Source organism: Dorea sp. D27 (assembly GCF_001185345.1).
Classification (GTDB): Bacteria; Bacillota; Clostridia; order Lachnospirales; family Lachnospiraceae; genus Extibacter.
On the sequence record NZ_KQ236743.1, the window covers coordinates 1,309,946 to 1,367,404 of the forward strand.

At 48.7% G+C, this 57,459-nt stretch carries 59 protein-coding genes (2 of these 59 only partly in view); 8 read left to right on the forward strand and 51 right to left on the reverse strand.

The genetic code is table 11. From position 1 onward, the window contains the following. Positions 1-174, reverse strand: partial view of a Rid family detoxifying hydrolase gene (locus HMPREF0980_RS06160; RefSeq protein WP_049728202.1) — the beginning only. 210 nt of this gene lie to the left of the window's left edge; only the first 174 of its 384 coding nucleotides appear in the window; it begins with the start codon at positions 172-174; its stop codon lies off the left edge, out of view. Between the two features lie 25 nt (positions 175-199). Then, complete coding sequence (gene allE / locus HMPREF0980_RS06165) at positions 200-988, reverse strand: (S)-ureidoglycine aminohydrolase (protein WP_049728203.1); 789 nt, start codon at positions 986-988, stop codon at positions 200-202. A 358-nt stretch (positions 989-1,346) separates the two neighbouring features. Between allE and HMPREF0980_RS06170 the strand changes: the two genes are divergently transcribed. Beyond that, complete coding sequence (locus tag HMPREF0980_RS06170) at positions 1,347-2,201, forward strand: alpha/beta hydrolase (protein WP_049728204.1); 855 nt, start codon at positions 1,347-1,349, stop codon at positions 2,199-2,201. 167 nt (positions 2,202-2,368) lie between these two features. Here the strand turns inward: HMPREF0980_RS06170 and HMPREF0980_RS06175 are convergent, their stop codons facing one another. Genes HMPREF0980_RS06175 through allB (HMPREF0980_RS06190) form a run of 4 tightly spaced genes read right to left on the reverse strand, consistent with a single transcriptional unit; the run spans position 2,369 to position 7,949 of the window. After that, complete coding sequence (locus tag HMPREF0980_RS06175; RefSeq protein ID WP_049728205.1) at positions 2,369-3,733, reverse strand: NCS1 family transporter; 1,365 nt, start codon at positions 3,731-3,733, stop codon at positions 2,369-2,371. Between the two features lie 28 nt (positions 3,734-3,761). Beyond that, the gene (gene allB / locus HMPREF0980_RS06180) at positions 3,762-5,135 is read right to left on the reverse strand and encodes an allantoinase AllB (RefSeq protein ID WP_049728206.1); all 1,374 of its coding nucleotides are present in this window, start codon (positions 5,133-5,135) and stop codon (positions 3,762-3,764) included. A 15-nt stretch (positions 5,136-5,150) separates the two neighbouring features. Beyond that, positions 5,151-6,512, reverse strand: a complete 1,362-nt coding sequence (locus HMPREF0980_RS06185) for an NCS1 family transporter (protein ID WP_049728207.1) — start codon at positions 6,510-6,512, stop codon at positions 5,151-5,153. Between the two features lie 27 nt (positions 6,513-6,539). Then, a complete protein-coding gene (gene allB, locus HMPREF0980_RS06190; protein ID WP_049728208.1) occupies positions 6,540-7,949 on the reverse strand; it encodes an allantoinase AllB in 1,410 nt (469 codons plus the stop codon). Positions 7,950-8,223: 274 nt separating this feature from the next. Here allB (HMPREF0980_RS06190) and HMPREF0980_RS06195 point away from each other — a divergent pair, with 274 nt between their 5' ends. Further along, positions 8,224-9,093, forward strand: coding sequence for an oxamate carbamoyltransferase subunit AllH family protein (locus tag HMPREF0980_RS06195; RefSeq protein ID WP_049728209.1), 870 nt, complete (start codon positions 8,224-8,226; stop codon positions 9,091-9,093). Positions 9,094-9,152: 59 nt separating this feature from the next. Here HMPREF0980_RS06195 and HMPREF0980_RS06200 read toward each other — a convergent pair whose 3' ends face one another. From HMPREF0980_RS06200 to HMPREF0980_RS06245, 10 genes are all read right to left on the reverse strand, one after another. Continuing rightward, a complete protein-coding gene (locus HMPREF0980_RS06200) occupies positions 9,153-9,683 on the reverse strand; it encodes a hypothetical protein (protein WP_049728210.1) in 531 nt (176 codons plus the stop codon). After that, on the reverse strand, positions 9,674-10,324 hold the full coding sequence (locus tag HMPREF0980_RS06205; RefSeq protein ID WP_049728211.1) for a J domain-containing protein: 651 nt from the start codon (positions 10,322-10,324) through the stop codon (positions 9,674-9,676). The genes HMPREF0980_RS06200 and HMPREF0980_RS06205 overlap by 10 nt, the downstream gene beginning before the upstream one ends. Positions 10,325-10,330: 6 nt before the next feature. Continuing rightward, complete coding sequence (locus HMPREF0980_RS06210) at positions 10,331-11,164, reverse strand: DUF5685 family protein (RefSeq protein WP_049728212.1); 834 nt, start codon at positions 11,162-11,164, stop codon at positions 10,331-10,333. A 78-nt stretch (positions 11,165-11,242) separates the two neighbouring features. Next, entirely contained in the window at positions 11,243-12,007 is a 765-nt protein-coding gene (locus tag HMPREF0980_RS06215) for an ABC transporter permease subunit (protein WP_049728213.1), read from the reverse strand. Beyond that, the gene (locus tag HMPREF0980_RS06220) at positions 12,004-12,915 is read right to left on the reverse strand and encodes an ABC transporter ATP-binding protein (protein ID WP_049728214.1); all 912 of its coding nucleotides are present in this window, start codon (positions 12,913-12,915) and stop codon (positions 12,004-12,006) included. The genes HMPREF0980_RS06215 and HMPREF0980_RS06220 overlap by 4 nt, the downstream gene beginning before the upstream one ends. Further along, positions 12,916-13,116: a PLD nuclease N-terminal domain-containing protein gene (locus tag HMPREF0980_RS06225; RefSeq protein ID WP_049728215.1), complete on the reverse strand. Its 201-nt coding sequence runs from the start codon at positions 13,114-13,116 to the stop codon at positions 12,916-12,918. A gap of 13 nt (positions 13,117-13,129) precedes the next feature. After that, positions 13,130-14,224 (reverse strand): helix-turn-helix domain-containing protein, encoded by a 1,095-nt coding sequence (locus tag HMPREF0980_RS06230; RefSeq protein WP_049728216.1) that lies wholly within the window; start codon positions 14,222-14,224, stop codon positions 13,130-13,132. Between the two features lie 106 nt (positions 14,225-14,330). After that, complete coding sequence (locus tag HMPREF0980_RS06235) at positions 14,331-14,582, reverse strand: hypothetical protein (RefSeq protein ID WP_049728217.1); 252 nt, start codon at positions 14,580-14,582, stop codon at positions 14,331-14,333. 26 nt (positions 14,583-14,608) lie between these two features. After that, complete coding sequence (locus HMPREF0980_RS06240) at positions 14,609-15,328, reverse strand: SGNH/GDSL hydrolase family protein (RefSeq protein WP_049728218.1); 720 nt, start codon at positions 15,326-15,328, stop codon at positions 14,609-14,611. A 15-nt stretch (positions 15,329-15,343) separates the two neighbouring features. Continuing rightward, entirely contained in the window at positions 15,344-16,261 is a 918-nt protein-coding gene (locus HMPREF0980_RS06245) for a magnesium transporter CorA family protein (RefSeq protein ID WP_049728219.1), read from the reverse strand. A 160-nt stretch (positions 16,262-16,421) separates the two neighbouring features. On the opposite strand from HMPREF0980_RS06245, the gene HMPREF0980_RS06250 reads away from it, so the two are divergent. Together HMPREF0980_RS06250 and HMPREF0980_RS06255 are read left to right on the forward strand one after the other, a co-directional pair. After that, positions 16,422-16,715, forward strand: a complete 294-nt coding sequence (locus HMPREF0980_RS06250; RefSeq protein WP_049728220.1) for a hypothetical protein — start codon at positions 16,422-16,424, stop codon at positions 16,713-16,715. 107 nt (positions 16,716-16,822) lie between these two features. Continuing rightward, positions 16,823-17,338 carry a VanZ family protein gene (locus tag HMPREF0980_RS06255; protein WP_147629779.1) on the forward strand — a complete coding sequence of 172 codons (516 nt, stop codon included), beginning with the start codon at positions 16,823-16,825 and terminating at the stop codon, positions 17,336-17,338. Positions 17,339-17,394: 56 nt separating this feature from the next. On the opposite strand, the gene HMPREF0980_RS06260 is transcribed toward HMPREF0980_RS06255, so the two are convergent. After that, a complete protein-coding gene (locus tag HMPREF0980_RS06260; protein WP_049728221.1) occupies positions 17,395-18,732 on the reverse strand; it encodes a glutamate synthase-related protein in 1,338 nt (445 codons plus the stop codon). A gap of 138 nt (positions 18,733-18,870) precedes the next feature. Next, complete coding sequence (locus tag HMPREF0980_RS06265; RefSeq protein WP_049728222.1) at positions 18,871-19,866, reverse strand: SPL family radical SAM protein; 996 nt, start codon at positions 19,864-19,866, stop codon at positions 18,871-18,873. 133 nt (positions 19,867-19,999) lie between these two features. Between HMPREF0980_RS06265 and HMPREF0980_RS19585 the strand changes: the two genes are divergently transcribed. Continuing rightward, positions 20,000-20,134, forward strand: coding sequence for a hypothetical protein (locus HMPREF0980_RS19585; RefSeq protein ID WP_255351348.1), 135 nt, complete (start codon positions 20,000-20,002; stop codon positions 20,132-20,134). A 206-nt stretch (positions 20,135-20,340) separates the two neighbouring features. On the opposite strand, the gene HMPREF0980_RS06270 is transcribed toward HMPREF0980_RS19585, so the two are convergent. The 7 genes from HMPREF0980_RS06270 to baiB all read right to left on the reverse strand — a co-directional run bounded on the left by HMPREF0980_RS06270 (position 20,341) and on the right by baiB (position 29,802). Continuing rightward, on the reverse strand, positions 20,341-20,889 hold the full coding sequence (locus HMPREF0980_RS06270; RefSeq protein WP_049728223.1) for a nuclear transport factor 2 family protein: 549 nt from the start codon (positions 20,887-20,889) through the stop codon (positions 20,341-20,343). A 64-nt stretch (positions 20,890-20,953) separates the two neighbouring features. After that, positions 20,954-22,939, reverse strand: coding sequence for an NAD(P)/FAD-dependent oxidoreductase (locus HMPREF0980_RS06275; RefSeq protein WP_049728224.1), 1,986 nt, complete (start codon positions 22,937-22,939; stop codon positions 20,954-20,956). 19 nt (positions 22,940-22,958) lie between these two features. Continuing rightward, positions 22,959-24,386: an MFS transporter gene (locus HMPREF0980_RS06280; protein ID WP_049728225.1), complete on the reverse strand. Its 1,428-nt coding sequence runs from the start codon at positions 24,384-24,386 to the stop codon at positions 22,959-22,961. A 54-nt stretch (positions 24,387-24,440) separates the two neighbouring features. After that, a complete protein-coding gene (gene baiF / locus HMPREF0980_RS06285; RefSeq protein WP_049728226.1) occupies positions 24,441-25,715 on the reverse strand; it encodes a bile acid CoA-transferase BaiF in 1,275 nt (424 codons plus the stop codon). Between the two features lie 26 nt (positions 25,716-25,741). Then, positions 25,742-26,251: a bile acid 7alpha-dehydratase gene (gene baiE / locus HMPREF0980_RS06290; protein WP_049728227.1), complete on the reverse strand. Its 510-nt coding sequence runs from the start codon at positions 26,249-26,251 to the stop codon at positions 25,742-25,744. Between the two features lie 44 nt (positions 26,252-26,295). After that, on the reverse strand, positions 26,296-28,215 hold the full coding sequence (gene baiCD, locus HMPREF0980_RS06295; protein WP_049728228.1) for a bile acid Fe-S flavoenzyme BaiCD: 1,920 nt from the start codon (positions 28,213-28,215) through the stop codon (positions 26,296-26,298). 42 nt (positions 28,216-28,257) lie between these two features. Then, positions 28,258-29,802, reverse strand: a complete 1,545-nt coding sequence (gene baiB, locus HMPREF0980_RS06300; protein ID WP_049728229.1) for a bile acid--CoA ligase BaiB — start codon at positions 29,800-29,802, stop codon at positions 28,258-28,260. 297 nt (positions 29,803-30,099) lie between these two features. On the opposite strand from baiB, the gene HMPREF0980_RS06305 reads away from it, so the two are divergent. Further along, entirely contained in the window at positions 30,100-31,347 is a 1,248-nt protein-coding gene (locus HMPREF0980_RS06305) for a helix-turn-helix transcriptional regulator (RefSeq protein WP_049728230.1), read from the forward strand. Beyond that, the gene (locus HMPREF0980_RS06310; protein WP_049728231.1) at positions 31,331-31,873 is read left to right on the forward strand and encodes a cupin domain-containing protein; all 543 of its coding nucleotides are present in this window, start codon (positions 31,331-31,333) and stop codon (positions 31,871-31,873) included. Before HMPREF0980_RS06305 ends, HMPREF0980_RS06310 begins: the two co-directional genes overlap by 17 nt. A gap of 94 nt (positions 31,874-31,967) precedes the next feature. On the opposite strand, the gene HMPREF0980_RS06315 is transcribed toward HMPREF0980_RS06310, so the two are convergent. From HMPREF0980_RS06315 to HMPREF0980_RS06365, 11 genes are all read right to left on the reverse strand, one after another. Next, entirely contained in the window at positions 31,968-32,762 is a 795-nt protein-coding gene (locus HMPREF0980_RS06315) for a methyltransferase domain-containing protein (RefSeq protein WP_049728232.1), read from the reverse strand. Between the two features lie 222 nt (positions 32,763-32,984). Beyond that, positions 32,985-35,249, reverse strand: a complete 2,265-nt coding sequence (locus tag HMPREF0980_RS06320) for an ATP-binding cassette domain-containing protein (protein WP_242847347.1) — start codon at positions 35,247-35,249, stop codon at positions 32,985-32,987. Between the two features lie 191 nt (positions 35,250-35,440). Then, on the reverse strand, positions 35,441-36,451 hold the full coding sequence (locus HMPREF0980_RS06325) for a GGGtGRT protein (RefSeq protein WP_049728233.1): 1,011 nt from the start codon (positions 36,449-36,451) through the stop codon (positions 35,441-35,443). A gap of 57 nt (positions 36,452-36,508) precedes the next feature. Then, positions 36,509-37,201 (reverse strand): iron-sulfur cluster assembly scaffold protein, encoded by a 693-nt coding sequence (locus HMPREF0980_RS06330; protein ID WP_049728234.1) that lies wholly within the window; start codon positions 37,199-37,201, stop codon positions 36,509-36,511. Positions 37,202-37,296: 95 nt separating this feature from the next. Next, positions 37,297-38,781, reverse strand: coding sequence for a GNAT family N-acetyltransferase (locus HMPREF0980_RS06335; RefSeq protein WP_049728235.1), 1,485 nt, complete (start codon positions 38,779-38,781; stop codon positions 37,297-37,299). A gap of 13 nt (positions 38,782-38,794) precedes the next feature. Then, the gene (locus tag HMPREF0980_RS06340; protein WP_049728236.1) at positions 38,795-40,042 is read right to left on the reverse strand and encodes a competence/damage-inducible protein A; all 1,248 of its coding nucleotides are present in this window, start codon (positions 40,040-40,042) and stop codon (positions 38,795-38,797) included. Positions 40,043-40,044: 2 nt separating this feature from the next. Beyond that, complete coding sequence (pgsA, locus tag HMPREF0980_RS06345; protein WP_049728237.1) at positions 40,045-40,587, reverse strand: CDP-diacylglycerol--glycerol-3-phosphate 3-phosphatidyltransferase; 543 nt, start codon at positions 40,585-40,587, stop codon at positions 40,045-40,047. Continuing rightward, entirely contained in the window at positions 40,584-41,909 is a 1,326-nt protein-coding gene (gene rimO / locus HMPREF0980_RS06350; protein ID WP_049728238.1) for a 30S ribosomal protein S12 methylthiotransferase RimO, read from the reverse strand. The genes pgsA and rimO overlap by 4 nt, the downstream gene beginning before the upstream one ends. Before the next feature lie 70 nt (positions 41,910-41,979). Further along, on the reverse strand, positions 41,980-42,222 hold the full coding sequence (gene rpoZ / locus HMPREF0980_RS06355) for a DNA-directed RNA polymerase subunit omega (RefSeq protein ID WP_049728239.1): 243 nt from the start codon (positions 42,220-42,222) through the stop codon (positions 41,980-41,982). Positions 42,223-42,225: 3 nt separating this feature from the next. Then, complete coding sequence (gene gmk / locus HMPREF0980_RS06360) at positions 42,226-42,846, reverse strand: guanylate kinase (RefSeq protein ID WP_049728240.1); 621 nt, start codon at positions 42,844-42,846, stop codon at positions 42,226-42,228. Positions 42,847-42,860: 14 nt separating this feature from the next. Next, positions 42,861-43,742 (reverse strand): YicC/YloC family endoribonuclease, encoded by an 882-nt coding sequence (locus HMPREF0980_RS06365; RefSeq protein WP_049728241.1) that lies wholly within the window; start codon positions 43,740-43,742, stop codon positions 42,861-42,863. 207 nt (positions 43,743-43,949) lie between these two features. Here HMPREF0980_RS06365 and HMPREF0980_RS06370 point away from each other — a divergent pair, with 207 nt between their 5' ends. Further along, the gene (locus HMPREF0980_RS06370; RefSeq protein WP_049728242.1) at positions 43,950-45,686 is read left to right on the forward strand and encodes an Rqc2 family fibronectin-binding protein; all 1,737 of its coding nucleotides are present in this window, start codon (positions 43,950-43,952) and stop codon (positions 45,684-45,686) included. Positions 45,687-45,701: 15 nt separating this feature from the next. Here HMPREF0980_RS06370 and HMPREF0980_RS06375 read toward each other — a convergent pair whose 3' ends face one another. From HMPREF0980_RS06375 to HMPREF0980_RS18870, 15 genes are all read right to left on the reverse strand, one after another. Beyond that, complete coding sequence (locus HMPREF0980_RS06375; RefSeq protein ID WP_049728243.1) at positions 45,702-46,712, reverse strand: ABC transporter permease; 1,011 nt, start codon at positions 46,710-46,712, stop codon at positions 45,702-45,704. A gap of 2 nt (positions 46,713-46,714) precedes the next feature. Beyond that, positions 46,715-47,710, reverse strand: coding sequence for an ABC transporter permease (locus HMPREF0980_RS06380; protein WP_049728244.1), 996 nt, complete (start codon positions 47,708-47,710; stop codon positions 46,715-46,717). Then, positions 47,710-48,558: an ABC transporter ATP-binding protein gene (locus HMPREF0980_RS06385; RefSeq protein WP_049728245.1), complete on the reverse strand. Its 849-nt coding sequence runs from the start codon at positions 48,556-48,558 to the stop codon at positions 47,710-47,712. The genes HMPREF0980_RS06380 and HMPREF0980_RS06385 overlap by 1 nt, the downstream gene beginning before the upstream one ends. Beyond that, positions 48,555-48,710 (reverse strand): hypothetical protein, encoded by a 156-nt coding sequence (locus HMPREF0980_RS19105; RefSeq protein ID WP_198146175.1) that lies wholly within the window; start codon positions 48,708-48,710, stop codon positions 48,555-48,557. The genes HMPREF0980_RS06385 and HMPREF0980_RS19105 overlap by 4 nt, the downstream gene beginning before the upstream one ends. A gap of 168 nt (positions 48,711-48,878) precedes the next feature. Next, the gene (locus tag HMPREF0980_RS06390; protein WP_049728246.1) at positions 48,879-49,955 is read right to left on the reverse strand and encodes a HAMP domain-containing sensor histidine kinase; all 1,077 of its coding nucleotides are present in this window, start codon (positions 49,953-49,955) and stop codon (positions 48,879-48,881) included. Further along, positions 49,952-50,620, reverse strand: a complete 669-nt coding sequence (locus HMPREF0980_RS06395; protein ID WP_049728247.1) for a response regulator transcription factor — start codon at positions 50,618-50,620, stop codon at positions 49,952-49,954. The genes HMPREF0980_RS06390 and HMPREF0980_RS06395 overlap by 4 nt, the downstream gene beginning before the upstream one ends. A 663-nt stretch (positions 50,621-51,283) precedes the next feature. Then, positions 51,284-51,436, reverse strand: coding sequence for a DUF7336 domain-containing protein (locus HMPREF0980_RS20025; protein ID WP_442855427.1), 153 nt, complete (start codon positions 51,434-51,436; stop codon positions 51,284-51,286). A gap of 153 nt (positions 51,437-51,589) precedes the next feature. Next, on the reverse strand, positions 51,590-52,009 hold the full coding sequence (locus HMPREF0980_RS06400; protein WP_049728248.1) for a hypothetical protein: 420 nt from the start codon (positions 52,007-52,009) through the stop codon (positions 51,590-51,592). A gap of 135 nt (positions 52,010-52,144) precedes the next feature. Continuing rightward, complete coding sequence (locus HMPREF0980_RS06405; RefSeq protein ID WP_049728249.1) at positions 52,145-52,375, reverse strand: RHS repeat-associated core domain-containing protein; 231 nt, start codon at positions 52,373-52,375, stop codon at positions 52,145-52,147. Positions 52,376-52,790: 415 nt separating this feature from the next. Next, positions 52,791-53,063: a hypothetical protein gene (locus HMPREF0980_RS06410; protein ID WP_049728250.1), complete on the reverse strand. Its 273-nt coding sequence runs from the start codon at positions 53,061-53,063 to the stop codon at positions 52,791-52,793. A 17-nt stretch (positions 53,064-53,080) separates the two neighbouring features. After that, positions 53,081-53,806 (reverse strand): polymorphic toxin type 37 domain-containing protein, encoded by a 726-nt coding sequence (locus HMPREF0980_RS06415; protein WP_049728251.1) that lies wholly within the window; start codon positions 53,804-53,806, stop codon positions 53,081-53,083. A 192-nt stretch (positions 53,807-53,998) separates the two neighbouring features. After that, positions 53,999-54,607: a hypothetical protein gene (locus HMPREF0980_RS06420; protein WP_049728252.1), complete on the reverse strand. Its 609-nt coding sequence runs from the start codon at positions 54,605-54,607 to the stop codon at positions 53,999-54,001. A 227-nt stretch (positions 54,608-54,834) separates the two neighbouring features. Beyond that, a complete protein-coding gene (locus HMPREF0980_RS06425; RefSeq protein WP_147629780.1) occupies positions 54,835-54,990 on the reverse strand; it encodes an RHS repeat-associated core domain-containing protein in 156 nt (51 codons plus the stop codon). A 636-nt stretch (positions 54,991-55,626) separates the two neighbouring features. Further along, positions 55,627-56,124 carry a hypothetical protein gene (locus HMPREF0980_RS06430; RefSeq protein WP_049728254.1) on the reverse strand — a complete coding sequence of 166 codons (498 nt, stop codon included), beginning with the start codon at positions 56,122-56,124 and terminating at the stop codon, positions 55,627-55,629. 14 nt (positions 56,125-56,138) lie between these two features. Then, on the reverse strand, positions 56,139-57,459 hold the 3' portion of the coding sequence (locus tag HMPREF0980_RS18870; RefSeq protein WP_198146177.1) for an RHS repeat-associated core domain-containing protein. The gene runs 7,856 nt beyond the window's last position; only the last 1,321 of its 9,177 coding nucleotides appear in the window; the start codon falls outside the window, past its right edge; its stop codon occupies positions 56,139-56,141.

Sequence of the window (57,459 nt, forward strand, 5' to 3'; positions counted from 1 at the left end):
CAGGTTGGAGAAGCTCTGCCTTGTCTGGACGGCGATATCTCCTTGTACCAGCTGTCCGGTTGCCGGATCGATTGGCGTCTGTCCGGATAAGAACACGAAGCCGTCCGCATCTGCAGCATGTGAATACGGCCCTGTCTTCCCTGCATTCTGAGACATCACAACTTTTCTGCCCATCTTATCTTTCTGCCTTTCCCCGGTTTTATAATACCACGTCTCTGTTACAGTCTTTGGAGTAGATATAAGCGAAGTCTTCCTCACGGCCTACTGCGTAACAAGCCTGTGGGCAATATGCATCCAGGAACATATAATCGCCTGCTTTGACTGGTACCCATTCGTCATCTACACGGTACATGCCCTTGCCCTGCAGGAAATACATTCCATGCTCCTGTACATGCGTCTCGATATAGCCATGTGACGCACCAAGCTTAAATTTGAGAATGTGCATATTCATATCAAATCCAAAATCACCTGCAGCCGGAAGGAAATCTTTGATATGGCAGTTCTCCATCCCTTCATATTCGATCCATGGCAGGTCGTTAGCATTGCCCACAACCGTGTATGCACTGTAGCCTTCCACTCGTTCGTATCTGCGTTTGTATACAAAAAGCTTAGCCTCTTCCTTGCCCTTGTTCTCAAAAGATACTACGTTGCTTTCAGGTGAGAAGATATATCCGCCTGCTGTGAGCGCTTCTTCTTTATCCGCATTTTTAACCGTAACTTCGCCTGATATCACATACAGAAACGTCTCCAGCCCTTCACCGCCGATTCCGCTGTTCTTGCCGCCTTCTCTTGCCGTCACGAGATAATCGGCAAAAGATGCTCCCATCGCCGGTGAGCCAAGGATTGTCACGTCACAGTTCTCGTAGCCCGGGATGCTGTTCTTCACAAGTCCGTCTGGCTCAAGAAGCACATAATTCTCTTTCTTGATTACGGAACGTGTCATCAAAAGCTCCTCACGGTACCCTACCTGATCGTTTAAATAACTCATTTTTAATTCCTCTCTTTCTTTCCTCTTAATTTGCTCTAGTGGTCAACCAGTTTTTATACCACAATTATGACAACTAATTCCTGATTTTTCAATTATTATTATTGAGAAAACCGAACCGAATTTTTATCAACTTTATACCCCATTGTCATTTTTTTCACATGTCTGCCTGCCCCGGTTTTATGTTATAATATCTTTATTGCAGCGACAGCCGGCTCACTTCCGGCACAAGGGTATCATTTTGTAGATATTTATCCGCAGCAGACAAAAATATATGCACCTCGCTGCACGTTATCTGTGTTATCTATATGCTTCATCGATATGCCCCGGCTAAAATGAGGATTGAAAGGAGACTTACAAAATGCTAGAGAAAAAAGTGATAGAAATAAGCAATACATTATACCAGAAACATGCCACCCTCTATGCAGACAGCAGTGCCGTGCCCAGAGCCTGTATACTGTATTTCCATGGAGGCGGGCTTTTATACGGGGAAAGGGATGACCTTCCCAAACTCCATATCGACACGCTGACAGGCGCAGGATATATCATCATCTCATATGACTATCCCCTTGCGCCGGCGGCAAAGCTTACTACGATCCTGGATGATGTCTCTTCTTCCATCTCGCACTATGTAGAATGCTCTGAAATGTACTGTGACGGTGAACTTCCTTTCTTCCTCTGGGGGCGTTCCGCGGGCGCATACCTCTGTCTTCTGGCCGCCGCTCAGGGTGACCTTCCTACCGCCCCGAAGGGCATCCTTTCCTACTATGGATACGGCTTTCTCTGCGACGGCTGGTTTGAAACGCCAAGCAGCTACTATCGTTCTCTTCCTCCGGTGGAAGCCTCCTGCCTGGACAGCGCCGGGACAGAGCTTCGGGCTATTGGAAGCATGGACACGCATTACAGCATCTATGTCTATGCAAGGCAGACCGGCCGGTGGCGGGCGCTGCTGTACGAAGGCCGCGAGAAATACTTCTATCTGGACTATACCCTGCGTACATGCACCTCTCTGCCATGTCCGCTGTTCTGTGCACACAGCACGAACGACCCAGATGTCCCGTATGAAGAATTCCTGGCACTTACGGGCCGATATGCCGCAAAACAGTTTATCGCGGCCGGCGGTACCCACGATTTCGACCGGATCGAAGACGATCCGTTTACGAAAAGCCTTCTCGAAGAGACGCTGAAGTTCCTCGACGAAGCCCTGGATACGTAAAGCAGCGCTAGATTAAAATCCCAGTTTGTGGTTCCCATTCTGAATCCATATAATGCATAGTTACAAAATATCAATTTAGTAACAACCTAATAAGCCACCAGATATATTAAATTATCTGATGGCTTGTATTTTTATTCAGCGTTTGAATAAAGAAAATAGGAAAATCTTTACTCCCCAAATATTGTCCCTTTCCGGAATGGCGCCGAGCTCTTCATCGTCTTCATCAGGAAGTAGTAGACAAGCCCTGTCGGTATGAGGCTTATGTACCATGACAGTTCTACGATGAGCAGCGAGCAGAGGGAGCCCACGACTATCGCGATGATGGCCGCCCAGTTGACGCCTTTGTATATGCCCTGCTTGTCATACATGTTGTTGATATCCAGCTTCTTCTTGCGAAGGATATAGTAGTCTACTGCCATGACCGCGAAGATTGGTCCGAGGAACGCGGAGTAGAACTGGGTAAACAGGCTAAGCCCTGCCGCCGACTGGTCTGTCACAAGTTTCCATGGCATGCAGCACGCAGAGAGGATTCCGACGACGACTGTGGCGTGCGACCATTTCATGTGGAAGGATTCCATCAATACGTAAGACGGAGGCACGATATTGTTCAGTACGTTCGTCGTCACCTGGGCAAAGGCGATGAACAGAAGCGTCACGATTGTCAGGAACTTGCTCCCCATCGTCGTAGAGAACACGACGACCGGATCGCTGTTGCCTGTCGCAGCAGTGACAAGCAGACCAATAAGTCCCATAAACAATGTTACCGGCAGGATTGCCACTGTGTAGATACTTGCTGTGCGCACAGACTTCACATGTTCCTTCAGGTTACGGGAATAGTCTGATGCGTTGATAATCATAGTCGAATAGATGCCCAGGAAGGAGGTCGTGGCGGCCCAGAACGGCATCCCCCAAGTACCCTTTATTCCAGAGAACACGTCATCAATCTCTGTCGCAAACTGCGTCTTCACCACGTACAGCATATAAGCCAGTATAGCGATGATGAATACACAGGAAATATTCTCCAGCCATTTGATTCCCTCAAAACCTTTGATTGCAAGCGCTACCTGCAGAAGCGTAAACAACGCATAGACGACCGGCAGATTGTCAAATCCAAATAAGATCTTGAAACAGCTGTTGATGGCCCCGGCTCCTACCCAGCTCTGGAATCCGAACCAGATAATCGCAGGCACGCCTCTGAGCAGTCCCGGTATCTTGACGCCTGCCGTTCCAAAGCTGCTTCTGAGCTGCACCGTGTAAGGTATCCCATACTTATGTCCGCAGTTGCCGATTACAACGAGTGCAATGGCGATAACGAGGCATCCTATGATCATGGCGAGAATCGCCTGCCCTACTGTCAGTACCCCAATCAGTCCCGCACCCATGGAGAACGTACCGATAGATACGCACCCTCCCATAAAGCTTGCCGCATAGGATAATGATCCCATGATACGTTTCTTGGTCGGCTGAAGATCCGGATCCACATTCTTGACGAGTTCCGGGTTCAGATTCATATTTTCAACGATATTACTCATCTTCTCTCTCCTTTCGATATGCACAGGCTTAGCTTAATCGTCTGATCAATTCGCCAACGCCCTTTTCTGCTGTAATCTTTCCGTCTTCGGCAACGACATTTCCGCGGATAACCGTACATACCGGCTGCCCTTTGCCCTTCATGCCGACAAATGCAGATATTTTATTTACATACAGGAGAGAATCACTTGTTATCTCCCATTCTTTCTGCGGGTCAACGATTACCAGATCCGCGTCAAATCCAGGCTTGATCTCCCCTTTTCTGCCATAGATTCCGAAAGCTCTCGCCGGGAGCTTTGCCATAGCATTGGCGAGCACAGTCGGGCTCACGCCCCTCTTGACGCACCCTTCATTGAATGCTACCTGGAAGCCGCTCTGGATTCCACTGATGCCGCCCCATACATCGAACACATTCTCTATCTTATTGCCAAGGATTTCCTTAAACTTCTCCTCATAGGAACACGGGGAATGGTCGCTTGCGATTCCGCTGAACGTACCGTCTTCTACGTACGTCCACAATCGGTCTACTTCCTCCTTCGAGCGGAGCGGAGGGGCGCATTTGAACATCGGTCCATTTTCTATCACGTCCCTGTCCGTGAGACTTAAGTAATGGGAACATGTTTCTGCCGTTATATCATAGCCTTCCTGCTGTGCATCCTTAATCTTTTGTGCCACATCCGGGCTGCTCACATGGCAGATATGTACCTTGCACCCCGTCGCCTTGGCAAGCTCGATCATGTCTACGGTCGCTACCATCTCGGCGATGACCGGTCTGGAATCCAGAAAGCCCTGCCAGTCAAGGCGGCCTTCCTTTTTCATCCTGGCCTCCTGCCATTTGATCATGGAAAAGTCTTCACAGTGAAAGCCTGCCCGGCCGCCAAATTCTCTGATGCGCTGCATCGCCTCATACGCCTGCCCGTAATTCAAGGAACTATAATCCGGGGATACGGGACCGATAAATGATTTGAACGCTACACATCCTTTGTCGTGCATCCCTTTTAAATCCTCAAAATTATCAGGTACGAGGCCTCCCCAGAAGCAATAGTCTGAGTAGGCATTGCTGTCCACTTTTTCCACCTTCCGGTCAAACAGGTCTGCATTCGTCATGGCCGGCTCGTTCTGCAGCGGCATATCGATAATCGTCGTATAGCCGCCGACCGCGGCCGCGGCCGTACCATGTTCATAATCTTCCCGCCACTCATAGCCAGGGTCATTCAGATGTGCGTGCGTATCGATGGCTCCGGGGAACACATAGTTCCCCTTCGCGTCTATGACTTTTGAAGCCTCAGGCTCGATGCCGGCTGCCAGCACGGCTGCTATTTTACCGTCTTTTACGGCTATATTCCCTTCTGAGACAGCATCTGCCGTTACAATTTTTCCATTTTTCACTAGAACATCATACATATGTATTGCCTCCTATCACTTCTCGAGAGAAGTTCCTTTCCTGAAACGTCCGCATGACGGCATCTTCTTCATACAGAAATAGTATACCAGCCCTGTCGGTATCGTGGCTGTAAAGAAGGATATGTCTACATTGATCAGCCCGATGACCGCGCCTACGGCCGTCGCTATGATGGCTGCCCAGTTGATGCCGGCATGGTTTCCTTTATCATCATACAAGTCATCCAGTTTCTCTCCCTCGATCTTACCCCTGTGCATAATATAGTAATCTGTTACCAGAACTGCAAATATCGGTCCGAAGAACGCTGTATAGACCTTGACGAACAGGTCTAATCCTGCAGCCGAGCTGTCATTTGTCAGAATCCATGGACAAGTGCAGACGGCCAGGACACCGACAAGGATAACCGCTGTCCTGTGCTTCATCTTAAACGCGTCCATAAATGCATAGGCCGGCGGTACGACATTGCTGGCAAGGTTTGTCGTCATCTGTGCAAATAAGATGAAACCGAGTGTTGCAACTAAGAGCACTTTGTTATTAACCATCTGTGAAAATGCATTGATCGGGTTTGCGATACCTGTGGCGGTAGAAGCCATCGCGCCTATGAGGCCAAGCAGCACCGTCGTAGGAACCATGGCGATAAAGTAAGCGACACCGCGCTTTCCTACGGAGAAGCCACCCTTCAGCTCACGGGAGTAGTCACCTGCATTGAGCATGACTGTCGTACTGTTGCCAAAGAATGCTATGATAGCTGCAATAAACGGCATCCCCCAGGAGCCTTCCCTGCTGATGAGCTTGTCGCCGATAACGCCCCAGTACTGGGTAACACATACATAGAGCATGTAGAGCATCGCGCATACGATGACGACACCGCCTACATTTTCCACCCATTTGATTCCATGGAAGCCCTTTACCGACAGGATAATCTGGAGCACCTGGAACAAGATGAAGAACAATACGACATTGTCATATCCGAAGATTGCTATGGATATCTGGTTGATTGCAGATCCCCCGAGCCATGTCTGAAACCCATACCACACGATTGCAGGCAGCCCACGAATCATTACAGGTACGATATTACCTTTTGTACCATATGCGCTCTTCAGCTGTATCGCGTACGGCGCACCTGACTTATAACTGAAACGGTCGTTCACGCAGATGCCGATAACGAGAATAGTCGAACCTATCAGCACGGCCAGGAACACCTGCATAAGGTTAAGTCCTTTGTCAAGCTGTGCAGAACCCATCGTCAGCGTGCCGATGGAGATGCATCCGCCAAGCCAGAGCATCAGATAGGACCCCCATCCCATGATTCTGTCTTTTTCCTGAATCGGCGCCAGTGAGCCGGATTCTTTCTTCACTTCTTTATTTACATCACTCATAATCTCTCTCCTTCATTCCTTCTTTTGTTATCTTGCGTCTGCCGGAGTCACATACCTTCCATATCCCACCGCATCTTCTTTGTAGCTGCCATCGGCAGCTACAACTTTACCGCGGATGATCGTATATACAGGAGCACCTTTTCCTTCCAGTCCGTCAAAGCAGGATACATGCCCTTTCGTCAGCAGCTCTTCCTGCCTGCATTTCCATGCTTTATCCGGATCCACGATAACGATGTCACCGTCGAATCCAAGCTCGAACGCACCTTTCTTTCCATACAGCCCGAACACTTTAGCCGGGTTGTAATCCATCACTTTTGCAATCAGGGTCGGGCTTAAGCCTTTCTTGTTGACAACCATGTCAAACATCATCGGCAGGAAGAACTGGATTGCATTCAAGCCGCCCCATGCATGCCATATATCCTTTGTCGCATTGTCCTTCTCTTCATCTGCCGCTGGAGAATGATCGCTGCCCACACAGGATAACGTCCCGTCCAGCACATAGTCCCAAAGCTTTTCCATGTCGTCTTTCGTGCGCATCGGAGGGGTGCATTTTGCCGGGGCACCTTTCTCGAATACAAAGTCTTCTGTAAACCCTAGATAGTGCGGACAGGTCTCTGCCGTAATCGGAAGCCCTTCATGGATAGCATCTTTTACCACCTGTGCCACCATCGGATGGCTCACATGGCAGATATGTACACGGCCGCCGGTCGCGCGGGCCATATCGATCACGTTTTTCGTGGCTACATATTCCGTCCATACATCATGGGAATCGAGGAAATCCCTGATCTTCTCTTCACCACTTCTGCCTTCTCTTGCCTTTGCCTCTTTCTCACGCTCCAGTACCTGGCCGAACTCTTCACAGTGGAATCCGCAAAGTGCATCGTATGGCTTCAGTATCTCCAGCGCCTTTCTCACATTTCCCATATTGACAGTAGGGAACAGGTCGCCATTTGGACATGTGAAGCCTTTGAATGCCGCCACGCCGCAGTTATGCAGATCCACCAGGTCATTCATATTGTTCTTCACAGAACCCGGCTGATTGTCGTAATCTCCTACGATACCGCCCCAAAGCGCGAAATCAATCACCGAATGCTTGCTGATACGTCCCATCTTCAGGTCAAAAATCTCTTTGTTCATTAGAGAAGGGTCATTGTTCAGCGGCATGTCGATCAGGCACGTGCAGCCTGCCACAGCCGCCGCTCTGGAACCGGTCTCGAAATCCTCCCGGTACTCGAATCCCGGCTCGTTAAGATGCGCATGGCAGTCGATGATACCCGGAAACACATAGTTCCCCTTTGCATCGATAACTTCTTTTGCCTCTGCATCTGTTCCTTTTGCAAGAAAAGCGGAATACACGCCGTCCTTCACTGCAATATCAGCCTCATAAATTCTGTCCGGTGTTACAAGCTTTCCGTTTTTTACTACTAAATCATACATCGCTTTCCTCCTTGTCAAAGGTACCAATTGTCTTTTTTTTATCATACTCTGGTTAACCATTTATTACATAACTTGTATTTTATTAGATACAATCGAGAAAAACAATGACATGAAACCGGGAAAAAATAGCGTTTTTTTGTCTGATATGTATAAAAATAATTATCATTTAATTTATTTTTTGTAATTTATTCTATTATTTGATAGAATCAATTATTAGATTGGAGTCCGGCTTCATGACTCCGCCTACCACATCCAGCTAAGGAGCTGTTACGCTATGATTTCTGTAATCACGGATACTTCCACATATGCAGACGATTTCCTGTGTCAATGTTCTTCCGGCACCGTTCATTCTGTATATAACAAAACGATTAATATTCAGACACCAGGGCAGCTTCTTGCCCTGCAGTCCGCCTCTTCCCCGCAGTCTCCTGTCAGCCTTATTACAAATCTGACAGCGGACAGGCTGGAATCCCTACATATCGAGCCAGGACAGGCTGTACGCTTGTCCAGAGAATCCATAGAGATTCTGTCTTCAGGGACTCCGGCCGTCTTCCGTTACAGCCCCGCACATATCTATCATTCTAAGCTGTCTGCGTTCTCTTCCGGTGCTTCTTGTGACGGATTGAGAAGCCGGGTACAGATGGCGGTCGGCAAATCTAGAGCCGGTGGTTTCTGCCTGCTGTTTTCACCCTGTTCCAGCAAAGTAGTCGAAGACAGCCTGATTCTTTCCGCCGCCAGAGAACATATGTCGCGCTGCCGCCTCCTGCTACGCAAAAGTGAATACCTGGACGCGGCCCGTACTCTGACACGGCTCGTCGGACTTGGAATCGGCCTTACGCCCAGCGGCGATGACTTCCTGTGCGGCGTGCTGGCATCGCTTACGCTCTGCCGGCTTTCCAATCATCCTTTCGCGCGCCGCCTGGCAGCCGAACTGGAACGCCATCTGTCCGATACGAATGACATCAGCGGAACGTTCCTGCGCTGTGCGCTTCAGAACCAGTTCAGCCAGGCAGTCTGCAGGCTTCGTGACCTCCCACCGGCCGTTGAGATTGTCCAAAGCTTTGAGGCTGTAGGACATTCCTCCGGGACAGATACCCTGTGCGGGATTCTGTATGCCCTGGATCTGGCCGGCGTCTTAAAATAAGGATGGCGGAACAGTCGTCACGGCTGCTCTGCCATCCTTATTCGCAAAACGCAGTATTCTCAATGCATCAGATGCCCCCGCATCCGGCTCCATATGTGTCTCTGTACGTATTCATACGCCCTGTCATATATGAATATGCCTATCTGCCCCGCGGCTATGATTCCGACGAGAAGCATGCCTGTGATACCGCGGCCGAACAGCAGCTCCTGAAACAGAAGCACCCCGGGAATATATAGAATATTGAATATGATATACTTTATGATCCAGAATGCCGCCCTGCGGTTCTGAAGCCGTGAAGCCCCGAGCTTTCTGTGGGCTGTCTCGACAGCCACGATATAGAATCCCATTGCCGCAAATGTAATCACATAGAATTTATTCGGAGCCAGCAGAAATCCCAGAAGAACTGCAGCCAGCCAAAATGCGCTCCCCATCAAAGGGCCGAATTCCCGGATGACAATCCCGGTAAAATAGGATGCAGCCGCCAGCAGGAACAAGGTGCTCGTCTCTATCACGCTGCCGAGGACCATAAAGACGACCGACAGCGCCAGCATCAGGCCGCACACTGCCATAGATTTTGCCTTTACATGCATGTGCAAAGATCTCCTCCCATACATTCGCAGAGCTGGTCTGCAATACACAAGTCACAGCACATGTTTCCGGTGCCGCATGTCTGCCCGCCGGCACCGTATCCGCCGTACGGATTGTTCTGGTACCTCTGGCTGTTCCATTCGAGCTGGCTCAGCAGCTGGCGGTACTGCACATTGTTTGGTTCCATATTGACTGCCTGGGCCGCATGATCCCTGGCCAGCACATTGTTCCCCATGCCTGCGTTGGCATACGCACTCGCATAATACCACTGCGACGTCCGCTCCGGCATGCGGTTCAGAAGATTCAGCGCCTCCTGGAAACGTCTGCTGTTGATAAAGTTATACACCGCCTGCATCTCAACGTTCTGCTGGGAACTGTCGAAGCCGCCCTGCTGGCCGGTGCCGCCATAACCACCGTTTGCGCCGTAGCCGTAACGGTAGCCGCCGCCCTGTTCCCTTTCTTTCATAATCGTATCGTAGGCTTCCTGGACTTCCTTGAACCTCTCTTCTGCCAGATCGGCCAACGGGTTGTTCACATTGGCATCCGGATGGTATTTTCTCGTCAGCTCCCGGTATGCACTTTTTATCTCATCGTCTGACGCATTTTGGGATACCCCTAATACTTCATATGGATTTTTCGTCATATCGCTTTATTCCTTCGCTTCCTTCTTTTGTTGCTGAACCTTTTTATAGCGGTTCCAGACTCCATCATATAATATATTGCGCAAAATGTCTATATCTAATAGGCATGGCAGCTGCTCAAATCCGGCACAGCACTCCGCAATCATCATCTGGAGAATCTGAAGGCACCTGTCTTCATACTCTGCATGTGCGGCCGCTTCTTTCAGCGGATTATAGCATCCTTCCCGCCTGTCTTTGTCCAAATCTTCGTATGCGTCCATGATGTATATGAATTTGCCGAGATAGAACCCCACGGTCCTGAGCCGGTCTTCCCAGTGGTCCTTCCGGTACACGAGAAGCTCCGACATGAGCCTGCCGAAACACCCGGCCGGTATATCAATATCCGTGACGCCTTCCTTCTCACAGGCCGCCAGCTCCTTCAGCGACCGGCAGATTGCCCTGCTCTGCCTCGGATACTTCTTAATAATCTGCCTGACCTTGCGGTGGAGCATATAGGTTCCGGCAAATCCGCCAATCTTCTTTTCATCGACCCAGTCATCTTTCATATGAAAATAAGCAAGTACCATATTCATATCTGCGGCATATGCTGTATATTCATTCACCAGCATATCTTGCTTCTTCACCGGATGCACCTTGCACGAACACGTCATATGCCTTGTTTCTGCCTCGTAAAGCGAGGTCAGCAGCACTACCGCAAACGTCATATCATATGTGAGCGTCATCTGCCCGAGAAACCCATACCGCTCTTTGAGCGTATGGCAGAGTCCACAGTAATAGGACTTATACTTTCTGAAATCCTTCACCTTCAGCTCAGGCTCATAAATAGTTACATATCCAAACATCGTCTTTCTCTTCCTTTAAGCTTATAATAGGCTGACAGCAATGCCGTCAGCCTATTATATCACATAATCTGCCCTTTTTTACAACTGTTTCTTATCAAACAGGACAATTCCTGCCAGCACTGCTGCCACCATCAGCGCCGCGGCAACTGCAGCCGCCGGCAGAAACTCCTTTGCCTTCAGCGTCCCGTCTATAAGGGACATGTTCTCCGAGGCCAGCCTGACCGGACTGTATCTGCTGATGCCGTGCAGCATCGACATCAGCATTCCGGCAAGCACCACCACGCCCGCAAGCAGCAGGCCGCCCGCATAGCTCTTCGACATCGTGCTGCCCAGCAATACCATGCTAAGGAGCAGAAGGCCGAACAGCCAGGCGAAGAATATGGCAGGGCCAAGTTCCGGCACGGTTGTTTTGTCCCAGAACAGGAAGCTGTAGAAAAATGTAACTGCAAAGGCAAGATAATAACCTATGCTCCACAGCAAGGCCACACCGGTAAATTTAGACAGCCAGACTGCCTTTCTCTTCAGCCCTTTCGTCAATACCGGCAGGAGCGTCCCTCTTCCCAGCTCTTGAGATACCACGCCGCTTGACATGATGACCATTACGACAAGGCCGATCTGGGGCACGTTTTTAAAGAACTGCGTCCATGCGTCCGCAATGACAGGTTCCGGTATGTCCATACGCATCCCCGCAGGCAGAAAACTCTCCACGAGTTGAGGGAGATACTTTGCTGATATCGGATTCATAAACCCGAGCAGAAGAAATACGAGCAATATGATAAGCAGCTTATAAGAGCGAAAATATTCCATAAATTCCTTTTTCGTAAATGCTATATATCCCTTCATTTCACTGCCTCCATAAATAGATTTTCCAGCGACGGTTCCCGAATTTCCAGCTTTTCTACCGCTATCTGCCCGTCGGCCAGCATGTGCAGCAGCCGGTGCTGGACGGTATAGATATCCTTGGCATGGATGACGAGAGACACTTTGTTCTGCCGGCTTACCTTAACGCCTTCCAGCTTCTTCAGCAGTCCCTGCATGTCATCCGGACGGCGCAGCTCCACGATCATAGTGTCTATCAAATGCCGCGTCTTAAGCTCTTCCAGGTTTCCGTCCTGTATGATGATGCCGTCGTTAAGAATCGCGACCGAATCGCAGATGCGCTCTACGTCTGACAGGATATGGGTGGAAAAGATAACCGTAGTCTTTTCTTTTACCTGTTCCAATATATCCAGTATCTCTTTCCGCCCGACAGGATCAAGTGCCGATGTAGGCTCGTCGCATATAAGAAGCCTCGGGCTGTTCAACAGCGCCTGGGCGATGCCAAGCCTTTGCTTCATCCCCCGGGAGAATCCTCCTATCCTCTTCTTCCTGCTCTCTTTCAGCCCGGATAGTTCCAACAGTTCGCCACTCTTTTCTTTTATCTGCGAGAGATCCATCCCGGATATCCTGCCGCACAGCCTCAGATACTCTTCCGGCGTCATAAACCCATAGAATTCGGGAACATCGGGGAGATAGCCCACATAACGGTTTGTCTTCGTCTCCCCATACTTCACCCTCTCGCCGCACACATACACCTCCCCTGCATCCTGTGCAAGCAGTCCGAGGATGATTCTCATAGTCGTCGTCTTCCCTGCACCGTTCTGCCCGATCAGCCCATATACGGAATGCCGGGGGACAGCGAGTTCGACCCCTCTCAGCACTTCATTCTGTCCAAAGCGTTTTTTAACCCCCTGTACTACTAATGTATCCATCTATGAATCCTCCCGTCCGAACACGAAATATGCAACCGGACCGATAATCTGTACAAAGAGCACTACGATGACCCACAGCACCCTGTTTCCGATTTTATAACGGGGGTGCCTCAGCACATGCACGAGTGCCGTAACCGCGAGGGCAAGTTCAATGATGATAACCGGCAGCAAGACCGGCAGATATTCTCTTAATGCATCCATTCTTATATTCCTCCTATAAATTTTCAAGTTTTTCAATACATGTCCGGAACCGGAACTCTTCCTGCATATCCTGGAATACAGGATTCTGTGTAAGTGCCGCCGCAAATGATTCTTTTACGAGCTTTGAGCCTCTTGGCGTCCCCTTGTCCGCATCCACCTTGCAGAGCCAGTCTCTAATCTCGGTAAAATACGAGTCGCCGGACGCCAGTCCCCACGGAACGGGCAGCGCAACGATAATGTTCGTAAACTTCTCAACCATTCTAACTGCATTCTCCTTATCTTGGCGCATGGCATACAGCTCGGCAGCCGCCATATAAAACTGGATGGCCGTGTAAAAATGCAGCTTTTCTATGTTATACAGCTTCATCATCTCTGAGAGGCGTCTTATCGTCTCATCACAAAATTCAGCATCTTCCGTGTTCAGCATCATCATATTGACCGAGTCCTGTATCGCAAAGAGCAGATGCTGATATGCGCAGATCTGGAAGATTTCCCTGGACTTCTTTATGTCACCCATCTGCTGGTATATCGTGCCGGCCATCTCTGCATCCTGTGCCAGCGGCCTTACGTCTTCACCCAGGATGTCAAGTGCTTCCTGCGGTTTATTGCGCATAATCAATATCGTCACCTCCAGCGAGACCGTATCTTTGATCAGCGTGGCATCCGCGCTGTCCTGTTCTATTCTTCTGCATAGTTCAGATGCGCGTTCCATCACTTTGTCAGGTTCTCCCAGCAGTACCGCATGATTCAGATAGAGGAGCGCCATCTTGTAGAGAAAGGGAAAGCAGGAGTAGTATTTCTTGATCAGCTCTTCACTTCTCTTATAGGTCTCCTCCGGCTCTGAAGGGAATGCCTCCGCCAGCTCCCTGTACAGTTCTGTTATCCTCTTCTTCGTAAGCTGAGGCTCGTATCCGATCAGCCTGTCGACAGAGATATTGAAAAGAGTCGCCAGTTCCGGCAGCAGGCAGATGTCCGGGTATGTGCTGCCGGTTTCCCATTTTGATACGGAAGATTTGGACACGCCCATATATTCTGCCAGCTGCTCCTGTGTAATTCCCGTCTCCCTTCTGAATTTCATTATATTTTTCCCAAGGTTCATATTAGCCATTCTTTTTCTCCCCTTTCTTACTATTCATTATAGTATGATTATCTGCATATTCAACGGAATATGATGCAACAAAAGGAAAGAAAGTTTCCAATTTGGAAACTTTCTTTCATCGGTTCAGATTGCTCCGTATTTGATACCTCGCACTCTCTGCTTGCTCTTTCTTCGTATAGATGTAATATGTGATACTGTGGTCAAAATGCTCTCCAAAGCTCCCCATCCTGTGTGAATTTGCGCTATAGCCTCCGGAGCTTTTCGTCTTTACCGTGTATGGTATCCCATTCTCTTCCAAAATCGCCCTGGCTTTCGCATAGCGCCCGGCCTCCATCGTCATAAATACCTCTTCTTTATTCCAGAACATGTGCCGTTCCTCCTTTCAGCCACTTCTTATCTCTTTGCGGTCTCTGCTTCTGTCCTCTTCAGGGCGCGCCCGACAGCCTCTGCCAGCAACCTGGCAGACCTGGAGTTAAAGTGTACGCCGTCCACGGTCACGTCAAGGCTCCTCTTGCGTGAGAGCACATCCTTCCTTCCCGGAAACAGCAGCATGTATAGTCCGTCCGCAATCCTCCCTGCGTTCAGCTTTCCCCAGCTGCAGGTCTTGTCTTGCCGCACATGTTTTCTCTGCATCTCATAGATATCGATAAATTCCGTTTCATATGTTCTTGCCATACTCCGGATACAGCTGTTATAAGCCTCAACCTTTCCAAGAGGATAGCCTGCAAGCTGGATATAGGGAAGGCCGACAAGCACGACCTTATATCCGTTACGCTTCATCTGTCTGACAGCTTCCTCATAATATCCGGCAAATTCCCCGATATCGCTGCTGAATCTGCGGATGATATTCCTGAGCCTGTACTGCATATGCCAGAAGCGGGACCGGTTCCCCAGATAAGGAAGCAGTATATCATTCGTCCCAAGGGAGAAGATAACCGTATCCGCTTCTCTGTAGGCCTGTTTCCTCATATACCTGCAAAGCCTCCTTGCACCGCCACGCAGAGATTCGCCGTTTAACCCGAGGTTCACAAGCTGCTTCCTCTTATCGGCAAAAGGGATATAGGAATACCCCATGATTCCAAGTGTTATACTGTCACCTATACATAATATCATCCTACGGGCCTCCTTCTAGTCGAACCATTTCTTTATCTTGAACAGCCAGATTTCCACCAGTATAATCGCAATGCTGACAATAATCACCACCCCATATCCGTAAGGGCTGGAAAGTTCCGGCATACCGACGAAGTTCATGCCATACCAGCCCGCAATCAGTGAAAGCGGAAGGAATATCGTCGTGACCACCGTCAGGAATTTCATTATCTTGTTCTGCCTGATATCTATCTGCGACTCATACATCTCCCGCAGCTGGATGGAGTACTCCTGCAGCCGTCTCGTATTATCGAACAGCCGGTCCGCCCTCTTAGAATACAGATCGAATATTCTGCAGTCATCTTCTTCAAACATATGGTTCTGATTCTCTTCCAGCGTCTCGCTCACATCTGTAAGCTGCTGGTAATAGGACTGCAGTGCGAGCAGTTCTTTCCTTATGGTGAGCATCTTCTTGTCAAAATCATCGATGACGCCTTCCAGCAGCACGCCCTCCAGCTCTGAGAGCCTCTTCTCATAATTCTGGAGAAAGATTACGTCTTCCTTGACAAGATATTCCATGAGTTCAAAGAAAAAATGCGCCGTGTACGTCTTTTCCACAGTCAGCGCTTCCGCCATATGCTTTACGAGCTTATCAATTATGCCGGAATCATCCACGAGCACCAGCTTTTCCGCCGTCATGTAGAATCCGAATGTCGTGTATGTCCCGAGCAGGTCATCTTTGCGTGGAATGACGAAGGCCCCGATAACACAGCCCTTCAGAAGGTCTGCCCTGCAGTAGTGCGTATGATAGATATTCAAAAGCATTTTCTTCTGGAACTGCTTCTTGTAGTCTTCTTCATATTGCACAGATGTTATAATCTCAACCAGCGCCTCATCGTCCCCGATATCATCGTCTTCTTCTATCGGCTCTATGCCTCCATTCAGCCGGTACCGCATCCTGCCACCTCCTGTATAAACATGATTCTCTATATATCATACCACAATCCGGAAAATATAAATATAATAATAAAAACAATGCTTCGTCATGGAATTTACATATTTTACCATTTGTATACAGGCTTTTTTGTTATATGATGAATTTGGAGGTATCACTTTTATGAAAGAATACATTGATTTGAAATCATTAGATGAATGCAGGACTCTGTCAGAGGTCAGGACCATAAGCAGGCAGCTGATCGGCATCATAGTAGAAAGGGCGCAACTGGCAATCGACAGGCTTACCGACATCGATGACTGCGAAGAGGATGACATTGAACATATAATCAGAAGAGAATTCGACGCAGAAGCCGCGCGGATTGAGCTGGAGACACGTTATACATCTACCGATGTATCTCCCGAAGAGATAGAATCCATGCGGCGGGCAATTGAGAAGCTGATAGAGAGGACATAGACGAAAGCATCCGGCTGGCCGGTTATATTTAAAAATATATTAAGAAATACCTTCTCTTAAATTCATTTTTATTATTTAAAATGATAGAAACTGAGGAGGGACATAATATGAAACAAAAGCAAAGCCGCACTAAACTGACTCTGGTACTCATGATTATATATGTAATCCTTATCACATGGATTATCCTGTTTAAGATGCAGCTATCCCTGGCAGGATTCGGGCATATGCGCAGCATAAATCTTGTACCATATGGCGGTTCTGTTATCGTAAATGGGAAGGTACAGCTGTCGGAGATATTCCAGAATATACTCGTCTTCGTACCGGCAGGCATCTATCTTTGTATGCTGAAAGGACGCCTTTCCATACCTAAAAAGATACTGATGATTGCTTCTTACAGCCTTTTTCTGGAAGTTATGCAGTATGTCCTGGCAGTCGGCGCTACCGATATCACGGACCTTATCGATAATACCCTGGGCGGAACCATCGGTATCGGCATCTATGCAGGTGTCCGCAGGCTTCTGCAATCAGAAGAAAAGGCGAATAAGATATTCCATATACTGGCAGCTGTCGGAACAGCATGTCTCTGTATACTCATCTTTGTGCTCATCGTCTGTAACTTTTAGAGGAGCGATATCCTGTTGGAATCCGGCCCAATAGGATATCGCTCCTTCGTCTCTGCTTATGCATGGGGAATGTCGGTATAGTCCGCGATATCCCGGCTTGTCGTGCACAGGTCTTCTACGGTCAGGTCATGGATATCCCTGTGTCCGGTTATCCTGGCAAATGTCCGAATCTCTTCAAACATCGCCATAAAATAATTGCCAACCCGAATGGATGCCGCCTGTGCGTCAAATCTCGCCCTCAGCACTTCATCCTGTGTCGCTATCCCCGCGGGACATCTGCCGCTGCCGCAGTCTCTGAACTGCTGGCAGCCCGCTGCAACCATCGCCGCGGATGCGACCGCTACGGCTGTCGCTCCCATAGCTATCGCCTTCACGGCATCCGATGACACACGAAAGCCTCCTGTCATGACGAGGTCGATGTCGGCCCCGGCCGCATCAAGATACTTCTTAGCCCGGTGCAGCGCATAGACAGCCGGTACGCTCGTGGCATCCCGGATAACCCTGGGACTGGCGCCAGTGGCACCACCGCGGCCGTCAATCGTAATAAAGTCAGGTTCCGCATATACGCAATATTCCAGATCCTTCTCAATACGCCCTGCCGCAATCTTGATACCTATCGGGCGCCCTTCCGATGATATGCGAAGCTGTTCCACCAGCTCCTTCAGCTCTTCCTTCGTCGTGATATCTTCAAATCTGGATGGGCTGATTACGTCCCTGCCAAGCGGCTTGTCCCTCACTTTGGCAATCTCGGGCGTCACTTTATCACCCGGAAGATGGCCGCCCATCCCCGGCTTCGTCCCCTGTCCGATCTTAATCTCTATGGCGTCTGCTTCCCTCAGGTTCTTTGGCGTCACACTGTACCTGTTCGGCACATACTCGAATATGTATTTATAGGCAGCGTCCTTTTCTTCCGGAAGGATGCCTCCCTCTCCGCTGCACATCGCTGTCCGGGCCGTCGCGCTGCCTTTTGAAAGTGCAGTCTTAGCCTCTTTGGACAGCGCTCCGAACGACATGTGCGACACGTACACCGGTCCTTCCAGCACCATCGGGCGCTCCGCCTTTTTGCCTATTACAGTCTTGATACTGACTTCTTCCCCTGCGTCAAGCGGGGGCGGATTCAGCTGCGCACCCAATATCAGGATGTCATCAAATCCCGGGACCGGCATCTGCGTCCCCATCGCTTCTATGACCGGACGCCCGGAGGCGGCCATCTGCTGAATCGTCTCCATATAACGGTAAGTACATCCCACCATCCTTCCGGCCTCTTCCTCTAACTCCCGGAAGGAATCTTTCGGCTGCCTGCAGGCAGGACAGGCCTCTAGCTCCGTCAGCTTCCTCCCCTCTTTCTCTTCATCATATACGAATCCACATACGCTGCACTTGTATCTTGCCATAGACTTCCTCCTTCTCCGATGCTTTGCGGCTGTACCGCGAACATGACCGCTTCCGTGCATCAGGTGCGTCATTCTATGTCAAGTATACCACGCTTCTTCCCATTCTTCAAAGCCTCATCTGGCATGCAGCCGTATTGGTCAGCTTATATAGAGTATGTGCACATCTCCCAGTATCCTCTTCACTTCCGTCCTGAAAAAAGCTTCCGCCTCTGCCCGTACTTCCGCCCGGTAGCAGTATCTGCCTCTTCCTCTGCCGGTCATAAGCTCTTTGTCATACAGATCCGGTGCCTGGGGAAATGCGTCGCCGTTGATGGCGCGGTGTATATATGAATATGTCATGAGTATGATTTCTATAAACATCTGCTTTTTCATCTGTCCGCTCAGCCCTTCGTTCAGTTCTTCCAAAAGACCTGTATACAGCTCCCTCCACCCTTCTGTAAGCATCACAGGTGCTATCAGAAGGCCGCACGGATAGCCAGCCGCGCACATCCTGTTGACAGCGTCTATCCTTTGACGCAGGCTGGAAGTACCAAGCTCCACCTTTTGAATCAGAGGCTGCGGATTCACGCTCATGCGGAAGATAATCTTGCCCCTGTGTTCCAGATCAAGGAGCGGCTCCACCATATCGAATTTCGTCGGAAAAGTAAGCTTTCCCCTCCCTTCGTGTGCGAATCTGGATATCGTATACTCCAGATTACCCGTAATCGTATTCTCCAATATAAGGTCACTGTTGCTTCCTATCTCAAACGTCAGCGGGCTGCTGCTCTTCTCCCCTTGCCTGATCAGACGGTCCAGCATCTGTTCCCGGTTCACAAACAGCCGGAGATAGGCGCATTTGTTATAATTGCACACAAGATAGCAGTACAGGCACATGGCCGTGCAGCCGGAAGAAGTATAAGGGACAAGATAATCTGAGACTTTATGGTTCTCCACGTACTTGTGTGTTTTCCGTGTGCCGATGATGAGGTTCCGCTTCATACGGCCAAACTCAGAATTGGGCTTGTCCCTCATCTCCTGAATTGCATTATGGCTCTCGATAGGAATCCAGGGCAGGCTGCCAAACTGCTCCTTGAGCTTCTTCCCAAGGGGATAATCTAAACTGTCCGGTTTATAATATACTGCATCAAATCTCATGATTTTTCCTTTCTGTCGCTGCGAACGTGTCCTATTCCCATCCGTTTTTCTGCTCCTATTATAACCTGACTGCAGTTTTTATATCATAATTCATCTGTTCATGGTAAAATATTACTGTCCAGGGCAGGCAGCCATGGCTGCACACGAAGCAAGAGAGACGGGAAGGAGCATGGGAATGCAGGTAATATATGAAAAAGCGTTGAAAGAATATATGGTGAAAAAGCAGCTGGGGACAATCCTTGTCGAGGCCTATTCTCCAAATTCGTGAACCGGCGTGCCCGAGATAACAGCAAGATTTGCTGACAGGAAAGCATCCGTACGCCTCATAGACAGAAAAAGAGTAAGCCGCCGGATTCCCGGTGAAATCGGGGAAATCCTCGTGCTTACTCCATCTCTTCATTATGATGATATCATAATACTCGGCTTGAAACGTGTCATTGGAATCCGATATATAACCGTAGACGGGATACGGCCTTAATCATCCTCCCATCCTTCCGGCATCCAGCCGTCCGGGGGGAAGGGATTACGGTACCGGCCATCGGCCTGCTTCGGGTACATGCGCATCGTGCTGATGTGCCAGCTGCCGTCTTCATATTTCTTGAAATCATCGCAATACACCATCCATGTCTCTATCACGCTGTCGTCCTCTTTGCAGACATGATGATCCTCATACTGGAATACGCCGCGGGCATGGGTCTCATCCATGATCCATACCATAGGCTGGTGTCCCATATGCATCGTCACAAGAGCCGAATTTGTCCACTTGGACGTCTTTGCCTGAGCTGCCCTGTCATCCGTGGCAAGCCGGCCGTTATAGTAGTAATGGAAGTCCTCCGCAAACAACTCTCTTGCACATTCCTCTTTTTTCATATCCATGAGCCACCAGTAATAGTACTTCGTCTCGATTACTTTCTGGAGCTCACACAGCATATCGGGCGTATAGTTCTGTTTCCGGGCATTTTCGATGACTTCCATAAGCAAAGCCTCATCTTTCTGCTCTCCGGATATTATCTTTACTGCCATTTTTTCCACCTCTTTTTTGCCTACACGTGTACCGGGGCCGAAAACAGCCGGGCCTTATAACCTGCTACAGGCCGTATGCAGCTTCAAACCCTTCCCACATGGCATAGCTTGCCTGACGCGCCTTCACGGCATCGCCGATGACATGCACTTCCGGAACAAACTCTTTCAGGCTCTCGGAAAGCGGATCATAGTTCCTTGAACCAAGCCCGAAGAGGATATAGTCAAAACCTTTCAGCCATTCCTCCGTTCCGTCACCGCGCTGTACTTTCACATCATGGTCCGTAACTTCTAATATCTTCGTATTCACATTGATCTGTACCCCGCCCTTTTTAAGCTTACGCAGCATCGGCGCCCGGTTTGGCTCGCATACGCCCGTCAGCAGCTGAGGCAGCATCTCGACGAGCGTCACTTCCACATCGCCGATACTGGCTTCATAGCCCCTCGTAAATGCAGTCGGCCGGGCATTCGCAAGTATCGTCTCGGCGGTCTCGCACGCCACGGCACCTCCACCGAGGACGCAGACGCGTCCTTTCGGAATGACGAATCTGCCACGCAGAAAATCATGGGCCGTAAGCACCGGATACTCCTTCGTTCCTTTGATCGGAGGTACGAGAGGCCTGGCGCCTGTTGCCACGATGACAGCATCCGGGGCGAATCGCCGCACCTCCTCCACCGTCGCCTCTTTGCCAAACTCGAACCCGACCCCCGCTTTTTTGGCCCTGTAATTCAGGTGGACGAGCCACTTGGTCATCTCCTGCTTGCCGGGTGACACGACCGCCATGTTAAGCTGGCCCCCGATGTTATCGTCAGCCTCCCAGACGGTGACGTTATGCCCACGCTCCGCCGCAGTGACCGCCGCATACATTCCTCCCGGACCCGCCCCGATGATAAGCGTCTTCTTGGGCTTTTTGGCCGGTACGTCCGGAAAATCGTACTCCCGTCCTACGAGGGGATTGATATGGCAGCGGCACTGCGGGCTCTGGGCCGATCTGGTGATGCAGCTCCCGCCGCAGCTGCCGCACGGGGTGATGTCATCAAATCGGTTCTCGTAAGCCTTGCTGCACAGATCCGGGTCCGCGAGCAGCGGTCTTCCCATAGATACGCCGTCCACGATTCCTCTCTCTACGATATCGGCTGCATACCGGATATCATTGATCTTTCCTACTGCATAGACAGGGATGCCGACCACTTTCTTGATTTCAGCCGCCTCATAGATGTTCATGCCGATGCGTTTGCTCTGGCTTGGAATGATATATTCCAGCCCTTCATACTGTGTCCCTCCGGACACTTCCAGCAGATTCACTCCTGCCGCTTCAAACTTCGGTGCCAGATAAAGCATATCTTCCAGAGAGTTGCCCCCCTCTGCCCGTTCATCTCCCGAGATTCTAAGGAACACCGGATAGTCTGCGCTGACATTTCTTCTGACCTCTTCTATCACTTCGATGATAAACCTGGCCCGGTTGTCAAGGCTGCCGCCGTACTCATCCATACGTTTATTGCGAAGCGGAGACAGGAAAGCCCCGGGTAGCATGTATGCATGTGCGCAGTGCAAGGAGATCCCCCCGCATCCGGCTTCTTCCGCACGCCGTGCGGCTGCTCCAAACTGGCGTATAACCGTATGGATCTCGTCAATGCTTATGGACCGGCTCACATGGCAGTTGGCGTTCGTGTTCACAGACGGTCCAAGCGGCGGTATCTTCCGAAATCCGCAGATAGATTCTGGTCCAGGATGGATAATCTGCGGAATGAGCGTACTGCCGGCAGCACTTACCCTGTCTGCAAATTCCTTAAACTGAGGCACAAGGCTGTCTGAATCCAGGCATGTCGTATTGCCAATGTACTGGTAATTACGGTCCACTGTCACGGCATCTATGACGACATAACCAGTTCCGCCTTCCGCCCGGCGGACAAATATGTCCGCCAGCTTTTTCGGTACCGTACCGTCTTCCGCCTCATAATCCATGCTCATAGGAGCCATGCCTACCCGGTTCTTAAGTGTCAGAGAACCGACCTTAAGCGGGGAAAATAGTTTGGAATCTTTCATATCCATGTAAAAATACCTCTTTTCTTTAATTCTTCTCATGTATTCTCGGCAGCATTCTGACTGCGACAATACCGGCTGCCACACAGCCAAGCTCGATGATGGTCAGCGTCTTGATAGATGACACCGCCGCCAGCAAAGTGGCAGCCCCCTCGCTGGCTCCCCCCGCCACGGCTTCCGCCATGCGGCTTGTCACGCCGTTTGTGAACAGCGGCACGAATACGGCTACGCCAAAGGGCGCCGATATGTCACGGAACAGTCCGTATGTACCAGTACCTGATCCGGCCACCTCGTTCGACAGCCCCGACAGGGCCACTTTCATAAAGATAGTCGCATTGCCTCCCAGCCCGACACCAAGAATGCCCAGCGCTGCCGCGAAGATGGCAACCGAGGAGCCCTCTGTAAAGAAATACATGATGCCGCAGCCGATACCTGTCAGCAGCAGGGAAAAGGTAAGCACGGTCCTCGGCTCCTTCTTGTCCGCCATAGGCCCTATAATTACGGAACCGAGCGACATGCCGATATACATGATAGAAATCGCGAAGCTGGAAATGATGACATTATCCGGCTGCGTATAGCGTACAAATACGATGACGTTCGTCATGTTCGCCTGCATAAGGCCCTGGGTCAGGAAAAGTATGATGACCGGCAGGATAAAAGCCTTGCGTGCCATGAACTTCCCGTTGAAAATAGGATTGCCTGCTTTCTTCTCCACTAAGATAAGGCAGAGCAGAGATACAGCCGCAACAGCCGCAACGGAGATAAACTGCACGGAACCCCATCCGATATTCTGTCCAAAGGATGGTACGCACAGAAGCAGACTGAAGAATATGAGGACGAGGACAGAGCCGATACGGTCAAAGTCCGTGAGCTTCCTCTTCTGGAACGCAGTCTTCTTAATCATAAACATGCAGATAAAAAATACGGCTGCACAGAGCGTCACGCATACCCACATCATCACACGCCAGCCAGCCGCATTCATGATGAGGCCGCCGCACGTTGGTCCGACGACGACAGCGCCGCTTGATATGAGCATATAGACCGCAAATCCTTTTCCCGTTTCCTCCGGCGGATACTCTGTGACGATGTATGCCATGACTACCGGCGAGATTGCGGCAGTACCGATACCTACGATAAACCGGGCCGCCAGCATGAAGGCCAGTGAGGTGGCAACCGCGGTCAGAGCATTACCTGCCGTGAAGATCAGGATGCCGAGCAGCAGCGTCGTGCGCCGTCCGAGCACGTCGCCAAGCTTGCCAAGGATAGGCGCGCAGGCAGCGGTGGACATTGCCAGTGCCAGTGAAATCCATGTCGTATTACTGTAATCAATCCCGATATCCGCGACAAATGCCGGACCGAGAACGGCTGTAAATCCACCGATAAGGCTGACAAGAAGCGCGGCTATCGCAAATGGAACGAAACCCTTCTTATAGTTCGATTTGGTTGCAGTATTCATAATCTCTCTCCTTTAGCATATATAACCAGTATGTAGTACCGCTGAGGCCTTGTGCTATTCATCCTTCATATGAGGAATCACTTCCTTCAGACGGTAGCGCTTTATCGTAGTGTCTCTGTCAAATTCGTTCGTGATGCCTTTTGCATACAATCCGTCTATCTCCTCGTCCGTATAGCCCAGGTCTCTCAGGATGTCTCTGTTATCCATGCCGAACAGCGGAGCTCCTCTCCATATTTTGGAAGGATTGTTCTTAAATTTATTGATAAGTCCAAGTCCGGTAACATGCCCGAGCATCGGGTCATCCCACTCTGTAATCGTTTCTCTCGCCTTCCAGTGAGGATCGCTGATGCAGTCCTCCAGCTCATATACTCTCTGGCATGGAATCTGGTTTTCCTGCATGACAGCCTCTACTTCTTCCATCGTGTGCTCTGCGACATATTTCTCCATCGCTGCTTCCATGCGGCGTCCTACCGGAGAATCAATCAGCCATCCGGTGAATCCTTCCGGGAAATCCGGATCCCCTGAACCTGGAACCGGCAGCCCGATAACCGGGAAGCCCCGCTTACACACTTCTGCCCCTGTCATACCGATGAATATCGTTCTTTTGTCCTTACATGTATAGAAGCTGAAGAGTGCTGCCTGCCCGTCTTTATTACCGGTTCTCGGTACCTTTACGCCATCTGTGGCAAACTGCATCACCCGTCCGTCCATTATACGGGCAAGCGCCTCATACTGGGCGATATCCACAGATTCTCCTTTTCCGGTCAGAATCGTGCTCACATAGCATGCCAGCATCGCCCAGCACGTAGTCAGGCCGCAAGCAAAGTCGCTCAGGTACGGGTTGATCTTCAGCGCCTCTGTCGTCCCGTTCAGAGACATGTACCCGCTGAACGCCTGCCCCACCGCGTCATAAGAGGCACGTGTGACATAGCTTGGGTCTCCTGTCTGCCCATACCCTGACACATGTACGATAGCAATTTTAGGATTCACCTTCCAGATCTCTTCATCGGAAAGCCCAAGCCGGTCATACTGCCCGCCTTTGGAGGATTCTACCCATATATCCGCCCATTGGATCAGTTTCAGGAATATGTCGCGTCCTTCCTCTGATTTTATATCAGCTACCATGGAAAGCTGATTCCGGTGGTTCTGAGGATACCCGTACCAGCCCCGCTGGTTGTCAGGCTTCTTCGGCCCTTCAAAGTGGATGACGGTAGCACCGCATTCAGCGAGAAGCCCTCCCCCTAAAGGTCCTGCTATGTTAGACCCGCTGTCGAGTATGTTCAGCCCTGCCAGGGCACCAAACTTTGGAAAATCTTTTAGTCCAGCCATCTTTTCATTTCTCCTTTTCTCTTTGATTATTTTGTTTTGTGCATGTTCATCGTTATATTGATCTTCGGATCACGGAAGAAGTGTTCTTCGTATACGCGGAGATATCCCGTCTCAAGGATATACCATTTGCCGTCAACCTTCTCATACTTATCTGTATAGAACGCTCCGCCGTTGACGCCTGCTCCTGCATATTTGCTGCCTTCGGTAAAGATAAGCTTATCTTCCAGATACCATTTTCCGGTTGCTGTAGTATCGCTGTCTATCGTAATTTCCGGCGTATGCCCCATGTGCATGCTTATCTCCTCTTTCGGCATCGTCTTTTTGAAATAATCTGTGACCTCCTTGGGCCCGTGAAACACGAGCTTGCCATCGGAGTAGGAGGTCACGATGTTTGGTGACAATGTCGTCTCCAACTCATCCCAAAATTTGCCGTCAAGGCAGCGGAAATACTGGCCTTTCAATTTTTTAATCTCTTCAATATCTTTCAATCTCTGAATCTCTTTTTCCAATGCTTCCAATCTTTCTTCTATACTCATATCTGTCATCCTTTCTTTTTTCATTATTGTTATGACTTTGGCCTTTACAGTGACATTGCCGCCTCATATCCCTCGAATGTGGCTTCTCTTGCATCTCTGGCCGCCGCGGCATCTCCGATGACCTGCACCGGAATGCCAGACGCCTCGCACTTTGCTTTCAGCGCTTCACATGGACGGGACGTGATTCCCGTACAGATGACCGCTGCATCGCATTCCAGCGTCCCCTGGCTTACTTCCTTCGTCTTCCTGTCAGTAATCTCATAATGAACCTTTCCCGCCTCCAGGCTTGTCACAAGTGCTCCTGACATCTTGGCTATCTTGTAATGCTTGAACTCCGGATTCATGAACATCCTTCTGAGCATATTCAGTCCGGTTCCGACTCCCTTCTTCTCTATGGCAGTTACCTGGACTCCTCTGGATGCAAGCAATTCTGCGACTTCCACTCCTACGAGCCCACATCCGATTACCGCCACATGGCCGGCAGGCTTCGCCTCACCTTTGAGCACTTCATACTGGGAATATACATTCGGGCCGTCGACACCAGGTATGGCAGGCGCCACATACTCTGAGCCGGTCGCGATGATGACATGATCCGGTGCAGAATCATCTATGAGTTCCGGAGTCACAGCCGTATTCAGATGGAACTCGATGCCAAGACGGCCGATTTCCTCCGCCTCCCATTTAGCGGCAGCGGCCCAGTCCTGTTTCATCGGTGAGATGCCTGCCAGCGGGAACTGGCCCGCAAGCGCACCAGAGGCTTCATAGATAACCGGTTCATGTCCCCGTTTCTTAAGCACTTCAGCCGCAAGGAGCCCTGCCATCCCTCCGCCTGCAATCATAACCTTCTTTGGCGTGTCCGTCTTCGGAAGTCCCTTATACTCGAGGCAGAGCATAGGATTCCTCGTACAGGTGATGTGCTTCATCTTCGGATTGATAACGGCATCGTAGCACCCCTGGACGCATCCGATACAGTGTCTTATCAGTTCTTCCCTCCCTTCTCGTACTTTCGTAACCCACTCGGGGTCAACGAGCTGTGCCCGCCCGATGGCTACAAGATCAAACTTGCCTTCTTCAATCACTTTATTAGCCATCTCTCCGGTATCGATGCGGCCGACGCCTACTACAGGAATCTTAATCTGCTTCTTTATATTGTAGATATTCTCTATATTGAAGCCATGTGGCAGATTGAATGGAGGAACCTCATATACAGTTGCAAAGGACATGGCATTTCCACGCGAGATATCTGCCACATCTACGCCAAGATCTGCACTTCTATTGATAAACTCGACGATCTCCTCCTCTGTCATGTTCTCTTCCATCAGCTCGTCGATGCAGCCGACACGCATGAAGAACGGCATATCTTCCGGTATATTCTCACGAATGGCCTTGATGACTTCAAAACAGAACCTGCAGCGGTTCTCGAAGTTTCCGCCATACTCGTCGGTCCGTTTGTTCATTCCCGGACTCAGAAATTCATGAGGCAGATAGCTGTGGGCCGCATGGAATTCTACCGCGTCAAATCCTGCCTGTACGGCCAGCTTTGCCCCTCTTCCAAATTCTTCCACAATCTCATGGATCCGCTCCACGGTAAGTGTATCCGGGGTCTCCAGCGTATTCGTTTCATCAAAGAACAATTGTGGGCTGAATCCTCCGTGCCAGAGCTGGATTCCCATCTTTCCGCCCACTTCATGTACCGCGTCGGTGAGCTTCCTGAGCTGGCTGACATGGTGGTCGTTATAGAGCCCCATGTACATGTAAGCATGAGGCGCGGGACATAAAGCGACACATTCAAATATGTTGAGTGCGCAGCCGGCTTTTGCCCTCGCTACGTGGTAGGCAATCATGTCGTCCCCTACATCGTGCTTGTTTTTTGTCATCTTCGTGTTCATGCCGGGCAATATGATTCTGTTCTTAAGTTCCAGCCCTCTGACCTTGAACGGTGAAAATAGTGCTTCGTAACCCATCTTTTAACCTCCTGATATATGTAAATTTTTTGTGTAACCCGTTTAACTCCCGCAGAGGCACTGTTCTCTTTCCAGGCATTCACTCAGGATCCTCTTCCGGTCCGCCTTTCCATTGTCCCCTCTTCTTATCGTATTGACGTACTCGAACGTGCCTGGTATCTTATACGGGGACAGATACTGGCCAAGAAATGACCGGAGCTCCTCTGCCGGAATCTTATCCGCCACTTCGACAACGGCGTGCAGCCGTCTGCCCCATTCCTCGTCTGGTATCCCGATAACAACCGCATCTATCACTTTGCGGTGCCTTACGAGTGCGGCTTCCACTTCCGCCGCATATACATTTTCCCCGCCGATGACAAGCATATCGCTGCGGCGGTCAGAAAAGTACAGATATCCCTCCTCGTCCACATATCCGATATCTCCTACGCTTCGGAAGCCTCCGTCGCTCACTTCGAGCGGCTCATGGTTCATATATTCTGTGACAAAACATTCCCCCGGAGAAGTCATATATATGTCCCCCAGTTCGTATGGCGGCAGTTCCTTTCCGCTCTCGTCCCGGATAGATATCTGCCCGCCTCCCACCGGAAGTCCGACACTTCCCGGATGCTTAAGCCAGTCATCTCCCCGGATGCACGTCATCCCGATCACTTCCGTCATGGAATACATTTCGTATACCTTTTCCGGCGCCAGCAGTTCTATCCATTTCCGTTTCAGATAGGGTGCGCAGTACCCTCCTGTATGGTTCAATACTTTAATCGTTTCAAAATCCTCTTTCCGGATGCCGGGCAGCTTGCTGATGCGGTTCATAAGTGTCGGAACCATCTGTATGTATTCGATTTTGTATTCTTTGATCAGCTTTACGATATTGTCCGGACAGAGGTTGCGCGTTATCACGAGCATGTTTCCGGCAAAGAGCCCGTTGAATGCGGTTGAGTGGGGAGCACCGTGGAACAGCGGTCCTACAAGCAGCTGCCGCATTTCAAAGTCCATACCTGACATCGCGAAAAAGCTCTGGAGCATGCCGTCCGTCATTCCACTTGGCATATTCTGCCGGATGAACTTCAGCTTTCCGCTCGTCCCCCCGGACAGGGATATCATATTCGGATCGGCCTTCACGTCGGGAAGCGTCTTTTCCGGATACTGTTCCATCACTTTGTACATCTCCTTGGAAGCCACGCGGAACTTCACATCAGGTACGTCGAAGTCAGTGAAGGCTCCGGACAGGGATATGACTTCACATATCTCTGCAAGCTCTGATTCTGCCGTCTTGCTCGAGATGGGCATATAACAGGCCCCGGCTTTCCAGATAGCGTACGCGGCTATGATATGCTCGATTGAATTAGGAAACGCCACCATTACGACAGAGCCTTCTTTGATGCCAGAATCTTTCAACATCCAGGCAAGCTGGTTGGAACGGGTATGCAGCTGCTTCCATGTAATCTCCGAGACTGACTCGTCTTTGTCTATGTAGATGATGGCAGTCGTATAAGCCTTATGTTTCGAGATATACTGAAGCTGTTTCCCGGGCGTGACAAAATCCGATGTCCCCAGATTAAACTTGTTAAAAAAATCACCCATCAAGTCCATATTTCTCTCTCCTTTGGAGCAAGGTTTTGTTGATTATGACTTCATATATCTAACCCCTCCTCATTTCATTATCTATATCCTCTTAAACCCTTGCCCCTCCTTTGATATAACTTTAACATTTTCATACTGCATGACATTGGATAATAGCGTGATGAATTACAACCTCAGAGATTCACTTTTGCCAATAAAATGTAACTCAACTGCGGACAAACCATGTTATAATACTATTAAATTTGCATTAAATCTCCAATTATGCGGCATCTATCAGTAAAATATACTCAAAAAGGAGAGAAACCGATGAATGAAGCCATAAAACCGAAAGCAATCTGCGGCAGGCCTGTCCATTCTTTTTTTGCAGGAAAGGACAAATATCTGCGTCTCCAGAAGCACTGCATCAGCGATATTACACCACCTATATCGGAGAATGAATCTACTTTCATATTAGTCACGGACGGTGGCGGGACGATAACCATCAATGGCGTCACTTTCCCTATGAAACGTGGTTCTTTCGTCTGGCTGCAGTCATATCACACCTTTACGATCAAGGCGGAATCCGTCCACCCCCTCAAGCTCAGCGTATGTGTATATGATTATCCGCTGTCCTCTTTCCTGACTTTTCATGAACCTGCACCTGACACGGTAGACGCTATTATCGATGCTCCCCCCATCATCTATCTGGACGGGAACAGACTGGAAAAGATTGAGGAATTATTTTATGAGTTTGAAGAGGAAGATTCCTGCTTCGACCCTGGCAGTTCTCTTATTAAAGTGGCTATACTTGGCCAATTTTCTAATTTTTTTATCCATCACAGCCTGAAGCAGCACCGCCCGGATTGCCCTCCGGAGCGGCCGCTTGGCTGGAAAGCCGCCCTGTACATAAGCGCACATTTTGCAGAGGACATAACCGCCCAGGGTGTCGCCTCCTACTTCGGGTCGACCGCGGCGGCGCTGAACCGGGAGCTGCGTACGATCAGCGGATACAGCTTCTCCCAGTTCCTCAACCGTGTGAGGGTGAATATCGCCTCTATCGCACTGCTCTATGACGGCATGTCGCTATCCTATGTGGCCGCCCACAGCGGCTTCCCTTCCGATGTGGCTTTCTACCGTATCTTCAAAAAATATATGGGGACGACGCCAATCGAATACAGGAAGCTGCTGCTCAACGACGGTCATGGCGTGTATCGTGGAATGATTATGAATACTACGCTGATGGAAGTGCTCAACTACTCTTATTCAAGCTACTCCGAACCGGTAGATATTAAGGAGACTTCCAAAAAGCTATTCATATCAGAAAGCGTAATCCGGGATCTGGTCTACGAAAATTTCAGTTCCCATTACAAAGATCTGGCCATACTGACGCGTATCAGACATGCGGAGGCACTTCTCCTTACAACAGATCTGCCCATCGTGGATATCGCGGTTCATGTCGGATTTAACTGCAGCCGCTCCTTTACAAGAACATTTAAAAGAATATATGACATGGCCCCAAGCGAATACAGGGAAAGGAACCGTGGAGGGAAAAATCAAAATGGGAAAGAAAAATAATATCAACTACCTGCCGCTGTTCGCCAGTTCGCCTTATTATTCTAAAAAGGAATTTCAGTTTCCGATCACAGCGGTGAACAAAACAGTGGCCAATACAAGCGTCCTCAAGAACAACAGTGGTATCACCCTTCTGTACGTCAGAGGCGGACAGGGTAAGATTATAATAAACACGAGGGAGTACCCGGTCCAAAGAGGCCTGCTCATGGTCCTTGGTACATACCACTATTATCAGATACAGCCTGGCGGGATGCCGCTGGAACTCACGAAGTGCAGGCTGAGCTATGATACGTTCCTGTATATGGCGGCAAATCCGTATTACCGGCTATACGAGCTCAGGCTCAATGTAGACCCTATCTCCTGTCTGCTGGACGGCAGGATGCTGACGCGTACGGAATTGATTCTGGACGAACTCGTCGCCGTTACCGCAAAGCATAAGCACCAGGGCGGAGAGACGGAATTTTTTCTCTGTATGAAGCTGATGGGTATTATGCAGAAGACGCACAATAATGACCTGTGGAAGAAATGAGAAGCCAAATATGCCTTCCGTACGCAAAAAGCCCCGCGGCACGGTATTCACCGTGCCGCGGGGCTTTTGTGTTCTGTTATGAAACTAACCCTTCCTACAGAAGCTTCAGAAGCCAGGTGACTCCTGATATGACGCCGTTCAGGTCATCGCATTCTTCTTCCTGGCTCTTTACATAACCTTCAAACATCCGTCTTTTATCCGGATATCGTTCGGACAGTTCCTCCGTCCTTCTTCGAATCATCCTGTTGTTATAATCATTTGTCTCATCGGCTTCTGGGCTATCCTGGTACGTCAGTTCCGCAACCATCTCTACGCCTGCCTCCTGGAATATGTTCTTCCACTGCGCCTTTGTCAGATACTCATAATTCTGGTATCTCACATCTTTCTGTTCGCCCTCCAGGAAAGCCTCGTCTATCAGGATATATCCGTTGCTTCGGACGACCTTCTTCAGCTTGCCTAATGTCTCTGCCGGATCGCCCAATACGTCACCGACCGCGCCCAGAACCGCAATATCATATCCAGACAGGCTGCTGACGGACACATTGATATCCTGTACTGCAAATTCACACAGATGCTCTACGCCGAATTCCTTCGCCTTCTCTCTGGCCACTTCTATGAACTCCGGGAGCAGATCGATCCCCTTCGCTCTGACGCCCAGTTCCCTGCACAGAGATACCGTTACCGCGCCTTTTCCACAGCCCAGGTCAATCACTTGCGTCTCGCTGCTGGTCTTAATATTTTCCTTCACCAGCCGTATCATATCGGCGGGACTGCTTCCTAGCTCCCACAGATCCTGCAGCAGATACGGCAGATATGGAATCAGTTCCGTCGTCTCTGCCGTCAGCGCTCCAGCCAGCTTCTGTTCTGTAATGCTATTATCTATACTCATACGTCTTATCCTCCATCTTATATGTTGTCAGTGTCGTTAAAAGTTATACTTATCGAACTGCTATTGTTCAATAAGGCATACTGCTATGCCATGGAGGAGCCCGTGCCCTTGCCTGCCTCTAGCAGGGAGGTCTTATAACAGCCATATTTCCACCACCTTTCCTCAATTATCATGCACATCCTGCATGCCAACTTGTCTCAGTGCCATCTCCTGCATACTGCCTTAACCGGAACATGAGGCCCGCAGGCTGTCTGCAGTTAGTGTCGTCCCGCTCTTAATCATATCTGCCGGCGTTCCGGTAAATACGACCTCCCCTCCGCAGTTCCCCCCATCGGGGCCGATATCGATGATCCAGTCCGCCTGCTTCATCACATCCAGATTGTGTTCGATTACCACGAGGGTATTTCCACGGGACACGATCATATCGAACAGCTTCAGCAGATTCTGGATATCGGACATATGCAGCCCTGTCGTCGGCTCATCCATCACAATAATGCTGCCTTTTTTACTCAGGTTCTTAGCCAGCTTGATTCTCTGGCGCTCACCGCCGGACAACGTACTGAGAGGCTGGCCCAACGTCAGGTACGACAGCCCTACCTGCTGCATCACTTTCAGCCGTTTCCTGATCTTAACGTCCTCGAACACTTCCAGTGCCTGTGAAGCCGTCAGAGCCAGCAGTTCCACGATATTTTTCCCTTTGTAAGTACAGGCAAGCGCTTCTTCGTTATAGCGCACGCCGCCGCATGCCTCACACTCTGTAACGACAGGATCCATGTATGCAAGTTCTGTCACGATGACTCCCCTGCCGCCGCATACCGGGCAGCCACCTTTGGAGTTGAAGCTGAACAGCCCCTCCTCCTTGCCGCTTTCTTGTGCCAGCAGCTTACGTATCTCATCAAAGAAGCCAAGAAAGGAAGCCGGAGTGGAACGGTTCGTTGCTGTAATCGGCCCCTGGTCCACCATCACGACACCGCTTTCGTACTGTCTGGCAAATACCTTGGATATCAGCGTGCTCTTTCCCGAGCCGGCCACGCCGGTTACAACTGTCATAATACCAAGCGGTATATCCACATCTACGTTCCTTAGATTGTGGAGGCAGGCACCACGGACCGGCAGGCTGCCCGTCGGCCGGCGGGGAACCTGCTTGACCGGGAGAGACTGGCGCATCGCCTTCCCCGTCAGGGTTCCGGAATCCAGCAATTCGGGATAACTGCCGGCAAATACGATCTCTCCGCCCTCTTGTCCTGCTTGCGGCCCAACGTCAATCACATAGTCTGCGATGGATATGACATCCTTGTCGTGTTCCACCACAAGGACCGTATTTCCTTTATCGCGAAGCTGCCGAAGCAGATTGTTCATACGGTAGACGTCGCGGGGGTGCATCCCTGCACTCGGCTCATCAAAGATATAGGTCATCCCGGTCAGGCTGCTGCCCATATACCGCACAAGTTTGAGCCGCTGCGCCTCCCCTCCGGACAGGGAAGGAGTCTCGCGGTTGAGGTGGAGGTAAGGAAGCCCAATCTCTATCATTCTGTCCAGTCCTTCTATCATCGTCTGTACCAGTACGCCTACCGTAGCATCCTCTATTTCGGAAAGGACTTGCCTGAGCTGCGTCAGCTCCATCCCGCACATGTCCGCGATTGAATAGCCGTCTATTTTACAACTTAATGCTGCTTCGTTCAGCCTCTTGCCATGACAGTCAGTACACTCTATCTCAACAATCAGGTTCTGCGATTTCTCCCGGGTGTGCCTGCTCTTGCTGCTGATATCCCTGTTCAGCAGCGTTTTCGTGTATTTATGGTATAAGCCGGTCACTTTCGGATGTTCCGGCTCCCCCTTCCCATCCCGGGCGCCGTAAAGCAGCAGGTTATATTCTTCGTCCGTATACTCCTTTACCAGCTTGTCCAGATCGAACAGCCCTGACTGGGCATACTGCCTCCAATACCAGGAGCCCGGCCTGTACAGGGAATCTTTGACACATCCCTCGTTCCACGATTTTTCCATATCTAGTATAGAGGATATATCGACTTTCGTAATTCTGCCGAGTCCGGAACACGTCTTGCACATTCCGTTCGGGTCGTTAAAGGAAAAGTAGGAGGCTGTCCCTGCATAAGGCTTTCCGATTCTTGAAAAAAGCAGCCGGAGGCTGGAATACAGGCCGCTGATCGTTCCTACCGTAGAACGGGCATTCCCTCCCAGAGGGGACTGGTCTACCACCACAGAAGCCGTCAGGTTGTCGATCTGTTCTACCGCCGGCTTCGGATGCTTGGGCAGCCTTGACCGCACGAATGCCGGATAAGTGGCATTCATCTGCCGCTGCGACTCTGCCGCGATCGTATCAAATACGATACTCGATTTGCCCGAGCCGGATACTCCGGTAAATACCGTAATCTTCTCCTTTGGTATATGAAATGTAACATGCTTCAGATTATTCTGAGTAAGACCTCGCACGATAATATCCGTCGTCTGCCTCATTGGATTTTCCATTGACATTCTCTCCTTTGGACTTAAATATGCATTTCATATTCATTATAGCACAGGAAGAGAGGCCATTCCTGACATTTCTTGCAATGTTTTGTCTTTCCTCCTTGAGATAATCATACTTAATACTAAAAAACACATAAGCCAGCGCATGAGGCGCTGGCTTGGTAATAAAGCAATATAAAATTACGATTCTCTTAGAACTTTCCCGCTTTCGCGCTCTCCTCAATCCCGACCGCAACGGCTACTGTCATTCCGACCATCGGATTGTTTCCTGCTCCGATAAGCCCCATCATCTCTACGTGGGCCGGTACGGAAGAAGAACCTGCAAACTGTGCGTCAGAATGCATTCTGCCGAGCGTGTCTGTCATACCGTAAGAAGCCGGTCCTGCAGCCATGTTGTCCGGATGAAGCGTACGCCCTGTACCGCCGCCGGATGCAACTGAGAAGTATTTCTTGCCCTGCTCGATACATTCTTTCTTATATGTACCTGCAACCGGATGCTGGAAACGTGTCGGGTTTGTGGAGTTGCCTGTGATAGACACGTCAACACCCTCTTTGTGCATGATTGCGACACCTTCCCGCACATCGTTGGCTCCATAACAGTTTACTTTGGAACGAAGTCCGTCTGAATATGCAATCCGCTGTACTTCTTTCAGTTCACCTGTATAATAGTCATAATCCGTCTGCACATATGTAAATCCATTGATTCTGGAAATAATCTTAGCAGCGTCTTTCCCAAGTCCGTTCAAGATGACACGAAGCGGTTTCTGGCGGACTTTGTTCGCCTTCTCAGCGATACCGATGGCACCTTCTGCAGCCGCAAATGATTCATGGCCTGCAAGGAATGCAAAGCAGTCTGTATCTTCTTCGAGAAGCATCTTTCCCAAGTTGCCGTGCCCAAGTCCAACCTTACGCTGGTCAGCTACCGACCCTGGGATACAGAATGCCTGAAGCCCCTCTCCGATTGCCGCAGCCGCCTCCGCCGCTGTCCTGCAGCCCTTCTTGATTGCAATTGCTGCGCCTGTGATGTACGCCCAGCATGCATTTTCAAAGCAGATTGGCTGGATTCCTTTCACCTGGTTATATACATCAAGCCCGGCATCTTTCGTAATCTTTTCTGCTTCTTCAATTGAAGCAATGCCATAGCTGTTTAATACTTCATTGATTTTATCAATTCTTCTTTCATATGATTCAAATAAAGCCATTTACTTGTCCTCCTGATTTATTCTCTGTTACCGATATGTATTTGTGATAAGCAGCTATCACTCCTTACGTGGGTCTATGATCTTGGCAGCTTCCGCTACACGTCCGTACTGGCCTTTTGCCTTTTCCCAGGCATCATTCGGAGTGTCGCCGGCTTTGATAAAGTCTGTAAGCTTGCCAAGGCTTACGAACTGGTAGCCGATAATTTCGTCGTTGTCATCCAACGCGATACCTGTTACATATCCCTCTGCCATCTCAAGGTAACGAGGACCTTTTGCCAATGTACCGTACATCGTGCCGACCTGGGAACGGAGTCCTTTTCCAAGGTCTTCCAGGCCTGCTCCTACCGGAAGCCCGTCTTCTGAGAAAGCGCTCTGTGTTCTTCCGTATACGATCTGCAGGAACAATTCTCTCATAGCTGTATTGATTGCATCACAGACAAGGTCTGTGTTCAGCGCTTCTAAAATAGTCTTGCCCGGGAGGATTTCAGACGCCATTGCTGCGGAATGTGTCATTCCTGAACATCCGATAGTCTCTACGAGCGCCTCCTGGATAATGCCTTCCTTAACATTCAATGTCAGCTTGCATGTCCCCTGCTGTGGAGCACACCAGCCTACACCATGTGTCAAACCAGAGATATCTTTCACTTCTTTTGCCTGTACCCATTTTGCTTCTTCCGGAATCGGAGCTGGTCCGTGATTTGCACCTTGAGCCACTGGACACATCATTTCTACTTCATGTGAATAAATCATTTTAAAACTCCTTTCAAATATGCATCGTTATATCTTTAACACCATACTGGATTTATTTTCTCATAATTTTCGACATTCGTCAATTCACAAATTGCCTAATCAATCTCGTCCCAGAAGGCGCTATTTGTCTTATATTCCCTAATATCGCCGAAATCAAACGGCGCCGTCACCCAGGCATATCCAAGGTCATCCGGATCGTCTGCTTTATAGTTGAAATCAAACCCTATCTCGATTCCATCTGCATCGGCAAAAAAGTTTGCCCTATACACGCCGTCCCGGCTGTCTCCTTTCAGAGCGCTCTCCATCTGCGCCCGGCTCAGTTCAGAAAGAAATGAATCGTCATCCGCCTCATCCTTCATCCCTTCCAGCCATTCGTCCATAAAAGCCTTATCCGTGTTCACGATATCTTTCACTTCATAGACCGTGCCGTCCCGGAGGCTTATGTTCCTGGCCCTCAGGTTCACATAATATGTACTGCTGTCTCCCTGGTAGCTGTAATCCTGGAATATGACGCTGACGAACTCATTGTTGAGATAGCTGACCTTGTACTCTACATAGCTGACGAGGGCCGGATATTCGGAGGCCAGAACGCCCTCCTTCACGCTATCCGACGGATTCGTATATATCTTATCCACCGTTTCCATGGCGCACTCTTTCAGCGCGTCGTTGACCTTCGTCCCGACTTCTTTGTCAAGACCGTTAATCTGGGGATATTTGACCTGGAAGTCCACTATCATGGATGTCTTCTCTTCGTCGGTATACGAATACACCTTTTCCTCTGTCTCGTATTTGAAATCGCCGGCCTCATACGCCGGGACAGCCTCCAGCCCGGACAGCGCTTCTCCTTCGCCATAGCTGCCATCGAAATCATCCCAGTTATGCTCTCCCCTGTCATGGCCGTCATAGTCGTGGCTGCCATAATCATCCCCGTAATCATGTCCGTCCCTGTCGTCATAGGGCTCTTCATACACGTCAGTATGGCGTTCCTGTATATAGCTGCTGATTCCTCTCACAGCGATATATATGCCGAATATGAGAACGGCCAGGAGCAGCAGGCTTCCTATGGCAATTCCCACAATAAGAGGCGTCCTGCTCTTTCCCGCAGACAGATGTGCAGATTGGTCAATCGCAAGTTCCATAGGAAGGAACCGTATGCCGTTGACAACTTGCTCCTCCCCTGTGGCCTGAAAGCCAAAGCTGGTGTAATGTGCGACTGCACCGGGCGCTGCATGCACCGTCGCTTTGTCCACTTTAAGCACCGTTGCACAGTATGCCGTAACTGCATCACAGAGGCTTCGTCCGATTCCTCTTCCCTGGCTGTCCCGGCGCACAAAAAACAGGCTGATATGCCCATCCCGCCTGAAAGCCATGATCCCTTTCAGCCCGTTGTCCTCAAACGCGCCAAAAAAGATAAGCTCTCCGTTCCGGAACATTGGACTTATATTATCGTACTTGATATAATTCCGGAACTCTTCCACGCCTTCCGGCGTATAGGAAGGAGCCACCTCTTCCACGAACACGTTCCACACGAGGTGAAGCGCGGGCAGGAGCTCCTGTTCCTGCAGAATTCTGATATCCATATACTTTACCTCCTTATGAATGGTATCTGAGCAGTTCCTCCCTCAGCAGCGTCAGCGCCCGGACGACAGAATAATCTCTGTTCTTATCACGGCTGCCTGTAAAATAAAATTCCTCTACACGCACATTCCCTTTTACGCAGCATCCTACATAGACAAGGCCTACCGGCTTTTCTTTCGTCCCACCTCCGGGTCCCGCGATACCGGTTACGCTGAGTGCCGCATCCGCACCTGCTGCCCTTGCCGCTCCCGCAGCCATCTCATATGCCGTCTGCGGACTCACAGCCCCGTACTCCATCAACGTCTCCCTCTTCACATCAAGAATTCGTTCTTTGGCATCATTCGAATAGGTGATATATCCCTCCTTATAGACGGCAGATGCCCCTGCCACGTTCAGAAGCCGGCCGGCCAGCAGACCTCCGGTACATGACTCTGCCGTCGTCACGAGCAGATTCTTCTCCTTCAGAAGCTCGACAATCGCTTCTTCCAGCGTCACCTCCTCTTCCGTCGTATATATCTTATCCCCAAACCGTTTGAACAGTTCCTCTACCATCGGCTTCATCAGCTCTTCTGCTTCTTCCTCATTCTTCGCCCGCGCAGTCACACGGAAGTGGACTTCACCCGTCTTGGCGTAAGGAGCCAGCGTAGGGTTCGACTGTGCATCCATCAGATCAGAGACCATCGTCTCTGCCTTGCTTTCTCCGATGGAACAGATTTTAACCATCTTGGAATAGATGCCCTCCGGCTGAAGCTTGTTGAGATAGGAAGCGATATCCCGCTCGAACATTGGCTTGATTTCATTTGGAGGGCCCGGCAGCAGTATGGCGGCCTTTCCGTCCTCCTCAATAATCAATCCGGGCGCCGTGCCGTTATGATTATCCACCACGATTGCACCTTCCGGAACCATTGCCTGTTTCCAGTTGTTTGACGTTATCTGGCCGCTGTGTACCTGGCGGAAATATTCTTGTATGCGCTCTTTTGTATGGGCATCTTCTTTTATTTCCCGTCCAAATACCTTTGCGGTCACTTCCTTTGTAATGTCGTCTTTCGTCGGTCCGAGGCCGCCGCTTAAGATAACGATATCCGAACGGGAAAGCGCAAGCCTGATTGCCTCATCAAGCCTCTCCTCATTATCTCCGACCGCGCTCTGATGATAGCAGGACAGCCCGAGCAGCGCACATTTTTCCGCTAGATAAGCCGCGTTTGTATTTACGATATTGCCAAGCAGGATTTCCGTCCCTACTGATATCAGTTCTACTGTCATGTTTACATGCCTCCCTGTGTTAATACTTCCTTATTCTTTGCAACGTAATCAATCAATGACACAACCGTCAGTACTAAGGATACCCATATAAGCACAGTTCCAATCATATCGAACACCCCGCCGAGATCCGCAATCAGCAGGATGATCATAAACATCTGGGATACGGTCTTGAACTTTCCCCAGTAGCTTGCGGCTATGACGATTCCACTGTCGGAGGCGACAAGCCGGAATCCGCTGATAATGAATTCACGGGCGATGATCACGATGACAATCCACGCGTCCAGCTTGCCGAGCGGGATGAGGCATATCATCGCAGAGCAGACAAGCAGCTTGTCCGCCAGAGGGTCCATAAACTTTCCGAAGTTTGTCACAAGGTTCCTCGCCCTGGCAATCTTTCCGTCCAGCAAGTCAGTGAGGCTTGCAACGCAAAAAAGCACCAGTGCAATCCACTTGTTGGCGGCCCCGCCTATATCTGTCAGCATAAAGAGGACAAAAAACGGAACCATAATTATTCTGAGTACAGTCAGCTTATTTGGTAAATTCATGATATCAACTCTCCTATCAAATCATATTCTGAAGCACCGGTCACTTCCGCCATGGCAAAGTCTCCGGACATCAGTTCTTCTTCCGTATTGATAAATATAAGCCCATCGACACCCGGGGCATCCTTATACGTCCTTCCGACGTATGCATTCTCATCGGCGACCTTGCCCTCTATCATGACGAGAACCTTCCTGCCGACCATCGCGTCTGCCTGTTCAAATACGATATCCTGCTGAAGCTCCATCAGTTCCGCCTGCCGGTCTGCCTTCCTCTCTTCCGGAATCTGGTCCGGCATTGCGGCAGCGGGCGTATCTTCTTCCGGCGAATACGTAAATACACCGAGCCGCTCAAATTCCATCTCATCTACGAATTCCATCAATTCCTCATGCTGTGCATCCGTCTCTCCAGGAAATCCTGTGATGAGCGTCGTCCTTAGCGCGATGTCCGGGATTTCTTCCCTCAGCGTTTCGATGACCTCCCTTAGCTGCTTCTTGCTCGTACGCCTTCCCATGCGCCTTAATATCTCATCGTTGGCATGCTGGATTGGAAGATCCAGATAGTGGCAGATTTTCTTTTCTTCTTTTATCACCTGTACGAGCTCGTCATAGATTTCTTCCGGATAGCAGTACAGGATCCGTATCCACCGCAGCCCCTCAATCTTGCACAGTTCCCTGAGCAGCTGGTGGAGAGACTTTTCGCCGTATATATCCTTACCGTAAAGCGTCGTCTCCTGGGCCACGAGAATAAGCTCTTTCACTCCCTGTCCGGCCAGCTCTTCCGCCTCTTTCACCAGACGTTCCATCGGGACGCTGCGGAAATTGCCCCTTATCTTCGGTATGATGCAGTAGGTACAGTGCTTGTCGCACCCTTCCGCTATCTTAAGGTAGGCATAATGTCCTCCGGTCGTAACGAGACGCTTCGCATCTACAAGAGGAAGGGCGTCTATGTCCTCCATCTCCATGCATGGATGTCCTTCCAGCGCTTCCTTCACAGCCTCTGCTATCTTATCATAAGAGGCCGTGCCTAGTACCGCGTCCACTTCCGGTATCTCTTCCACAATCTCCTTCTGGTAACGCTGCGCCATACAGCCGGTGACGATAAGCGCCTTCAGCCTTCCTGTCTCCTTATACTGCGCCGCTTCAAGTATCGTCTGGATGCTCTCCTCTTTTGCATCATGGATGAAGCAGCACGTATTTACGACGATGACGTCCGCTTCCGCCTCATCGTCCACAATCTGATATCCCTCCCTGTCCAGAAGCCCCAGCATCACTTCTGAATCTACGAGATTCTTGTCACAGCCGAGAGAAATAAACAATATGTTCATAGATCGATCTCCTCATTGATAGTCAGAAAGGCAGATACCGCCCGGGCACCTGCCTCATCTTTCTCTTTCCTTAGTTGTCATCCTCTTCGCCGACAACGGTAATCTTTCCGCAGTTCAGCTCGTCAATTGCGACAGAGAGAGGTTTCTCTCCATTCTTCGTATTTACAAGCGGCATAGAGCCGTCGATGATCTCTCTTGCCCGCTTTGCCGTAGCCATGACGATAGAATAACGGCTGTTGACTATCTTTGTCTCGCCTTCTTCTACATCTTTGTTGACCACTTTCATTAAATCTGTGTAAGATGGATGTAACATACACTATTCTCCTTTCAGCTCTTCCTTCATATGCTCTATAAATGCTGCATTACGGGAACTTCTCATATGTTCCCCTCTGATAATCTCATGTACATCTTCCACGCATATGTCCAGCTTGTCGTTCACGATAAGATAATCATACTTATCCATGCCTTCCGCCTCTTCACCTGCACGTTTCAGACGGGACTCGATGACCTCCATCGTCTCTGTACCCCTTCCGACGAGGCGCCTCTTAAGCTCCTCCACAGACGGCGGCGTGACGAACAGAAGCAAGGTGTCCGGCATCTTCTCCTTCACCTTGAGCGCTCCCTGTATCTCGATTTCAAGTATCACATCTTTCCCGGCCTTAAGCTGTCCTTCCACATATGCCTTCGGTGTTCCGTAATAGTTATTTACGTAACTAGCATACTCTATCAACTCGTCTTGTGCAATCATTTTTTCAAATTCTTCTTTTGTTTTGAAGAAATATTCCCGCCCGTCGGCTTCGCCCGGGCGCGGGGCTCTCGTAGTGGCTGAAACAGACAGGGCATAGCAGCCATACTTCTTCAGCAGCTCTTTCATGATCGTCCCCTTGCCGGCCCCGGAAAACCCGGATACCACGGTGAGGATTCCTTTCTTATTCATAGATTACTACCTCTCTACTCGATATTCTGGATCTGCTCCCGGACTTTTTCTATCTCTGTCTTCAGATCGATGGCACGGTTAGAAACCTCCAGGTCGTTCGCTTTTGAGAGAATCGTATTCGCCTCACGGTTCATCTCCTGGGCGATAAAGTCCAGCTTGCGCCCTATCCCCGCCTCGTCCGACTTCAGCGTCTCCTTCATGTGTTCGATATGGCTTTTCAACCTGACTATTTCCTCGTCCGTGCATATCTTATCAGCAAATATAACGACTTCAGCAGCGATACGGCCTTCGTCCATCTGGGCATCCTCCAGCAGCTCCTTGACCTTCTCCTCCAGCTTCTGCCGGTATTCAGCCACAATCTCAGGAGAGCGTTCCTCTATGTATGCGACAAGCCCAAGCATCCCGTCCAGCTTGCTTACGATATCCTGCTGCAGATTCTCCCCTTCCAGCGTGCGGGTCTCTACGAACTGCTTTATGGCGCCGTCAAGAGCCTGCTTCAATCCATTCCATAGCTCCTCTTCATCGACAGCCTGCTCCTCCATCGTAAGCACTTCCGGATAACGTGATAATGTGGATACGCGGATGTCATTCTCCAGCGAAAAAGCCTCCTCCATCTGTTTGAAATATGTGAGGTATTCGCCTGCCAGCGTCTCATTATACTTCAGCGCAACCTGGCTCTCCGAAGCATCTTCATATGTGATAAACAGGTCTACCTTGCCCCTCAGTATCGATTTCTTGAGGAGGCCGCGTATGGAAGTCTCAAAAAAATTCAGTTTCTTCGGCATCCGGATATTCATGTCCAGATAACGGTGGTTCACACCTTTCATCTCGACGGCGAACCTGCGCTCCCCTTCCATAATCTCGCAGCGCCCGAAACCTGTCATACTCTTAATCATGATATAAACCTCTTTTTTATATGTCGTATTGTCCTCTGCTTAATCTTTGTAACAATCATCGTTAATTATAATCCATTTGCAAAATTCCGTCAATTGTTTCCTTGCCTGTATTTGCCAAGTCCTGTATAATCATCTTAGTGTCTGCCTGCGGGGCAGCAAATCCCCGTACCGCAGAAACATAACCGATGAAGGAAAGGAAGGATTGACATGGCTTTTGACGGAATAACGATTGCCGCTTTAGTAAAAGAACTAGGCGAGAACCTGACAGACGGACGCATAGCCAAGATAACCCAGCCGGAAAGCGATGAGCTGCTGCTCACGGTAAAGACTCCTGCCGGACAGCGAAGGCTTTACATCTCTGCCAGCGCCTCTCTTCCACTTATATATCTTACGGCCGACAACAAACCGAGTCCTATGACTGCCCCCGGCTTCTGCATGCTGCTCAGAAAGCATATCGGAGGAGGAAGGATAACTGCTGTATCACAGCCAAAGCTGGAGCGCATTATCCATATTGATATCGAGCATCTGGACGAACTCGGCGACCTGTGCAAAAAGACGCTCATAGTAGAAATCATGGGAAAGCACAGCAACATCATCTTCTGCGACGACAAAGGCATGATAATAGACAGCATCAAGCATGTGTCCGCACAGATGAGTTCCGTGCGTGAAGTATTGCCGGGACGCCGGTATTTTATACCGGACACGATGGAAAAGCAGGATCCTCTGGATACGGATAAGACCTCCTTTGCCACCTTATTAAAGTGCAGGCCGGCACCAATCGGAAAGGCGCTCTATCTATGCTTTACCGGTATCAGCCCCGTTGCGGCGGAAGAAGTGTGCCATCTGGCCGGACTGGACTCGTCCATGACCGCCAGAGACTTGTCCGATGATATGATGACACACCTGTACCGGCAGTTCAGCTATTATTTTGAGCAAGTGCAAAACGGAACCTTTGCACCGGCCATCTATTACAGCGGCAGTGATCCGAAGGACTTCTCCGCCCTTCCGCTCAGCCATTACGGAGCATACCGGCGGCAGGAATACTCCTCTGTCTCTGAACTGCTTGGCACCTTTTATGCAGCCAAAAATGCGATGACCCGCATCCGGCAGAAGTCAGCAGATCTGCGACACGTCGTCCAGACGGCGCTGGAGCGCAGCCGCAAGAAGTATGATCTGCAGCAGCGGCAGTTAAGAGATACGGAAAACCGCGATAAGTTCAAAGTATATGGCGAGCTGATCAACACGTACGGTTATCATCTGCCAAAGGACGCTTCTGAGCTTACCGCTCTCAACTACTACACGAACGAAGATGTGACCATTCCGCTGGATAAGAATCTCACCCCTCAGGAAAATGCCCAGAAGTATTTTAACAAGTACAATAAGCAGAAGCGTACGTTTGAAGCTTTGAGCGGACTCATAAAAGAGACCGCGGATGACATAAGATACCTGGAATCCATCAGCAATTCCCTCGATATCGCGCAAAATGAGGATGACCTGCTGCAAATCAAAGAGGAATTGACCCAGTCCGGTTATATACGCAGGAAATATACGAAAAAGAAAGTCAGGCTGACGAGCAGGCCTCTGCACTACGTCTCAAGCGACGGCTTCCACATGTATGTAGGGAAAAACAATCTTCAGAACGAAGAGCTGACCTTCCACTTTGCGGACGGGAACGACTGGTGGTTCCACGCCAAAGGCGCCCCAGGCTCCCATGTCATCGTGAAAAGCGGCGGGAATGAACTTCCCGACACTACGTTTGAAGAGGCGGGCAGGCTGGCTGCGTATTACTCCAAAAACCGCGGAAGCGATAAGGTGGAGATTGATTATATAGAAAAGAAACATGTCAAAAAGCCAAATGGAGCAAAGCCGGGCTTCGTAATATATTACACGAACTATTCCCTAGTGATAGATTCCGATATCTCTGCGATTGAGGAAGTGGATTAAATAAGGTCAGAACGTTCATGCATTTTTTCTCTGATGTACGGAAAGGCCGATATATAGCAGGAACCATCCGATACAATGAGCCAAAAGTATAAAAATATCTTTTACCACCACCGCCCCGCTGCCGGTCGATACGTCCATTATGCCCTCGAAAGTCGCCTGCGAGGGGACAAGGTAGAAGACCGCAGATAGAAGCGGCTGACGGATTCCCACAAGAAAACGTAAAATTGGTACAGCCATAAAGAATATCATAACGATTTTGATATAAACTACGCCAACCATCAGCCCGCTGGAGGTTCTTCCGATGAATAAGCCTATCAGTGCGGCCACAAATGCGGAAAGGACAATGAGCACCAGCATAAGAGCCGCATTTTTTAAAGTTAGCCGGAAGCAGATACAAACCGTAATAACGGAGGACAGGCACCCGCAGATAAAGCCGACAGAGAGCTTCTGCAAGATATATCGGCTGTGGGACATTGGCAATATCTCGTTGATACATGCAACGCCGTCCTCCTTTTCAGAAATCATGTTCATAGCGTTAAAGGTGCATCCCATAAACATTGCGACAATCAATGTAACAGCAATAAACATATCTTGAAATCCAGCCATCACATCGGGCCGTTCTAATATATGGACCTCTGTCTGCCCGGCGGCTTGTCGCTGTTCGTATAGGTCCGGGAGTGTATCCGCCGTTTGGCGGAATATATCCAGCTCGTCGCCGGATAGCATCGTTTTTATGCCGCTTCCATCCGCTTTTACACCGATTAGATTTGTAGACGGCTCTATGACCGCCTCGGTCAGTTCTTCCATCGTTTGATATACCGTCACCGGGCCATACCGTTCCAGCCATGAAACTGTTTGCGTCGGCAAACCGCCTTGCAGAACTCCAAAATGTAACTCCCCCAGCGTAGTGAAGTCAATTGTGCCGACAAAGTTCAAAGCGGCCGCAACGACAATGGGCAATAAAAAGGTCATCAGACAAAACTTGTCACGCAGCACGCTTTTCAGTTGGTAGCGTAATCCTTTCATATTCAGCTCTCCTTTCCCATTTCCCTGCGGAACGCGCACTGTACGCCCGCAAATAATACCGCGATTGCAGCCAGACACCCCAGATAGTAGACATGGCTATCTGTGGGAGTTCCAAAGTAAGCATTTTTCAGGCCCATATACATATGAAAGAACGGATGATATTGTATCCAATCCAGCTTTACCGCTGTATTAGCAGACAAAAACACCGGGGTAGCCACAAAAATCGCAATCAGAAGGTAAGCCAATGTAAACTGTCGGAAATCTTTCAAAAGCAGGGCGCAGGCCAGCCCGATCAAGGCCATGACCAAGGACAGGAGCGCCGTTTGATACAGCACCGCTGGCAATATGGCTGCGGTCTCCAATCGTCCAACATTCAGCACAGTAAGAAGTACTGCAAAGACAAGATCCGACAGCAGGAAGATTGCCAGCTTAGACAGGACAAACAGATTCTTACTCAAGGGCACAATAGCATGGACACGGATAACTCCCATGTCTTTTTCCTTGAACAGCACAGCGGCAATCCCTAAAAATCCAACAGCGGCAATTTCAAAAAACAGCAGTTCACAGGTTATCTCTTTCCTCGCCTTTTGTTCCGGCGTATTAGAGCCAATCACCTCTGCGCTGTAATTCCCTGACGGCTGCAGGAGAGAAAGCGCGTAGTCGGTACGGTGACGGTCTGCATGTTCTGATGCTTCACAGAGTATAAGCTGTGGCTCCCCGGCGCTGGCATCTATGCCCACGCCATCGGTATCTTCGAGCAAGATCGTGTCAAGCGCTTCTTTTGATGAGACTCTCTGAACGAGCGTAGATACTGTTGTCTGCGTTCCGACAGGGTCATACAGGTACACATTGTAAGCTTCCGCTTCCATGAATTTGATATATCCAAAGTTCACGTACAAGGTGTAAAGGACCAAAAATCCCAATGACATGAGGAAAAACTTCCCGGAAACCATCATCCGGCAATCTTTTTTGAACAGGGAACAAAAGCTTTTCCACATTAAGACAGCCCCCTTCCCGTATATTTGATAAAAATATCCTCCAGCGTCGGCTCCTGTGAATGGACGCTGATAATCTCGTCATGTGCAAAGGGAATACCCGCCTCTAATTCCGAGGCCTCTATCGTCTGCTCTTCTCTCCTCCCCCGGTACAGATAGTCAATCCTCACGCGGTGATTGCTGTTCTGCTCTTTCAGGCTCTTGGGCGTATCCAGTGCCATGATATTGCCATTGGACAGAAAGGCCACCCTGTCACACAGCAGATCGGCATCCAGCATATTGTGGGTAGTCAAAAATACCGTTGTCCCTTTCCTGCGTTCTTCCTCAATGATTCTGCGGAATAAAACAGCACCGGACGGGTCAAGCCCACTGGTCGGTTCGTCCAGGAACAGCAGCCTGGGATTGCTGATCAGTGCCCGTGCCATGCTTGCCCGCTGCCGCATACCCTTTGAGTAGGACGAAACAGGCTTTTTCAAGAAGTCCGGCTTAAATTCCAATTCATCCAATACTTCCTCGATGCTGCGCACCTGCTCTTTCGGATAGAAAGAAGAAAAATATCTGAGATTGTCAACGGCGCTCAAATTGGCATACAGATATGGAAACTCAAACAATACTCCAATTTTCCGAAAAAACTCCTGCGTATGTGCCGCAGAAATGTCCTGCCCGAACAGGGATACCTTGCCAGCCTGCCCTTTCAAGATTCCGGTCAGGATTTTTTGGGTCGTTGACTTCCCGGAGCCATTCGGTCCCAGAAAGCCAAAGATTTCTCCATCTTCCACGGAGAAATTCAGGCCTTGCAGCACTTGTTTGTCTTTGCCGTAGGAATACGTCAAATCTTTTACTTCAATCATTCATCCTCACCCCATTTTCCGTGCTGTTCCTTTTTCTTCTCCTGCTCCCGCTTGCTCCACCACTTCACGAACTTAATCTTCAACGGGACAGAGATTGCCAGCACCGCTACAATCACCAGACACCAGTACCACTCCAAACCTAAAAATGTCATAGAATTCCCTCCTTCGTCTGCGAGAGCCGACTGCCCTCTTATTGAGATGAATTTACGAAAATTAGGTGAAGTCGGTGTGAGCCCGGTGTGAAGCTGGCGTGAAATCGCAAAAAACAGAAATGGCCCTGCCTTTTAAGTAAATGGCAGGGGTGTTTATCAAACACATTTTTATTTGACGGATGGAATAAAAAAATAAAATTGGACGCCATTGGAACAATTTTTCACGCCGAATTCAAACTTCTGCATGGACAGAATTTGCGCGACGATGGCAAGCCCCAGTCCGGAGCCGCTGTATTTGGAATTGCTGTCCCGGTAAAATTTTGTCCACAGTTTTGGCAGGTTCTCCTCGGGAATGGGCGGACTCTGATTATAGATGGAAAAATATAGTGTCCCCGCCTGCTCCATCAAGGTCAGCTTCAAAATACCATCCGCAATGACGTTCTTTTTTGCGTTGACAATCAGATTGTCTAGCACCTGCTCCATACGGGACTTATCCGTATAGACATAGACCTTGTGCTCTGGCAGTTCGTAATGCAATTCATAGCAAGCATCCGGCACATCAATCAGCAGCCGCCCGGCGACGGTCTCCAGAAATTCCACGAAGTCAAACCGTTCCGGGTTAAGCCGCGAAGTTCCGGTTTCCAATGCGGATAAATCTAAAAGTGTTGTAATCAGTCCGCTCATTCGTTCTGTTTCCGTTATGATTATATCCGAATACTTCCGCTTTTTGCCCTCGTCACGTTCGTCCTGTAAGCCCTCGGCGTAGGCGCGGATAACGCCAAGCGGTGTTTTCATCTCATGGGAAAGCTGGTCCGCCAGTGCTTTTCGCTCGGCCAGCAGCTGCCGCTCCTGCTTCACATCTTGTTCAAGCCGCATATTAGCTGCTTCCAGTCGTGCAAGGGTCTCTTGCAGATTATCAGCCATCGTATTGATGCTGAAAGCCAGTTCCCCAAATTCGTCATTGGTGGCAATAGCGCAAGGGACGGAAAAATCCAGCTCCGCCATCTTCCGGGCCGTTTGATTGAGCTTTGAAATGGGCTTTGAAATAAATCGCCCCATTAGGAAATCGACAGCAAGAACAATGGCAAGCACAAAAAGGAACCAGACGGCAAATGAAACATCAGGCTCCATTTCCAGCCTCGTTGCAAGGATGTATGAAAGGATAAGCAACATACCGGCCAGCTTAGATACCACCAGTATCTTTTTACGGACTGTCCGCAGTGAAAAATTATCATTTAATTTCATACTGTTACCTCGAATTTATAGCCGGAGCGGATGAGGGTAACGATATGTTTCCCTTCGTTGCCTAGTTTCTGCCGCAAGGTTTTGATATGGGTGTCTACTGTCCGGGTGGTTCCCCCGAAGTCATATCCCCAGATTCTGTTCAGCAGCTGGTCGCGGGTGAATATCTGTCCCGGGTTTGCCATGAAGAGATACAGCAGTTCATATTCCTTGTGGGTTAGAGCAATCTCCTTTCCGTCTATGAATACTTTGCGGGAGGACGGCACTACCGTTATCTTTCCGAAGTTCAATGCGTCAAGAGGGGCCGAGGAAGAACGGCGGAGCAGGGCGTTTGCCTTAGCAAGCAATACTTTGGGGCTGAAAGGTTTTGTCATGTAGTCGTCGGCCCCATATTCATAGCCTTTCAGCTTATCGTTTTCACCACTTTTGGCCGTTAGCATGATAATAGGCATATTGCTCATTTCCCGTGCCATTTTGCAGACGGAAAAGCCGTCCAGATGGGGCATCATTACGTCCAGTATCATAAGATCCATCGGATTGTTTTTCAATACCATCAAGGCGTCCACACCATCGTCCGCTGTGAAGCAGGTATGTCCGCCCCGCTGCATATACGTGGCAATGATGTCCTGCATATTCTTTTCATCTTCAACAATCAATATATTCGCCATTGAAAATCACTCCTTTCCGCCTTACCGTTGCTTATAGCGTCGATCTTGCGGCTTTTTGCTGCTATGGGGATTAGCCGAATTGTAATATCTCGCCCGGAGATGCTGGTTTACGGTCAGGGCGTCTGTGTACCCTCTGTGAAATGTATATGGGTTGTCCATCTCTGCGCTGCCGATGCCTCCCCATATACATCATAGTTATAAGATAACACATTCGTCCCCTGCCTGCCAGTCAGGTTTGCGACCGAACCTCTGCCGTAGTACATGCCCTTGATGTTTCCTGATGTTCCACGTTCTATTAGCGACTCTGCGTATAAGGATTTACATCATTGATATTTCTTGCTCTGTATCTTTTTGCCCGAAATCTGCGCCATCCTTTATATCACGCCAAACAATCCATTGCTTGAAAGAAAAATACCTTAAACAAGCGTCTAATGCCACTTTTGAAAAACTAATCTAGACCATGCCTGATAACAAATAATCCTCTTTTACAAAACTACACTAAAAAGGCGTACCCGTTAAGAACAAGCCACTTCCGTGGTGTATACATTCTTGACGGGTACGCCCCTTTTATTGTTTAGAGAAGACAAAAGGATATAAGTATAAGTCTACTAATAGAGATCTTGCAAGAAAGAATCACTCAATCCAAGTGTCCTTTTCGCTATCTCAAGTTACAAATCCATCCGTCCAGTTATCCTGATTCACTTCATATGCATCAATATAAAAACAATCATCTGAAAATCGACAGAATCCTTTTTTCATCTTAAATTTCTCTTTAACTTCCTCTGCTTTTTCTCGAGAGCTATATATACCAATAATTTATGTCTCCTCTGCTTTTATATCTTCGTAAATCTCATATTCATAACTATGTTGAAGTAAGTATACTTTCATCTTGCCACACTCCTCTATTAAAACTATATTTATATAAAAAATTTACTAACTTGATGACATATTATATATAAATATAATTATTTAATATATATCAGAATCATTTAATTTCTTCCATCTGATCCTCTCTGCTGCTATCCATGTTCCTCTACTCGAATTAATATCCTCTGTTTTTAAGTTTTCCCATTCACTCCAATAAAAGGTCATATTGACTTTAATTAACGAGGCTCCATAAATTATAGCGTCATACTCTTCATCACGTGGCTCTAAATTTAGTTTTTTAATTTTATCAAATTGTACTTGTATTGTACGACAATCTGACATTTGGCTTTGAAAAATAATTTCAACTGTTCGATTCACGTTAATCGGTTGCATCGCTCTATTAACGTCAACATAGCACCCACTAACATAATTCATTTCTTTTATACAACTATCATGAAAATAACAAAATTCTTCCATCAACTCTTTTATATCTTCTTCAGTTGCTATCTCTTTGTAATTCATATCTTGCCTCCTTATTTTCTAACAGCATTATCACCACTCCAGTCCCAGTCAAGTCTATGAGGGACTTTATGGGAACCATTATCTGTATGGTTATAATCTATACCTTGCTTACCGTATAGGACTTCCTGCTGCTCTTTACCTTTGGCTTCGGCTTGATTCCATAGTATGCCTTGACCTTGTCGGCTGTTCTGGCAAGCTTTTTGCCACGCTGCTCAGGAAGCTGACTGTCCGGGGATTGTAATATCTCGCCCGGAGATACTGGTTTCCGGTCAGGGCGTCTGTGTACTCTCCGTTAAATGTATATGGGTTATCCGTCTCTGCGCTTGCCGTTGCCTCCCCATATACATCATAGCTATAAGATAACATATATATCTCTTGCTCTGTATCTTTTAGCCCGAAAGCTGCGCTATTTCTTAAATCACGCAAAACAATCCATTGCTTGAAGGCAGGGAATATGATGACCTATAAGAAAGAGACATCTGAAAACTGGATTCTCGGCGCTTGACCTCGCATAAACTATGCAGATTGTGGAAGCGGTACGGGCAGAAGCTATGATAGCCGGCACTTGGAGAAATACCTGAAACAGGCTTCAAATGCCACTTTTGAAAAACTGGCTGAGACCATGCCTGATAATAAATAATCCTCTTTCACAAAGCCAAAATAAAAGGCGCACCTGTTTAGAATTGTAATACACCAGCGAAGGTCGTTTGTTCTTGACAGGTACGCACCTTTTTTGTCTTAGTATGGACAAGAGGATTTAAAGCAAATTATGTCTACAATCTTACTTCTTTTTATCATTGACATTAATCACTTCCCAACTAAATTTTTCTTTAAAATCATCAAAACAATCTTTACATATCCAATGATATTTATCTCTTGTACAGTATCCCTCATGCAAGTCTTCTGGTGCTTCACTAAATGTATCAAAACAAAATTCACAATGATCATGGTCTCTAATTGAGCTATTAAAGTTTTGTTTTTCTAATTGGACTCCAAAAAGATATTTATCTTGACCCGTATATCTCCAATCACTCTCTAAATCATGAATATTCATAAAAACACCTCTTTTCCCTATTTAGGTACTAAAGAACCATCAGGATATAATCTATACCAGTTCCCATCATTCCCTTTATAATCCCAATGTGGTTTTATTGGTTCTGGATGATTTAGGTCTGGATGTAAAGTTTCTCCCGTCTCTGGATTATACCAATTACCCTCTCCTGAACTAGGGTCACCTTTACCTCTCCATTCCCAACCTTTACCTGGTGATTTTTGTGGATTATTTCCTGGATATTTAGGCGGATTTACTTTCTTATCAGAACCTTTTTCACTATTCTTAGACCCACTTTCCCCCTTACTCTTCTCCGCCTCTTCCCATTTCTTCTGTGCCTTCTCTACGTCCTCTTCGGACTCGCCTGCCTCTATCGGATTCATCCACCAGACGGTTACGGCTACCACTCCGCCAACTATCACATGTGCGGACCCTGACGCCCGTACGGCCCCGCTCACGACTGCTGCCTTACCGGAGTTCCACAGCAGATCCCCGACTGCTGATCCCACCAGTACGCCCGCACTTGCCCCGCCTTTCTGCTTCTTGGCTTTCTCCGCTGTCGTGCAGCTCTTTGCCTCATACCTGGCCACCAGCTTGCTGCCTATCCGTACCACGTTGCGCACCGCTTCGCCAAGGCTCATCTGGCTGCTGCGCCCACGGTTCTTCAGATATGCCGAATAGCCTCCGTATTCCGGTCCGGCATAGATGCTTCCGTATCCACTCTTCCTGTTCTGTGCCCTGCCCACCGTATAGGACTTCCTGCTGCTCTTTACCTTTGACTTCGGCTTGATTCCATAAACTCATTTTATCGCAACAATGGCTCACCGCTTATCTCTCCTATAATTTAACTGTTTTTCCTTTGTGGACTTTTATATAGCTTTAGTATTTAATCTACAATCTTTTATAATATTGATGATATCTTATTTTCCTAAAACACTTTAATTAATGGCTACCAAGTCTGTAAATAGACAATCAAACACCGTTGCCTTATTAAAGTATTTCAGTTCAGTCTCTATTCCCTTAACACCTTTTTTTGCAATATCAACTTTAATTTTTTCAATCCCCTTTTTTTCAAAAAATCTAATTATCTTACTCTCAATTTTCTCCTGTTCCTCGCCTCCCCTGTTTACTGTTATGAATTCCCAACTATTTGCATATGGGTTATATATTGTTTTTTCTTCAAATAAATAAAAAACCGGTTCTAATGCACTTACAAAGACTCTTATATCATATCTTTGATTCCCAAGTCGTTGTATTAATTCTATGTCATCATCAAGGATTCCCTGATTTTTATGTAATAATATTTTAAATTCATAACACCCAGCCTTTTCTTCTGTCCAATCTACAACACTATATCCTTTGCAAATAGCACATAAACTCTCATAAAGCTCCTTCCTATACTCGTCTTTATCATTTTTTAGACTAACTTTCCTTTTTCTAGCCAAATATTCTTTTGATTCCATATAATCTAAAGTCCCATATTTAAGTCCTATTGGATAATAATTATATATTTTCATAATTAATTTATCTATATTATCCTTCTCCAAAATCTCACCACCCTCTACTTATTTTCTATTATCTCCTTTATCAAATCTTTTATCTTTTAATAATTTCTTTGCTTTTTGTGCTGATTTATCTCCTCTTTTAGCTGCTCTCTCAATTTCTTCTTCTGTTGAATCTAACCACTCACTCGGAAATTCTCTATTGATAGCTCCTTTCTTTTTTTCTTGGATGATATCCCTTGCCTTCTTGCTTTGTGATACACTTTCCCCCCTTACTCTTCTCCCCCTATCCGGAGATTGTAATATCTTGCCCGGAGATACTGGTTTCCGGTCAGGGCATCTGTGTACTCTCCGTTAAATGTATATGGATTGTGCGTCTCTGCGCTTGCCGATGCCTTCCCATATACATCATAGCTATAAGATAACATATTCGTTCCCCGTCTGCCAGTCAGGTTTGCGACCAAACCTCTGCCGTCGTACATGTCCTTGATGTTTCCTGATGTTCCACGTTCTATCAGCAACTCTGCGAATAAGGATTTACATCATTGATATTTCTTGCTCTGTATCTTTTTGCCCGAAATCTGCGCCATCCTTTAGATTACGCCAAACAATCCATTGCTTGAAGGCAGGGAATATGATGACCTATAAGAAAGAGATATCTGAATAACTGGTTTCCTCGGTGCTTAATCTCACATAGACTATGCAGAATGTGGAAACGGTATGGGCAAAAGCTATGGTTGATAAGCAAAACCATGACGAAAAGGAGAGCGTTCTCACCTTGGAGTGATTATCAGCATGTTTGCCTGGCGAAATGAGCATTATTGGGAGATTGTTGATTTTCTCTTTTACCGATACTTGGAGAAATACCTAAAACAGGCTTCTAATGTCATTTTTAAAAAACGGATAGATACTATGCTCGATAAAAAATAATCCTCTTTTGCATAGTTTCAATAATAAGGGCGTGCCTGTCAAGAATGTATTGCGCCAACGAAGGTACCTTGTTCCTGACAGTTACGCCCATCTTATTGATTAGAATGGACAAGGAGATTTAAGCATTACTTTGGTTATTCAAATACAATTCCCAAACCACTACAAATCATATGTTTATCTTTACTATTGCATTTAAAAAATCTCCAAGCCTCGTCATCTGTTGATATATTCAAAAAACTTTCAAACGTCATACCATTAGATAAATTAATCCGAATGTCTCCTAATTGACTAATATCAACATTTAATACATAAATTCCGTTTTCATCATTCCATTGTTTTACATTTTCATCAAATAAATTATTTCCCATTCTATCCCAATCAAACTCCTCTGTCCATTGTAAATTAGAACTAGGTTCATATATGTCATTTGAAGTAAGTAAAAGCTTTTGTGTACTATTTTTTATAATTCTCCAAGGGCACTGTATATGAAGTGCATACGTACCTTTTTCTACATCATTCCCTTTATAATCTTTTACTATTATTGTTTTTCCGAAACTAATCCAACACATATCCGAAGCTCTGCCTATTTTTCTAAACGCTTGACCCTCTAGTTCCTTTATAAAACTATTCATAACATAGTCTCTCCTTATTTCCCAAACATGTCTTTAGCTAAATCTAAAATTTCTTGATAACTATATCCTTGTCCCGATATAGCATCATGAAGCTCTCGTAACTGTTCTTTATTTAAGTCTAATTTTTTTCCTATATCCCTTACTTGCTTATTTTGTTTTTTGTTATCCCGCGGAGCATTTCCATTTTGCTTTCCAACCCTTTCACTCGTTGGACTTTCATCATCCGAGGATCCAGACCCACTTTCCCCCTTACTCTTCTCCGCCTCTTCCCATTTCTTCTGTGCCTTCTCTACGTCCTCTTCGGACTCGCCTGCCTCTATCGGATTCATCCACCAGACGGTTACGGCTACCACTCCGCCAACTATCACATGTGCGGACCCTGACGCCCGTACGGCCCCGCTCACGACTGCTGCCTTACCGGAGTTCCACAGCAAATCCCCGACTGCTGATCCGACCAGTACGCCCGCACTTGCCCCGCCTTTCTGCTTCTTGGCTTTCTCCGCTGTCGTGCAGCTCTTTGCCTCATACCTGGCCACCAGCTTGCTGCCTATCCGTACCACATTGCGCACCGCTTCGCCAAGGCCCATCTGGCTGCTGCGCCCACGGTTCTTCAGATATGCCGAATAGCCTCCGTATTCCGGTCCGGCATAGATGCTTCCGTATCCGCTCTTCCTGTTCTGTGCCCTGCCCACCGTATAGGACTTCCTGCTGCTCTTTACCTTTGGCTTCGGCTTGATTCCATAGTATGCCTTGACCTTGTCGGCTGTTTTGACAATCTTTTTTGCCACGTTGCTCAGGAAGCCGTGGCCGCTTGGGTCTTTCATGTTCACCGGGTCGTTCCCAGCATAGGTGTACCGGTTCTGCGTCACAGGCTCCAGCAGCTTCCCAAGCTCGCTGTCCTCTGTCAGGAAGCTGCCTGTCCGGGGATTGTAATATCTTGCCCGGAGATACTGGTTTCCGGTCAGGGCGTCTGTGTACTCTCCGTTAAATGTATATGGGTTGTCCGTCTCTGCGCTTGCCGATGCCTCCCCATATACATCATAGCTATAAGATAACATATTCGTGCCCTGTCTGCCAGTCAGGTTTGCGACCGAACCTCTGCCATCGTACATGTAATACTCCGTCTTATTTTCTTTCTCCCTGCTCAGACGCTGGCTCCCATACTCGTATACTGCTTTGATGTTTCCTGATGTTCCGTATTCTATCAACGACTCTGCGTATTCACGATTTACGTCATTGATATACATGGTCGCCTCGTATGTATCCCAGTCTCTTTCCTCTATGCCATAGGGTATCAGTACTGTATCGTACAATGCCTCCTTCCTTTCTTCCCCT

Bases quoted from the DNA above. Each gene is read 5' to 3' on its own strand.
- HMPREF0980_RS06235 (WP_049728217.1), bottom strand. From the start codon at position 14,582: ATGTTCTGGAATAAAGAAGAGGTATTTATGACGATGGAGGCCGGGCGC.
- HMPREF0980_RS06375 (WP_049728243.1), bottom strand. From the start codon at position 46,712: ATGAAAGGATTACGCTACCAACTGAAAAGCGTGCTGCGTGACAAGTTT.
- HMPREF0980_RS06385 (WP_049728245.1), bottom strand. From the start codon at position 48,558: ATGATTGAAGTAAAAGATTTGACGTATTCCTACGGCAAAGACAAACAA.
- allE (WP_049728203.1), bottom strand. From the start codon at position 988: ATGAGTTATTTAAACGATCAGGTAGGGTACCGTGAGGAGCTTTTGATG.
- HMPREF0980_RS06230 (WP_049728216.1), bottom strand. From the start codon at position 14,224: ATGGCTAATATGAACCTTGGGAAAAATATAATGAAATTCAGAAGGGAG.
- HMPREF0980_RS06205 (WP_049728211.1), bottom strand. From the start codon at position 10,324: ATGACGAAAAATCCATATGAAGTATTAGGGGTATCCCAAAATGCGTCA.
- HMPREF0980_RS06275 (WP_049728224.1), bottom strand. From the start codon at position 22,939: ATGGATATGAAAGATTCCAAACTATTTTCCCCGCTTAAGGTCGGTTCT.
- baiE (WP_049728227.1), bottom strand. From the start codon at position 26,251: ATGAGTATAGAAGAAAGATTGGAAGCATTGGAAAAAGAGATTCAGAGA.
- HMPREF0980_RS06200 (WP_049728210.1), bottom strand. From the start codon at position 9,683: ATGCATGTAAAGGCAAAATCTATGGCAGTGTGCGGCCTGATGCTGGCG.
- baiB (WP_049728229.1), bottom strand. From the start codon at position 29,802: ATGGACTTGATGGGTGATTTTTTTAACAAGTTTAATCTGGGGACATCG.
- HMPREF0980_RS06220 (WP_049728214.1), bottom strand. From the start codon at position 12,915: ATGGATACATTAGTAGTACAGGGGGTTAAAAAACGCTTTGGACAGAAT.
- HMPREF0980_RS06380 (WP_049728244.1), bottom strand. From the start codon at position 47,710: ATGTGGAAAAGCTTTTGTTCCCTGTTCAAAAAAGATTGCCGGATGATG.
- HMPREF0980_RS06215 (WP_049728213.1), bottom strand. From the start codon at position 12,007: ATGAAGGGATATATAGCATTTACGAAAAAGGAATTTATGGAATATTTT.
- HMPREF0980_RS06225 (WP_049728215.1), bottom strand. From the start codon at position 13,116: ATGGATGCATTAAGAGAATATCTGCCGGTCTTGCTGCCGGTTATCATC.
- HMPREF0980_RS06185 (WP_049728207.1), bottom strand. From the start codon at position 6,512: ATGAGTGATGTAAATAAAGAAGTGAAGAAAGAATCCGGCTCACTGGCG.
- HMPREF0980_RS06335 (WP_049728235.1), bottom strand. From the start codon at position 38,781: ATGGATATCAGAATTCTGCAGGAACAGGAGCTCCTGCCCGCGCTTCAC.
- HMPREF0980_RS06270 (WP_049728223.1), bottom strand. From the start codon at position 20,889: ATGGCAGTAAAGATAATATCCGGAGAGCAGAAAGATGAGGCTTTGCTT.
- HMPREF0980_RS06325 (WP_049728233.1), bottom strand. From the start codon at position 36,451: ATGGCTTTATTTGAATCATATGAAAGAAGAATTGATAAAATCAATGAA.
- HMPREF0980_RS06340 (WP_049728236.1), bottom strand. From the start codon at position 40,042: ATGACAGTAGAACTGATATCAGTAGGGACGGAAATCCTGCTTGGCAAT.
- HMPREF0980_RS06320 (WP_242847347.1), bottom strand. From the start codon at position 35,249: ATGGAAAATCCAATGAGGCAGACGACGGATATTATCGTGCGAGGTCTT.
- HMPREF0980_RS19585 (WP_255351348.1), top strand. From the start codon at position 20,000: ATGGCTGCACACGAAGCAAGAGAGACGGGAAGGAGCATGGGAATGCAG.
- HMPREF0980_RS06175 (WP_049728205.1), bottom strand. From the start codon at position 3,733: ATGAGTAATATCGTTGAAAATATGAATCTGAACCCGGAACTCGTCAAG.
- HMPREF0980_RS06410 (WP_049728250.1), bottom strand. From the start codon at position 53,063: ATGAATATTCATGATTTAGAGAGTGATTGGAGATATACGGGTCAAGAT.
- HMPREF0980_RS06400 (WP_049728248.1), bottom strand. From the start codon at position 52,009: ATGAATTACAAAGAGATAGCAACTGAAGAAGATATAAAAGAGTTGATG.
- HMPREF0980_RS06430 (WP_049728254.1), bottom strand. From the start codon at position 56,124: ATGAATAGTTTTATAAAGGAACTAGAGGGTCAAGCGTTTAGAAAAATA.
- HMPREF0980_RS06425 (WP_147629780.1), bottom strand. From the start codon at position 54,990: ATGTTATCTTATAGCTATGATGTATATGGGAAGGCATCGGCAAGCGCA.
- gmk (WP_049728240.1), bottom strand. From the start codon at position 42,846: ATGAATAAGAAAGGAATCCTCACCGTGGTATCCGGGTTTTCCGGGGCC.
- HMPREF0980_RS06310 (WP_049728231.1), top strand. From the start codon at position 31,331: ATGGGAAAGAAAAATAATATCAACTACCTGCCGCTGTTCGCCAGTTCG.
- HMPREF0980_RS06365 (WP_049728241.1), bottom strand. From the start codon at position 43,742: ATGATTAAGAGTATGACAGGTTTCGGGCGCTGCGAGATTATGGAAGGG.
- HMPREF0980_RS06195 (WP_049728209.1), top strand. From the start codon at position 8,224: ATGATTTCTGTAATCACGGATACTTCCACATATGCAGACGATTTCCTG.
- HMPREF0980_RS06315 (WP_049728232.1), bottom strand. From the start codon at position 32,762: ATGAGTATAGATAATAGCATTACAGAACAGAAGCTGGCTGGAGCGCTG.
- HMPREF0980_RS06265 (WP_049728222.1), bottom strand. From the start codon at position 19,866: ATGAGATTTGATGCAGTATATTATAAACCGGACAGTTTAGATTATCCC.
- HMPREF0980_RS06405 (WP_049728249.1), bottom strand. From the start codon at position 52,375: ATGTTATCTTATAGCTATGATGTATATGGGGAGGCAACGGCAAGCGCA.
- allB (WP_049728208.1), bottom strand. From the start codon at position 7,949: ATGTATGATTTAGTAGTAAAAAACGGAAAGCTTGTAACACCGGACAGA.
- baiCD (WP_049728228.1), bottom strand. From the start codon at position 28,215: ATGGGTTACGAAGCACTATTTTCACCGTTCAAGGTCAGAGGGCTGGAA.
- HMPREF0980_RS06250 (WP_049728220.1), top strand. From the start codon at position 16,422: ATGAAAGAATACATTGATTTGAAATCATTAGATGAATGCAGGACTCTG.
- HMPREF0980_RS06370 (WP_049728242.1), top strand. From the start codon at position 43,950: ATGGCTTTTGACGGAATAACGATTGCCGCTTTAGTAAAAGAACTAGGC.
- HMPREF0980_RS19105 (WP_198146175.1), bottom strand. From the start codon at position 48,710: ATGACATTTTTAGGTTTGGAGTGGTACTGGTGTCTGGTGATTGTAGCG.
- pgsA (WP_049728237.1), bottom strand. From the start codon at position 40,587: ATGAATTTACCAAATAAGCTGACTGTACTCAGAATAATTATGGTTCCG.
- HMPREF0980_RS06240 (WP_049728218.1), bottom strand. From the start codon at position 15,328: ATGATATTATGTATAGGTGACAGTATAACACTTGGAATCATGGGGTAT.
- HMPREF0980_RS06395 (WP_049728247.1), bottom strand. From the start codon at position 50,620: ATGGCGAATATATTGATTGTTGAAGATGAAAAGAATATGCAGGACATC.
- HMPREF0980_RS06245 (WP_049728219.1), bottom strand. From the start codon at position 16,261: ATGCGGTACCGGCTGAATGGAGGCATAGAGCCGATAGAAGAAGACGAT.
- allB (WP_049728206.1), bottom strand. From the start codon at position 5,135: ATGTATGATGTTCTAGTGAAAAATGGAAAAATTGTAACGGCAGATGCT.
- HMPREF0980_RS06255 (WP_147629779.1), top strand. From the start codon at position 16,823: ATGAAACAAAAGCAAAGCCGCACTAAACTGACTCTGGTACTCATGATT.
- HMPREF0980_RS06390 (WP_049728246.1), bottom strand. From the start codon at position 49,955: ATGAAATTAAATGATAATTTTTCACTGCGGACAGTCCGTAAAAAGATA.
- rpoZ (WP_049728239.1), bottom strand. From the start codon at position 42,222: ATGTTACATCCATCTTACACAGATTTAATGAAAGTGGTCAACAAAGAT.
- HMPREF0980_RS06210 (WP_049728212.1), bottom strand. From the start codon at position 11,164: ATGTTTGGATATGTAACTATTTATGAGCCTGAGCTGAAGGTGAAGGAT.
- HMPREF0980_RS06330 (WP_049728234.1), bottom strand. From the start codon at position 37,201: ATGATTTATTCACATGAAGTAGAAATGATGTGTCCAGTGGCTCAAGGT.
- HMPREF0980_RS06260 (WP_049728221.1), bottom strand. From the start codon at position 18,732: ATGGCAAGATACAAGTGCAGCGTATGTGGATTCGTATATGATGAAGAG.
- rimO (WP_049728238.1), bottom strand. From the start codon at position 41,909: ATGAACATATTGTTTATTTCTCTCGGCTGTGACAAGAATCTCGTAGAT.
- HMPREF0980_RS06280 (WP_049728225.1), bottom strand. From the start codon at position 24,386: ATGAATACTGCAACCAAATCGAACTATAAGAAGGGTTTCGTTCCATTT.
- baiF (WP_049728226.1), bottom strand. From the start codon at position 25,715: ATGGCTGGACTAAAAGATTTTCCAAAGTTTGGTGCCCTGGCAGGGCTG.
- HMPREF0980_RS06305 (WP_049728230.1), top strand. From the start codon at position 30,100: ATGAATGAAGCCATAAAACCGAAAGCAATCTGCGGCAGGCCTGTCCAT.
- HMPREF0980_RS06170 (WP_049728204.1), top strand. From the start codon at position 1,347: ATGCTAGAGAAAAAAGTGATAGAAATAAGCAATACATTATACCAGAAA.